At 35.1% G+C, this 57,671-nt stretch carries 46 protein-coding genes, 1 other RNA gene and 4 pseudogenes (1 of these 51 cut by a window edge); 18 read left to right on the top strand and 33 right to left on the bottom strand.

The window, feature by feature from the left end; translation table 11 throughout:
• Positions 1–1,271 precede the first annotated feature (1,271 nt).
• The 5 genes and pseudogenes from K3T81_RS11070 to K3T81_RS19660 form a co-directional block, all read right to left on the bottom strand.
• On the bottom strand, positions 1,272–2,384 hold the full coding sequence (locus tag K3T81_RS11070) for a Ger(x)C family spore germination protein (RefSeq protein ID WP_238020120.1): 1,113 nt from the start codon (positions 2,382–2,384) through the stop codon (positions 1,272–1,274).
• Positions 2,371–3,474: a GerAB/ArcD/ProY family transporter gene (locus K3T81_RS11075; protein WP_238020122.1), complete on the bottom strand. Its 1,104-nt coding sequence runs from the start codon at positions 3,472–3,474 to the stop codon at positions 2,371–2,373. Before K3T81_RS11075 ends, K3T81_RS11070 begins: the two co-directional genes overlap by 14 nt.
• Positions 3,452–4,942, bottom strand: coding sequence for a spore germination protein (locus K3T81_RS11080; RefSeq protein WP_238020131.1), 1,491 nt, complete (start codon positions 4,940–4,942; stop codon positions 3,452–3,454). Before K3T81_RS11080 ends, K3T81_RS11075 begins: the two co-directional genes overlap by 23 nt.
• A gap of 426 nt (positions 4,943–5,368) precedes the next feature.
• Positions 5,369–6,842: pseudogene (locus K3T81_RS11085) on the bottom strand (aldehyde dehydrogenase family protein).
• Between the two features lie 73 nt (positions 6,843–6,915).
• Positions 6,916–7,052, bottom strand: a pseudogene (locus K3T81_RS19660) (IS3 family transposase); the annotation flags it as partial.
• Positions 7,053–7,689: 637 nt separating this feature from the next.
• Here K3T81_RS19660 and K3T81_RS11090 point away from each other — a divergent pair.
• Entirely contained in the window at positions 7,690–8,388 is a 699-nt protein-coding gene (locus K3T81_RS11090) for a DUF421 domain-containing protein (RefSeq protein WP_420830823.1), read from the top strand.
• 205 nt (positions 8,389–8,593) lie between these two features.
• On the opposite strand, the gene K3T81_RS11095 is transcribed toward K3T81_RS11090, so the two are convergent.
• Both K3T81_RS11095 and K3T81_RS11100 read right to left on the bottom strand, forming a co-directional pair.
• Positions 8,594–9,577: an MsnO8 family LLM class oxidoreductase gene (locus K3T81_RS11095; RefSeq protein WP_238020141.1), complete on the bottom strand. Its 984-nt coding sequence runs from the start codon at positions 9,575–9,577 to the stop codon at positions 8,594–8,596.
• 4 nt (positions 9,578–9,581) lie between these two features.
• Positions 9,582–10,166 carry a DUF1836 domain-containing protein gene (locus K3T81_RS11100; RefSeq protein ID WP_238020143.1) on the bottom strand — a complete coding sequence of 195 codons (585 nt, stop codon included), beginning with the start codon at positions 10,164–10,166 and terminating at the stop codon, positions 9,582–9,584.
• Between the two features lie 135 nt (positions 10,167–10,301).
• On the opposite strand from K3T81_RS11100, the gene trhA reads away from it, so the two are divergent.
• Positions 10,302–10,949 (top strand): PAQR family membrane homeostasis protein TrhA, encoded by a 648-nt coding sequence (gene trhA, locus K3T81_RS11105; RefSeq protein ID WP_238020152.1) that lies wholly within the window; start codon positions 10,302–10,304, stop codon positions 10,947–10,949.
• Between the two features lie 57 nt (positions 10,950–11,006).
• On the opposite strand, the gene K3T81_RS11110 is transcribed toward trhA, so the two are convergent.
• The gene (locus tag K3T81_RS11110) at positions 11,007–12,062 is read right to left on the bottom strand and encodes a M42 family metallopeptidase (RefSeq protein ID WP_238020154.1); all 1,056 of its coding nucleotides are present in this window, start codon (positions 12,060–12,062) and stop codon (positions 11,007–11,009) included.
• A gap of 167 nt (positions 12,063–12,229) precedes the next feature.
• On the opposite strand from K3T81_RS11110, the gene cax reads away from it, so the two are divergent.
• A complete protein-coding gene (gene cax / locus K3T81_RS11115) occupies positions 12,230–13,288 on the top strand; it encodes a calcium/proton exchanger (RefSeq protein ID WP_238020162.1) in 1,059 nt (352 codons plus the stop codon).
• A gap of 71 nt (positions 13,289–13,359) precedes the next feature.
• On the opposite strand, the gene copZ is transcribed toward cax, so the two are convergent.
• From copZ to K3T81_RS11130, 3 genes are read right to left on the bottom strand one after another with little or no spacing between them, the layout of a single operon-like run.
• Positions 13,360–13,566 (bottom strand): copper chaperone CopZ, encoded by a 207-nt coding sequence (gene copZ / locus K3T81_RS11120; protein ID WP_106897295.1) that lies wholly within the window; start codon positions 13,564–13,566, stop codon positions 13,360–13,362.
• Positions 13,567–13,594: 28 nt separating this feature from the next.
• A complete protein-coding gene (locus K3T81_RS11125) occupies positions 13,595–15,976 on the bottom strand; it encodes a heavy metal translocating P-type ATPase (RefSeq protein WP_238020164.1) in 2,382 nt (793 codons plus the stop codon).
• A gap of 12 nt (positions 15,977–15,988) precedes the next feature.
• Complete coding sequence (locus K3T81_RS11130; protein ID WP_036574957.1) at positions 15,989–16,291, bottom strand: metal-sensing transcriptional repressor; 303 nt, start codon at positions 16,289–16,291, stop codon at positions 15,989–15,991.
• A 227-nt stretch (positions 16,292–16,518) separates the two neighbouring features.
• On the opposite strand from K3T81_RS11130, the gene K3T81_RS11135 reads away from it, so the two are divergent.
• Positions 16,519–16,845 (top strand): four-helix bundle copper-binding protein, encoded by a 327-nt coding sequence (locus tag K3T81_RS11135; RefSeq protein WP_238020166.1) that lies wholly within the window; start codon positions 16,519–16,521, stop codon positions 16,843–16,845.
• A 713-nt stretch (positions 16,846–17,558) separates the two neighbouring features.
• On the opposite strand, the gene K3T81_RS11140 is transcribed toward K3T81_RS11135, so the two are convergent.
• Together K3T81_RS11140 and K3T81_RS11145 are read right to left on the bottom strand one after the other, a co-directional pair.
• On the bottom strand, positions 17,559–18,212 hold the full coding sequence (locus tag K3T81_RS11140; protein ID WP_238020169.1) for a DUF6037 family protein: 654 nt from the start codon (positions 18,210–18,212) through the stop codon (positions 17,559–17,561).
• A 39-nt stretch (positions 18,213–18,251) separates the two neighbouring features.
• The gene (locus tag K3T81_RS11145) at positions 18,252–19,286 is read right to left on the bottom strand and encodes a flavin-containing monooxygenase (RefSeq protein WP_238020170.1); all 1,035 of its coding nucleotides are present in this window, start codon (positions 19,284–19,286) and stop codon (positions 18,252–18,254) included.
• Between the two features lie 142 nt (positions 19,287–19,428).
• Between K3T81_RS11145 and K3T81_RS11150 the strand changes: the two genes are divergently transcribed.
• From K3T81_RS11150 to K3T81_RS11175, 6 genes are all read left to right on the top strand, one after another.
• Complete coding sequence (locus tag K3T81_RS11150) at positions 19,429–19,812, top strand: ArsR/SmtB family transcription factor (protein WP_238020171.1); 384 nt, start codon at positions 19,429–19,431, stop codon at positions 19,810–19,812.
• On the top strand, positions 19,805–21,952 hold the full coding sequence (locus K3T81_RS11155) for a heavy metal translocating P-type ATPase (RefSeq protein WP_249226139.1): 2,148 nt from the start codon (positions 19,805–19,807) through the stop codon (positions 21,950–21,952). Before K3T81_RS11150 ends, K3T81_RS11155 begins: the two co-directional genes overlap by 8 nt.
• A 96-nt stretch (positions 21,953–22,048) precedes the next feature.
• On the top strand, positions 22,049–22,663 hold the full coding sequence (locus K3T81_RS11160; RefSeq protein ID WP_238020173.1) for a CadD family cadmium resistance transporter: 615 nt from the start codon (positions 22,049–22,051) through the stop codon (positions 22,661–22,663).
• A 119-nt stretch (positions 22,664–22,782) separates the two neighbouring features.
• A complete protein-coding gene (locus K3T81_RS11165) occupies positions 22,783–23,454 on the top strand; it encodes a DsbA family protein (RefSeq protein ID WP_238020174.1) in 672 nt (223 codons plus the stop codon).
• A 3-nt stretch (positions 23,455–23,457) separates the two neighbouring features.
• Positions 23,458–23,883, top strand: a complete 426-nt coding sequence (locus tag K3T81_RS11170; RefSeq protein WP_238020175.1) for a disulfide oxidoreductase — start codon at positions 23,458–23,460, stop codon at positions 23,881–23,883.
• Between the two features lie 800 nt (positions 23,884–24,683).
• Entirely contained in the window at positions 24,684–26,054 is a 1,371-nt protein-coding gene (locus tag K3T81_RS11175) for a murein hydrolase activator EnvC family protein (protein WP_238020176.1), read from the top strand.
• A 163-nt stretch (positions 26,055–26,217) separates the two neighbouring features.
• Here the strand turns inward: K3T81_RS11175 and K3T81_RS11180 are convergent, their stop codons facing one another.
• From K3T81_RS11180 to K3T81_RS11195, 4 genes are all read right to left on the bottom strand, one after another.
• Positions 26,218–27,363, bottom strand: coding sequence for a copper resistance D family protein (locus K3T81_RS11180; protein WP_238020177.1), 1,146 nt, complete (start codon positions 27,361–27,363; stop codon positions 26,218–26,220).
• A gap of 14 nt (positions 27,364–27,377) precedes the next feature.
• A complete protein-coding gene (locus K3T81_RS11185; RefSeq protein WP_238020178.1) occupies positions 27,378–27,998 on the bottom strand; it encodes a copper resistance CopC family protein in 621 nt (206 codons plus the stop codon).
• Between the two features lie 351 nt (positions 27,999–28,349).
• Positions 28,350–29,294, bottom strand: coding sequence for a cation diffusion facilitator family transporter (locus tag K3T81_RS11190; RefSeq protein ID WP_338044641.1), 945 nt, complete (start codon positions 29,292–29,294; stop codon positions 28,350–28,352).
• 74 nt (positions 29,295–29,368) lie between these two features.
• On the bottom strand, positions 29,369–29,695 hold the full coding sequence (locus K3T81_RS11195) for an ArsR/SmtB family transcription factor (RefSeq protein ID WP_238020179.1): 327 nt from the start codon (positions 29,693–29,695) through the stop codon (positions 29,369–29,371).
• Between the two features lie 216 nt (positions 29,696–29,911).
• Here K3T81_RS11195 and K3T81_RS11200 point away from each other — a divergent pair, with 216 nt between their 5' ends.
• The gene (locus K3T81_RS11200) at positions 29,912–30,634 is read left to right on the top strand and encodes a ZIP family metal transporter (protein ID WP_238020180.1); all 723 of its coding nucleotides are present in this window, start codon (positions 29,912–29,914) and stop codon (positions 30,632–30,634) included.
• 271 nt (positions 30,635–30,905) lie between these two features.
• Here K3T81_RS11200 and K3T81_RS11205 read toward each other — a convergent pair whose 3' ends face one another.
• Positions 30,906–31,454, bottom strand: coding sequence for an Ada metal-binding domain-containing protein (locus K3T81_RS11205; protein ID WP_238020181.1), 549 nt, complete (start codon positions 31,452–31,454; stop codon positions 30,906–30,908).
• 127 nt (positions 31,455–31,581) lie between these two features.
• Between K3T81_RS11205 and K3T81_RS11210 the strand changes: the two genes are divergently transcribed.
• Complete coding sequence (locus tag K3T81_RS11210; protein WP_238020182.1) at positions 31,582–32,523, top strand: arsenic resistance protein; 942 nt, start codon at positions 31,582–31,584, stop codon at positions 32,521–32,523.
• 124 nt (positions 32,524–32,647) lie between these two features.
• On the opposite strand, the pseudogene tnpA reads toward K3T81_RS11210, so the two are convergent.
• The 5 genes and pseudogenes from tnpA to K3T81_RS11235 form a co-directional block, all read right to left on the bottom strand.
• Positions 32,648–33,046 (bottom strand): annotated as a pseudogene (tnpA, locus tag K3T81_RS11215) (IS200/IS605 family transposase).
• A gap of 582 nt (positions 33,047–33,628) precedes the next feature.
• On the bottom strand, positions 33,629–35,386 hold the full coding sequence (locus K3T81_RS11220) for a TniQ family protein (RefSeq protein WP_238020183.1): 1,758 nt from the start codon (positions 35,384–35,386) through the stop codon (positions 33,629–33,631).
• 46 nt (positions 35,387–35,432) lie between these two features.
• Positions 35,433–36,578, bottom strand: a complete 1,146-nt coding sequence (locus K3T81_RS11225) for an AAA family ATPase (protein ID WP_238020184.1) — start codon at positions 36,576–36,578, stop codon at positions 35,433–35,435.
• A 1-nt stretch (position 36,579) separates the two neighbouring features.
• A complete protein-coding gene (locus tag K3T81_RS11230) occupies positions 36,580–39,030 on the bottom strand; it encodes a TnsA endonuclease N-terminal domain-containing protein (protein WP_238020185.1) in 2,451 nt (816 codons plus the stop codon).
• 378 nt (positions 39,031–39,408) lie between these two features.
• Complete coding sequence (locus K3T81_RS11235) at positions 39,409–40,713, bottom strand: TniQ family protein (RefSeq protein ID WP_238020186.1); 1,305 nt, start codon at positions 40,711–40,713, stop codon at positions 39,409–39,411.
• 347 nt (positions 40,714–41,060) lie between these two features.
• Between K3T81_RS11235 and K3T81_RS11240 the strand changes: the two genes are divergently transcribed.
• From K3T81_RS11240 to K3T81_RS11250, 3 genes are all read left to right on the top strand, one after another.
• Entirely contained in the window at positions 41,061–41,414 is a 354-nt protein-coding gene (locus K3T81_RS11240; protein ID WP_238020187.1) for an AbrB/MazE/SpoVT family DNA-binding domain-containing protein, read from the top strand.
• A gap of 207 nt (positions 41,415–41,621) precedes the next feature.
• A complete protein-coding gene (locus K3T81_RS11245; protein ID WP_238020188.1) occupies positions 41,622–43,091 on the top strand; it encodes a UDP-N-acetylmuramoyl-L-alanyl-D-glutamate--2,6-diaminopimelate ligase in 1,470 nt (489 codons plus the stop codon).
• A gap of 2 nt (positions 43,092–43,093) precedes the next feature.
• Positions 43,094–44,293 (top strand): D-alanyl-D-alanine carboxypeptidase family protein, encoded by a 1,200-nt coding sequence (locus K3T81_RS11250; RefSeq protein WP_238020189.1) that lies wholly within the window; start codon positions 43,094–43,096, stop codon positions 44,291–44,293.
• 157 nt (positions 44,294–44,450) lie between these two features.
• On the opposite strand, the pseudogene K3T81_RS19665 reads toward K3T81_RS11250, so the two are convergent.
• The 3 genes and pseudogenes from K3T81_RS19665 to K3T81_RS11260 form a co-directional block, all read right to left on the bottom strand.
• Positions 44,451–44,606 (bottom strand): annotated as a pseudogene (locus K3T81_RS19665) (stage II sporulation protein P); the annotation flags it as partial.
• A gap of 209 nt (positions 44,607–44,815) precedes the next feature.
• Positions 44,816–45,445 (bottom strand): NAD(P)/FAD-dependent oxidoreductase, encoded by a 630-nt coding sequence (locus K3T81_RS11255; protein ID WP_238020190.1) that lies wholly within the window; start codon positions 45,443–45,445, stop codon positions 44,816–44,818.
• Between the two features lie 193 nt (positions 45,446–45,638).
• Complete coding sequence (locus K3T81_RS11260; RefSeq protein ID WP_238020191.1) at positions 45,639–47,786, bottom strand: heavy metal translocating P-type ATPase; 2,148 nt, start codon at positions 47,784–47,786, stop codon at positions 45,639–45,641.
• 241 nt (positions 47,787–48,027) lie between these two features.
• On the opposite strand from K3T81_RS11260, the gene K3T81_RS11265 reads away from it, so the two are divergent.
• Complete coding sequence (locus K3T81_RS11265; protein ID WP_238020192.1) at positions 48,028–48,354, top strand: four-helix bundle copper-binding protein; 327 nt, start codon at positions 48,028–48,030, stop codon at positions 48,352–48,354.
• 76 nt (positions 48,355–48,430) lie between these two features.
• On the opposite strand, the gene K3T81_RS11270 is transcribed toward K3T81_RS11265, so the two are convergent.
• The 3 genes from K3T81_RS11270 to K3T81_RS11280 form a co-directional block, all read right to left on the bottom strand.
• On the bottom strand, positions 48,431–49,102 hold the full coding sequence (locus K3T81_RS11270) for a response regulator transcription factor (RefSeq protein WP_238020193.1): 672 nt from the start codon (positions 49,100–49,102) through the stop codon (positions 48,431–48,433).
• A complete protein-coding gene (locus K3T81_RS11275) occupies positions 49,095–50,483 on the bottom strand; it encodes a sensor histidine kinase (protein WP_238020194.1) in 1,389 nt (462 codons plus the stop codon). Before K3T81_RS11275 ends, K3T81_RS11270 begins: the two co-directional genes overlap by 8 nt.
• A gap of 391 nt (positions 50,484–50,874) precedes the next feature.
• Positions 50,875–51,783, bottom strand: a complete 909-nt coding sequence (locus K3T81_RS11280; protein WP_238020195.1) for a F510_1955 family glycosylhydrolase — start codon at positions 51,781–51,783, stop codon at positions 50,875–50,877.
• Between the two features lie 522 nt (positions 51,784–52,305).
• Here K3T81_RS11280 and K3T81_RS11285 point away from each other — a divergent pair.
• Together K3T81_RS11285 and K3T81_RS11290 are read left to right on the top strand one after the other, a co-directional pair.
• Positions 52,306–52,926: a YdhK family protein gene (locus K3T81_RS11285; RefSeq protein WP_238020196.1), complete on the top strand. Its 621-nt coding sequence runs from the start codon at positions 52,306–52,308 to the stop codon at positions 52,924–52,926.
• Positions 52,927–53,087: 161 nt separating this feature from the next.
• On the top strand, positions 53,088–53,438 hold the full coding sequence (locus tag K3T81_RS11290; protein WP_238020197.1) for a hypothetical protein: 351 nt from the start codon (positions 53,088–53,090) through the stop codon (positions 53,436–53,438).
• 260 nt (positions 53,439–53,698) lie between these two features.
• Here K3T81_RS11290 and ssrA read toward each other — a convergent pair.
• From ssrA to rnr, 4 genes are all read right to left on the bottom strand, one after another.
• Positions 53,699–54,063, bottom strand: a transfer-messenger RNA (tmRNA) gene (gene ssrA / locus K3T81_RS11295).
• 114 nt (positions 54,064–54,177) lie between these two features.
• Positions 54,178–54,642 carry an SsrA-binding protein SmpB gene (gene smpB, locus K3T81_RS11300; protein ID WP_036574966.1) on the bottom strand — a complete coding sequence of 155 codons (465 nt, stop codon included), beginning with the start codon at positions 54,640–54,642 and terminating at the stop codon, positions 54,178–54,180.
• Between the two features lie 72 nt (positions 54,643–54,714).
• A complete protein-coding gene (zupT, locus tag K3T81_RS11305; protein WP_106897307.1) occupies positions 54,715–55,524 on the bottom strand; it encodes a zinc transporter ZupT in 810 nt (269 codons plus the stop codon).
• Between the two features lie 540 nt (positions 55,525–56,064).
• Positions 56,065–57,671, bottom strand: the 3' portion of a protein-coding gene (gene rnr, locus K3T81_RS11310; protein WP_238020198.1) for a ribonuclease R. Its footprint extends 565 nt past the window's final position; only the last 1,607 of its 2,172 coding nucleotides appear in the window; the start codon falls outside the window, past its right edge; it ends in the stop codon at positions 56,065–56,067.

Consider the following 57,671-nt stretch of genomic DNA (forward strand, 5'->3'; position numbering starts at 1 on the left):
TTTTACACCGTACGTGAGACTTTCGTCTCATACGGCGTTCCAACTAATCCAAATTCACTTACTCATTGGCACATAATGTACCTCAATTCTTCCGTTTCAATAAGTCGGTGCCTTCCAGTGGAAGGTAAACCTCTATTAGTCTTACAAGAACCTTATTGTTCGATAAAGATTTGCCGTGCATGATTAAATGATTCTTTTATTAGCATAGTGGCTATCCCCCACGTTCATTACACGCTTCAACAGTACTGTCCCACCACTTTCACTGTTATGAAGAAAAGTTATACAGTCGCTATTCTCACACAACTGCTTTCCTTTTCAACGCTTCACTGGGAGTAAGCCCTCCACGTTATCAGCTTACAACGTTGAGTTACGTCTATTATTGAACAAACTTAGGTGCTTCCTATGAACCTGTTAGCATTGCATGTGCCTGTAACACAAGATGGATTTTCATATAATCGATTCTTACTCATCCACAGCCAACCCTACATTTGGTAGTATATACATTTCTATATAACGCGCTTCTAGACCCGTACATTCAGAAGTTCGTCAGCAATACATTATATTGTATTTAAATTGCATTCTCACCATATTTGTTCAACTCAAGCATCATGATTTACACCACCCCATCAGGTAGGCTTTCGTCAGCCAGACTGTTACGGTAAATTCTTACGCCTATTAGCCGAGCTTATAACACGTAGCTTCTTACTAAACAACGTGCTAATCGACGCAGAGAGAGCCTTTCAGAGCGTTACTTCTTCATTCGACACTTCGATATAACCCTTCAATTTTAGATAAAACTAAAACCGCCTGACCTTTACCGGAATTGTGTGACAACATTTCATTTGAGCCAGGAACATTTCGCACCCACTAAAACACCCGTGTGCTGAAGATGGAAAATATTATTTATCAATCTTCACCATTTTAAACTGAACCTCATTTTAAACTGGATATTTTGAAAAAGTGAAATGGTCAGTATTAGTGTTGATAAGGAACCCGCAGACATTAAAATCACTAATTTTCGTTCGTTCTTCTTTTTGAGGTTTTTGAAAGCTCTCTGGACACCGCAATCCATATAAAAAATAGAAATTATAGCTACTATGGTAATAACATTTGTAGATATATGTACACCTCCTAATTGATTTCGTATTTTATATACGACTAAAGTTTCACTATTAAACAAACCTGCCCGTTACTTCAATATCTGTCGCTTCAATACCAACGCAATATTCAAAAAATAATGTCAGTTAGAAAAAGGTGATCAACTTCAGTGATCACAAAATGATTCCACTACTTCTAACATTGACTTTTACCTTTGGATTAACAAGGATATGCTCATAATAATTTTCTCCCTTTATTTCTTTCCATATAGATGGATGAAAGGCAATGAGTTCTCTGCCTAATCCAAGTACGTCACTTTGATTCGCTGCAAGTTTTTTGAACAGAGCATCCGCTTTTTCAGTGAGAATCTTTGATAATCGATTTTCCAAAAAATTGATCATTTCCTGCTTATCTAAATGGTCTGGAGGATAATCAACAATCTCTACGTCCAATTGCAGCATAATATCAGCATGTACCTTTTCTTCTTTTTCCAGCTTAAGTTTTCTTGATACGCTTTTTACATTATAGCTGACGGATCCGCCAGCTTTTTTATCTAACTGTTCTGTTAAAAGTGCTTTTTTGGATTGTGTTTCCATAAATAATAATAGCAAAGTACTTTCATCAGTGGAAAGAAACTGTCCGGTAAAGCTGTGGTCATGAAAAAGAGCAGTCCCATTTATTTTAACTTCATTATCTTCCTCGTCCTTGCTCAGATAAGGGAGCATGAAATCTTTTCCTTCATCAAACAAATAGGAGCGAATCGATCTTAGTGTAATATCCTGGATCTCCGAATGTATTTCACTGCTGTAAATCAATTCGTACAGATATTCCCCTTTTTCAACTTCATTTTCGGATAAATGGGTAATTATCTCATTTGCACTGTCATCTGTCACAGCAATTTTGGCGTTTAAATCCACCCTTGGATCCCGGTAAAGAGAATCCAGCACATTGTAGATATCACCTTTGGCGGTGTCGATTCCTAAGATTAAAGTTCTTCCTTTTGCTGGATCGTAATTACCAGGTACGCTTTGATCAATTGTCATGCTTGCCTCTTTTATCGAACCTCCTTTTCCAGTTACCAGTTCATTCGATATGGATATTTCCCCCCTGCTTGACTCACTAATATTCATATCTCTAATAATTGAAGTTGTTTGATAATCACCATTCTCATCCAAGTCAAAACCCGATATATACACAGTACGGGAATTCTTTAGAAGTCTTTCATCCCAGCACCCAGCTAGTAATGGAAGAATAAATAAGATCAAGAAGAGCTCATTTTTTCCCATAGGTCGATGCCACCTCTCTTTTAAAAATAATTGTTATTAAAAGCAGTAGGATAGGGATAATAATGCCGAAAATAAAACTTAAATGCTTTAACCATTTTTCAAGTAAGGTAATCTCCATATAATAAAATATTATCGAAACGATAAGGACGAATGTTCCAGATAGTATCACAGCAAATTTATGTTTGATATGGATTAATTTACTTATTCCCATACTTGCTGAAAAGGTGTAGCTAATAATAGTAGTAAAAACTATCAGACCCCAGAAAGAAAGAAATATTAAATCTAATCGGCTTAAAATTCTTATTTCCATCGCACTTAGTATATATAGAACCGGTTCCGGCGTGATTTTTATTTCTTCAGGACTAAGCATTACGGTACTTAGAATCACAATATACGTTAAAAAAATGGTTACAAATAATACTGCTAAAAAAACTCCTTTCAGTGCTGAAATAGTTTTAGATTGCTTTATAAAAGCAAAATAAATAAGTAATGTTTCAAACCCTATGAAGGGTATCATTGAGTCACTAGTGCTTTTAAGGATATTCCATCCACCACTGGAACCAATAGGGAAGAGATAGCGAACATCTATGTATGGATCACCATAAACCAAAAACGTAATGAAGAATAAAAACAGGATCAATATGAATAGTAAAGAAAATAAAGATACCACATTTTTTATATTACAAATACTTCCATAAATAAGTAGAACGAATGTTATCAAAAATAATATCCATGCTGGAGTTTCAGGGAGTATCCATCGTTTCAAGGTATCCGCATATATAATGAAGATATAACAAATCACTGTGAGCAGGTAAATAATATATAAAAAATTTAATACAGTTCCAGAAATTTCTCCCAAAATTACTTTAGAAAAATCAAATAAGGTAAGATTGGGGAAATTCCTGCAAAGTAACCAAATAAGCAGTACAATTAGTTGAATAAAAAATCCAGAAATTAAAATGGAAATCCATCCGTCACTGCCTGCTGATTCATGTGTTTGATGAGGTAATGATAACAAGCCTACACCAATCATCGTTTGCACCAGCAGAAAAAATAAATTTACAGAACTAATACGGCTCTTCACTCTCATCTAGTTTCCACTTCCTTGATCGTTTTTCTTGCTTATAATGAGGAGAATTTTTAGAGTGTTTATACATCATCCAAGAAGGAACACGAATGATAGTATCTTTAAAATCCTCCATGTTTAATGGAACAAAAGGTGAAAAATATGGAAGACCGAATGAAGTAAGGCGTGACAAGTGAATTAACACAAATAACACTCCAATGACAATTCCTAAAAAGCCAAATATAGCTGCCAATAGCATTAAAGGAAATCCTAATATACGAATCGAGCTGCTCATTTCTAGATTTGGCTGAACAAATGATGAGACTGATGTTAATGCAACAACTATAAGACCACCATAGGAGACAATTCCTGCCTCAACCATTGCTGTTCCTACAACTAGCCCTCCGACGATCCCAAAAGTCGTGGCAACGGAAGGTGGCAGTCGAATGGACGCTTCTCTAAGCAATTCTAAGGAAAGTTGCATAATCAATAACTCTATAAATGGCCGAAATGGTACGTAGCTCAACGAAGACTGTAACGAATAAACAAGCTCCAATGGAATTACTTCATAATGGAATGAAACGAATGCAATATATAATGCCGGTAATATAAGTGCAATGATATAGCTGAATAGACGTATAAATCTAAAAAATGAACCTAACCACCAACGGGTAATATAGTCATCCGTTGTTTGAAAGAACGTCATAAATGTTGCTGGCAATATAATTACAGTAGGACTTCCATCTATAATTAAAGCAACCCTTCCGTCCTTTAAATTTGCTGAAGCTCGGTCTGGCCGTTCTGTAAGTAAAAGCTGGGGAAATGGAGTAACTGTATAATCTTCAATGCAATCCTGAATATCTCCTGCTGATCGGATGGAATCAAGCGTAATACTTTTTATACGTTGTTCAACCTTTTTTATGATTTCCGGATCTGTCAAGTGATCCAAATAAATTAGTGATACATTCGTTGTTGTTGAGGAACCCAATGTATACTTTTTAACCGTGAAATCTGGTGATTTTGTTACAGTACGGAGTAAAAAAATGTTTTTGTCTAAGCTTTCAACAAAACCTACTTTTGCCCCAAGGATTGTTTTTTCTACGATAGGCTCCGAAACTTCTCTATCGGTTGATGCGTTCGTTTTCAGCAGGAATCCTTCACTATTCCTGCCTTTTTTTATTAGCAGACAATAACCGTCTAATAATCCGTTGATGGCTATTTCATTACTTTTGGCAGTGCTGATCTCCTGGCTATATAGTTCATTTAAAATATTGTTGTTTTCCATTTTTATAAGCGGTTTAATTATTTTTGATTCAAGCTTTTCCTGATCAACTAATGAATTGATGTAAAGGATAATATAGATTTGATTATTGCTATGTATTTCACGGTCTTTTAAATCGCTAGTATGATTTAATTGACTTTTGATATTCTCTATGGAAAGATTTTCCTGATTTATCAAAGACTTTTTGGATTTATTTCTTTTAAATCTCATCCCTGCACACCCTTTTTACCGCCACTTCTTGTTTGTAGTATGTGGAATTTGAATACAATTATGCAAATAGAAGATGGAAGATGTTTCAAAGAGAATGCAAGGACATCCGTGGGACAAATTACTTGAACACCAACGCTCAGCAGCCCCATAAGCCATATTCCACAAATTGGCCCAATAATAAAGTTTTGGAGGCTATACTTTATTCCATTTTGCACCTTTAGTATAATTAGTTCTTTACTCTTTCTTTAACCTTAGCCGGCAAAAGTTCTTTTAGTAGTTTAATCACCGAAACTTACTGAATATGTTAATCCCCACCTGTTTTTAGGTGGGGATTAAACAAGAAGGGGATCGGTTAAATCAGTTCCTTTATCTCGATTATTTTATAATCCCTTTTATGTCTGTTCTGTCTTTCCTTTATGTTTATTTTTATTCCAGATAATCTGTATGGAAAGGACTTTCTCTTTCTTCGGTTTGCACAGAAATCCATTGGACGGTAGTAAACTCTTCAAGTGACCATTTTCCTCCGAATCGCCCCAATCCAGATGCTTTCTCACCTCCGAACGCAATCAATGGCTCATCGTTAACGCTTTGGTCATTCACATGAACCATGCCGGAAGTTATCTGTTTGGCCATTTTCACACCTCTTTCTGGGGAACCTGCGTGAACCGCCCCACTTAGACCAAATGGGGTATCATTTGCAATACGAATTGCTTCTTCATCACTTTCAGCAGAAATGATGGTTGCAACCGGGCCAAACATTTCGTTTTGAGCAGTCGCTACATCATTCGAACCAGTTAGTATATAAGGATGCATGACGTTCCCTTCCACTTTTCCTTCCAGCACAACTTCTGCCCCTTGCTTTTTAGCTGATTCAATTTGTTCAAGAATTCGATCAATTGCCTGCCGATTTATCAAAGGACCGATTAGATTATCCTTTTCACTTGGGTCGCCCACTTTAATCCTTTTGGTCTTTTCAACAAATTTCTTAACAAATTCCTCATATAAATCCTTATGAACTATAATTCGATTAATAGCCATACATATTTGTCCATTATGCATAAACTTACCGAATAATGTGGAATTTACTGCACTTTCCACTTTAGCATCACCAAGCACTACAAGCGGGTTGTTCCCCCCTAACTCAAGTGCAACTTTTTTAATATTTCTTCCACAAATTTCACCAATATGCCGTCCTGCCGAAGTAGATCCTGTAAATGAAATTAACCGTGGAATTGGATGTTCCACAAATGCATCACCGATATATTCTAAGTTTGGAACAACAACATTAAAGACTCCTTTCGGCAATCCCGCCTCTTCAAATACCTTCGCAAGTAATATTCCCCCAGTTACCGCGGTTTGCTCATCTGGTTTCAGTACGACCCCGTTACCGACAGCAAGTGCCGGTGCTACCGAACGCATGGCAAGATACATTGGGAAGTTGAATGGCCCGATTACACCAACTACCCCTAAAGGAATTCGGTAAATTCTATTTTCCTTTCCTGGGATCAGGGAAGGTACAATTTCCCCATTCATTCTAAGGGGAAAAGATGCTGCTTCCCTTGTAATTGCAATAACAAAGTCAATTTCGACGTTAGCCTTCAGATGTGATGAACCCCCTTCCCTAATTAAATGATCAACAAACTCTTCTCTTCTCGCTTCAATAATCTGCACTGCCTTTTTCCATAATGGAAGATCGTTCAAATGGATTATATTTTGCCCATTCTTTTTTAGCCTGTTCAGCAGATTGATAAGATTCATCGATATCTTCTTTACTAGCCATTTTTATTTCTTGTAGAACTTCATCATTATAGGGATTTTTTACTTCATAAGTGGTTTTTCCTTGACCATCACGCCATTCACCAGAGATATAATTTTTGTTAAGATTTTCATAAGTTTTCATATAATTTATTTTCCTTTCCTTCGTATACATGATTTAATCTTTATTAAAAAAACTTCCCTCTCTATCCCTATTTAAACTCGAATGCGACAAGGAGGACTACTTCTTTAGCCCCCTTTCCGAGAAGCGAATCTTTTTTAGCAGTTCCGCCTTAAACAGGTTGATTTGAGCTTCTAGTCGAGCATTCTTATCCCCAAAGGATAACTCCCGTTCTCAATAGCCTCTATTTGACCTTTGACTGTAAGATTGTCATAAAAACTTTTCAGTACTACATTTTTTATCTCCAATTCCTGACACCTTCCCGTTTATCTCAATAAATTCTCTAATTCTTTTTTTAAAAGGAAATTTTGAAAATGATACAAATAGGCCCCTACTGTTTGGTGATTAAGGACATTAATATTATTGTTGTTAAGTTAAAATGTTCGTATAAAAAAGTGGAAGGAGAAGATAATATTAAAAGTAAAAAAACAATAGAGAGGACGATAAAAGTGAATCTAAGTGGTTAAGACTATTAACAGCAGTTTTTCTATCTACCATCATGTTATTGGGGTGTAATAATGTAGAAGAGGATAATGATCCACCACCACCTGAAGTGGATGTAGATCCTGTTGTTATATCAATATTTTAGAACATGGAAATCTTTTATTTTAGCCCAGATCATTATGGCACTAACATATGCCTTTATAGTTGAACCCTTTTGCGAGTGGGTCAAACTTGTTAATTATTTAGAGTGGAGATACAGGTATTCATTCATATATTACATCATTGTTGGAATTGTAACTCGAGCTTTAATACTAAAACTAGCCTCTTTATCCAAACCTCAAAATCTGACAACTAAGTAGAATTTAAATTGGAGGAAAAAACTTTGGAAGAAGTTAATATTGGTTTACTGACGATCAAAGTCATCGTTGGTTTTGCCACTTTATTTTTTATCATTATCATAACAGGCAGAACATCCATCTATCAGTTAACCCCGTTTCACTTAGTTTTTGTGTTAGTACTTGGAGATTTGTTAGGAAATACCATTTATGAAGATAAGGTAGGGATTTTTCATTTTTTATATGCGATCGGATTGTGGACGTTTCTTATGTTGGGAATAGAGTTTATAACTTTAAAAAATAAATCGACACGTTCTCTCCTATTAGGCAATCCTAACATAATCATTCGAGATGGTGTTATGGACAGAAAGTTACTTACAAAGAACAAATTGGATGTAAATCAAGTATTGAGTATACTCCGTCAAAATAATGTCTTTTCAGTTCGCGAAGTCAAATACGGTATATTGGAAGCTAATGGGCAATTAAGTTTATTATTAAAATCCAAGTATCAAAAACCAGATAAGCAAGATCTCAATCTTCCAGAAAGTCCAGTAGACCTCCCAACATCGTTAATTATAGATGGGGAAATTTTATGGGATAATTTACGTGAACTCGGATTTGATCAACAGTGGTTAGATAACCAATTAACTACCAATGGATATGATAATGTAAAGCGTATACTCTACGCAGATTGGCGAGAGAGTGAAGGCATACATGTAAGTCCTAAATAAAATTTGTTAGGATAAGAGCATATCAATTTTCTTGGTGAATATAAACATTAGTCTTCAACAAATCGGGCGCTTTAATGAAGTAACTAAAGCCTAATTTTTCACTTATAACACCGAGAAATTAGACTTTTTATATTTTGATTTCCTTAACGTTGTAAATCCGCATTTTCCTGACGCTACCCCTTTTGGAAGTTTTTTAGGATGTACTTTATTCAGAAATAGTCATTTCCTGGGCAATAAGCTCATAAGATTTTAACCTTGATTCATAGCTATTTGTTATCGTCACTAGCATCAATTCTTCTACCTGATACATCGCTTGGAGATCAACCAATTGCTTTTTAACTTTATCGGGTGCCCCAACAACCATTTTCTTTCTACGCTTTTCAACCAATTCTTTTTCTTTAAAAGTAAAGTCGAGTTGCTTTAGTTCCTTGGTGGTTAGCAACGATACACTTGTCTTCCTTTCCTTCCATACTTGCTTGGCCAAATAGTAAAATGCCAGCTCCTCTGCCTCCTCAGTCGTTTCCGCACATATTACGGAGACAGCAACAATTGGACTAGGTGTTTTTATTTCACTCGCATACTCTCTGACAATCTCTACTCCATTAGCATCTGACATGAAGTGACCGAATGCATACGAAACTCTTTTTTCGGCAGCGAGCTTGCCGCTCTTCCCACTGGTACCCAGGAGCCATAAATCCGGAGGATGTACAGCAACAGGATTGGGAGTAATTTTAGAAAAGATGTGATCATCAGAAAATCCGTTATAGCAAAATGCAATGAGTTCATCTAATTTATTGGGAAATTGTTTTACGTTCTCTAAAAAATTATCTGACAACGCCATCGTTGCTTCAGCAGAGCCACCAGGAGCACGTCCTACACCAAGATCCACTCTTCCTGGAAACATAGTTGCAAGCAGATGATAGCGCTCGGCTATTTGATAAGGTTTATAGTGTGGAAGTAATACAGCTCCAGAACCAATTCGTATTCTGTTCGTTCTGGCACCAATCTGACTTAATAATATATCGGGGGCTGGAGATGCAAGCTCTTCCATGTCATGATGTTCTGCAGTCCAGTACCGTGTATACCCTAGTTTGTCCCCCGCAATCGCCAATTCAATTGATCCCTGTATTGCTTCATAGGGACTACTTCCTTCTAGCACGGGTACTTGATCTAGTATACTAAGCTTCATATCATCACTGCTTTCTTTTTGTAGCTTCTTCCAACATGTTATCTACCATCTTTTCAGCGGCTTTCCTATAAAAGTTACTCATCTCCGTAAAGGTTGTAATTAGTAATAGTTTTTCTAAATACGTCTCATCCTTACTCCCTAATTTTTCAATCTCCACATGAATATCATTCATGTGATTTTTGACCCCACTATTAAATATGTCCAGATTCTGATCAAATAAAGTTAGATAACTCATATAAAGTGTGAGAAGATCGAAATCTTCCTCCATTATTTTGTTATTCAATGTCTCCAGTGTTTGCTTTACGTCATGTATAGACAATGCACCTTTCATCTGATAAATCATGCTAATAAGCATAATATGGTCCCTAGAGTATTTTTTATTTTTTATAGGAAAAAATAATTTACCTTTGGCATAGTTATTTATCATCGTTTTTGTCAATACCTTTTCCTCTTCATTACGCTTAGTAGGAGAGAATTTCTTTTCAAATAACTGAATTACTTGATCCATGTAAAGGTCAATATCAGGAATATCCTTAATATCGAGCCTAGTATCCAGTTGCAACTTATCTAAAATCACGTTTATATCCATTTTAAAACCTCTTGTTTTTTCTTCTATTATAAGGGAAATAAATAAGTGAGTAAACCTTGACTACATCTTAATATTAGGATATAGTCGTTATATAGTTTTCGAAACTACATACAAAGGTAAAGGTGATGATTATTCTTGGGTACGTATATGCGCGAACCGATTAATGGACTAACTCATTTATTCGGGGCAATTCTTAGTTTTGTAGGTTTGCTGGCAATGGTAATAAAGGCTTCTACTACAGCTGATTCCACACTGACAATAGTTTCAGTTATTATTTTTGGTATTAGCATGACACTACTCTATGCAGCTTCTGCAACCTATCATTTGGTTGTTGCAAAAGCACATGTCATTGCTTTTTTACGTCGCTTGGATCATTCCATGATATTTGTACTAATTGCAGGAACCTATACGCCTCTATGTTTGATAAGTTTAAGTGGCATGACAGGCTGGGTTTTGTTTACTATCATCTCAGCAATCGCTGTAGCAGGAGTTAGCTTTAAGTTAATCTGGTTCCATGCGCCAAGATGGTTGTCTACTGCTTTATATATCGCGATGGGTTGGATTGTCGTCTTTTTCAGCTCTTCTCTTGCACCAGTGCTTGGTACAAACGGAATGGCTTTGCTTATAATAGGTGGCTTGATTTACACAGTTGGAGCATTCATTTATTGGTTGAAACCAAAGTTCATGAATTTTAAGCATTTTGGATTTCACGAGATTTTTCATATTTTCATTCTGCTAGGGAGTCTCTTTCATTTCCTTTGCGTTTATTTATATGTGTTGTAAAAAAAGTGGCTGGGACATAACGTCCCAGCCACTTTTCTTAATGTTTAAACAAGCTTATTAATAGCTTACGATTTCTGACTTCACATATTCGTACACGAGCTGTTCGGTATGATGTAAGGATTCTTCATGGGTTCTTTCATATGCATGAGAAGAATCGATTCCAGGGCCTATTAGCCCGTGGATAATATCATGCCCTGATCGAATAGCCGCTGAGGCGTCTGATGCATAATAAGGGTAAATATCAAGCTTGTAGCCAATTTTATTCTTTTCCGCTAACTGGACAAGATGCTTGCGCAATCCGTAATGATACGGGCCTGATCCATCCTTTACACAGATCGAAACGGTAAATTCATCGGTAGATTGACCATCTCCCATGGCTCCCATATCTACAGCCAAATATTCAATCGTTTCTGGTGTTACATTGGAATTTCCGCCATAGCCTATCTCTTCATTGTTTGAGATAAGGAAATGTGTCGTATATGGCAGTATCAACTTCTCTTCTTTTACCCTTTTAATTAGTTGTAGCAAAATCGCAACACTTGCCTTGTCATCAAGGTGACGTGATTTAATAAACCCATTATCGGCAAATTGAACACGTGGATCAAAAGAAACAAAGTCCCCTACTTCAATACCAAGCTTTCTGATATCCTCAGCATTTCCTACCTTTGCATCAATCCGTACCTCCATGTTTTCCTGATTTCGCTTTGCATCTCCTGCCTCTTTATAGACATGGACTGACGTTTGGTGCATAAGGATTGTCCCTGTAAAAACCTTGCCACTCGATGTGTGAATTTCACAGTATTCTCCTTCTATAGCGTTATATTTAAATCCTCCAATTAAATCTAAACGTAGTCGTCCATTACTTTTTACTTCCTTTACCATGGCACCCAATGTATCCACATGAGCAGTTAGCATTCTATGCTCTTCCTCATTTGTCCCGGGTAATGTGGCAATTAATCCGCCTTTTCGGTTACGCTTTGTCTCCACTTGTAAATCCTTCAAGAATTCTTCAACAAATTGGATCACTTTTGTTGTGTTGCCTGATGGGCTTGGAATAGACACTAGCTGTTTAATTAATTCTTTTGTTTCACTAACTTTTGGATATGTAGACAAGAAAATTCCCCCTGCACCTATTTTTAGAAGTTTCAATTAGTTAGGATTATACGTGATCCTTGCAGGCAAGTAAACTTCTTGGATTGTAACCTTCTTTTAAAAGAGTATTCCTTTTTCTTAATGGGTAATCTATAGTTACCTGGAAATTGAAAGAAAGGATATGTAAAATGAACAGATTGTTTATGATTTTAGCTTGTATTGGTCTACCACTCTCTATTATTGGTTCCATATTTCATTGGTCAGCCGTAATTATGTTCGGTATTTATTGTTTAACTATTATAGCTTTAGCAGGGTTTATTGGAAGAGCTACGGAAAGCCTAGCAATTGTATTAGGGCCTCGAATTGGTGGTTTATTAAATGCCACATTCGGTAATGCCGTTGAACTTATTATTTCTATTTTTTCACTGAAGGCCGGACTTGTAAGTATTGTTCTAGCTTCTTTAACTGGTTCCGTTTTGGGAAATTTGCTACTTGTAGGAGGGCTTTCTTTTTTCATTGGTGGTCTAAAATATAAACGGCAATCTTTTAGTAAACATGAGGCACAACATAACGCAGGACTACTTATTTTCTCTGTAGTTGTCGCCTTCGTGATACCCGAGGTCTTTACAACAACGATGAATGACCAGGATACCATGTTCCTTAGCGTTGGGATCTCCATCATTTTAATCCTGTTATACTTAGCGGCCCTGTTATTTAAATTTGTTACACATCGCGGAGTTTACCAGTCCAATAATAAACAAAAGGAGAATCACGAAGAGGAAGTGCCAGAATGGAGTAAATTGAAAGCCATTATAATATTAGCACTCTCTACCATTGCCGTAGCCTATGTTTCGGAGCACCTTGTCTCTACATTTAATGAAGTTGGGGAAACATTTGGTTGGTCAGAATTATTTATTGGGGTTATTATTGTTGCTATTGTCGGTAATGCTGCAGAGCATGCCTCAGCCGTCATGATGGCATACAAAAATAAAATGGATGTAGCAGTTGAAATTGTTGTCGGTTCAACACTGCAAGTAGCAATGTTTGTGCTTCCTATTCTCGTTCTACTATCCCTACTTTTTACCACCTCCATGCCTCTTGTCTTTACATGGCCTGAACTTATTAGTATGGTGACAGCAGTTTTATTAATGATCATGCTGTCAAACGACGGTGACTCAAACTGGTTTGATGGCTTAGCATTATTAGCAGCATATATCATTATGGGACTCGGATTTTATTTTATTTAAGGTCACAGAAATATTTTCCGAAATAAAAAAGCTGGTTTTCATCATAGAAAACCAGCTTTTTATTTATATATTTAAGCTACTACATCGTAGCCTTGTTCTTCAATAGCGTCCTTCATGGCTTCAACATTTACTTTTGATTCATCAAAAGAAACATCTACTTTGCCTGCTTCCAACTTAACTATAGCTTCTGAAACGCCATTTAAATTATTCAATGCATTTTCAACTGACATCTTGCAATGTCCGCATGACATACCTTGAACATTCAATGTTTTTTCCATGATCTTCACCTCCTTTAAAAAGTATAGCTTATAGTTTTGCTCGCTTTAATCGAAGTGAGTTAGAAACTACACTTACCGAGCTTAACGCCATTGCCGCACCAGCTATCCATGGTGCAAGTAATCCGACAGCCGCGACTGGGATTCCAGCTGTGTTATAACCAAAAGCCCAGAAAAGATTTTGGCGGATATTTCGAATTGTAGCATGACTAATTCTAATCGCTTTTGGTATGAGCAATAGCTCTCCACCTAGTATGGTTACGTCAGCAGCTTCAATTGCTACTTCTGTACCAGTACCAATTGCAATCCCAATATCAGCAGTTACCAATGCTGGTGCATCGTTTACACCATCGCCAACCATTGCTACCTTTTTACCCTGTGCTTGTATTTCTTTCACTTTATCGGCCTTTTCTTCAGGTAACACTTGGGCAATCACTTGATCAATTCCTACTTGTTTTGCAATCGCATGGGCGGTTCTTTCGTTATCTCCTGTCAACATGAAGACCTCTAAGCCCTGTTCTTTTAACTCTTTGATTGCTTGTATTGCTGATTCTTTAATTACATCTGCCACTGCGACAATTCCTCGATATTCTCCATCAATGGCAATTAACATTGCTGTTTTACCCTCAGTTTCAAATTTGACTAATGTCTCTTCATTATTCTCAATATCTACTTGATGATCTGTCATTAGTTTCCGGTTACCTACAAGAATTTGTTTCCCCGAGATCCTTGCTTCGATACCGTGGCCAGGTATTGCATTGAATTCTTCAACTTCAAGAAAGTCCATCTCATTTTCTGTTGCATAAGCTACGATCGCCCCTGCAAGTGGATGTTCCGAGCCTTTCTCTGCACTAGCTAACAGCTGTAGAGCTTCCTGGTCACCGGAAAAGTCTGTAACTTCTGGTTTTCCTTTGGTGACAGTTCCTGTTTTATCAAGAACAATTGCATTTAGCTGATGTGTGCCTTCTAAGTGTTCTCCACCTTTAAACAAAATACCACTTTCCGCCGCTCTTCCCGTTCCTACCATAATCGAGGTCGGTGTAGCTAGCCCCAATGCACATGGGCAAGCAATAACAAGTACAGCAATTGCTGCAACTAAAGCTGGTTCAAATTGGCCTGGCTCAACAAATGCAATCCATACAACAAATGTTAGGATGGCAATACCTACAACAATCGGTACGAAATAGCCTGAAATAACATCTGCTAAACGTTGAATTGGCGCCTTTGACCCTTGCGCTTCCTCAACTACTTTGACTATAGAGGCTAGGGCCGTATCTTTCCCCACTTTTGTTGCTTTCATTTCAATAGAGCCATTTTTGTTTATTGTGGAGCCGATAACCGTGGCGTCCAGTTCCTTTTCAATTGGAATGGATTCACCAGTTATCATTGATTCATCTACTGAAGTTCTTCCCTTTACAACCATACCGTCTACGGGTATTTTCTCACCAGGTTTTACTACTAATCTTTCTCCAACAACAACTTCCTCTACAGGCAGCATGATTTCTTCACCGTTCCTAATAACACGAGCCTCTTTGGCCTGTAAATTTAGTAACGAGGATAATGCATTTGTTGTCTGACTTTTGGCTTTTGCTTCCAAGTATTTTCCAAACAAGATTAATGTAATGAGAATTGCACTGGTTTCAAAATATAAATGTGGCATATAGTCATTGCCAATCGTCTTGAGTGCTTCGTATAAACTATAGAAGTAAGCAGCGCTCGTGCCTAATGCCACAAGCACGTCCATGTTTGCCCCGCCATTTTTTAAGTTTTTGTACGCTCCCACATAAAACTGCCAACCAATGATAAATTGAACAGGTGTTGCTAGCGCAAATTGAAACCATGGGTTCATAAGTATTGCTGGTATTTCCATATTAAATAAGTGAACCAGCATGGTTATTAATAATGGTGCAGATAGCACAGCTGAGATGATCAACTTGGATTTCTGCCGTTGCAAAGCTTTCTCTTTATGCGTTCTCTTTTCTGCTGCTTCCGCTTTAGGTTTTGCGTCATACCCTACATTTCTGATCTTCTCAATTAATACTTTCGGGTCAGTCAAGCCTGGGTTATATTCAATCGCTGCACTTTCAGTTGTTAAGTTAACCGTTGCAGAATTAACACCTTCTTGCTTATTCAAAACCTTTTCGATACGAGTAGAACAAGCTGCACAGGTCATGCCCAATATGTCTAGTTCTGTTTTTTCCATTAACACGCCGTAGCCCACGTTTTCTATTTTTTTCGTAATATCTTCAATTGAAGCTTTCTCTATATCATAGCCCACCGTTGCTTTCTCCGTTGTTAAATTGACCTGAGCTTCCACTCCGTCCATTTTATTTAGAACCTTTTCAACACGGCTAGAGCAAGCTGCACAGGTCATTCCTGTTATATTAAGGGTTGCATGATGTGTGTCGCTCATAATTCTCTCTCCTTATTTAGAAAACTGTTTCATAACACTCATTAGTTCCTCGATGGTTTCTTTTCCTTCACCCTGCTTGATAGCATCACTCACACAATGGTTGATATGACGTTCCGTGACAGAAAACCCAACATTTTTCAGAGCAGATTGAATTGCGCTGAGCTGGACCAATATATCCATACAGTATCTATCCTCTTCAACCATCTTTTGAATGCCGCGTACCTGGCCTTCTATACGTTTCAGACGGTTGATAACCTTTTGTTTTTCACTTTGTGTTCTCGGTTTACTTGGGTGTTCATGTAAGAATTCATCCAAATGGATCACTTCCTTTTTATTTATACTTATACTATACCCCCATATGGTATTAAGGTCAAGAAGAAAGTCTTGCTATAAATAGATATGTAAACAGAATATATTTTTATCATACCCATGTAAGGTATCATCCATGCAAAATTGATTATGGATCAGTTTAGTTAAGCTTAAATTGGGAATTGTATTTAAGACAGAGGGAAACGTAATTAATTATAGGAGGTTTTTACAAAATGTCACACGAACAACATCAGAATTTGATTGATTCATTACACGAGTGTGCCGTAGCATGTAACCATTGCTTTGATGCTTGTCTTAAAGAGGAAGATGTCAAGATGATGGCCGAATGTATACGGTTGGATAGGGAATGTGCGGATATTTGTAGTTACTTAGAGCATGCCCTTTCAAGAAATACACCATTCGCTGCTGAACTAGCAGCAGTATGTGCTAAGATTTGTGAAGCATGTGGTAATGAATGTAAAAAACATGACCACGAGCATTGTCAAAAATGTGCGGAAGCTTGCTTTAAGTGTGCAGAAGCATGTAAAAGTATTGCTTAATTAATCCAAACTAAAAAAGTTGCTCATCACGGTAAGTACCTTGATGAGCAACTTTTCTTATGGGCTATTATTCGATATAGGGAAAAAGGGTAATTTCTATATGAAGACACATGTGACATGAAAGATAACATTGGCATGGAATAAAGCATTAAAATGTCAGGTCGATAGAACCTTTCATATCAAGTATTCTCGGTCTAAATAACATGAAATACATATTTAGTCTTACCAACTTTCTCCACACAATTTGTAAAATCATTAAAAGAATACAACTCTTAACATCTTTTTACTTATCAAATAAATTTCTGACGTTTTTTTGATTAATATTAAAATAATTTCAAATTAATTTGAATAAAGGACTCTCAATTTTTCATTATTATTGAAGTATTTTTGTGATGTGTAATAAAAATCATTTTTTTATATGAAGGTACATTTTCGTTTTAAAAATAAGTTGTTCTTTTGTGATTAATGAGATTTTTATTCGATATTTATATAATAGTCCGAATCACTCTAGAAACCGAAGGTCTTCCTGATCCGATTCAGGAAGATCTTCGGTCTTATTATGTTTGAAAAAGGAAGTGTTCATAAAAGTAGAGGTAATGCATGAAGAAAAGCAGAACAAACTAACGGATTCCTTTCCATGCTTACTGTTCTTATGTTGTAGTTAATTTATAGAAACCTTTGAATTGCAAATTACTTTTATTGACATATATGGACTACTTACGACTGCCGAATAATTTCTTGATTTCTGGATCAGATTTTCCACCTTCTTGTTTGTCAGTAAAGAAAAAACTCAAATTTTTGTCTCTACAAAATGTTTCATATAGTTCCTTACGTAGCGATTCTGCTTTATTACTATTCTCTATACTGCGTTTATTAGGTTTTCCACCTTTCCTCGTCCCATTACGACGTACATCATAGCAGTATATTGCATTAGGATTATTTCCCTCTACACGACTACCGATCAATATCCTTTGTCTATCACCTTTATTTACAATTTTTTCTTTCGGTATAAAATTAGAAAATACCTCAGAAAAATCTTTGAATAGATCTCTATTAGCATTACCTCTCTCTATGCCAAAAAAGGCACAAAATTCCGCAACACTATAAAAATGAACATTAAAGAAATCCACATAACCGAAAAGTGAATTATTATTTGTATTGTTACTTGGTACAAATTCTACTTTAGCCTTAGCGTAAGTGCTTGGTTTCCTCTCATTATCTCTATAGCGAGTTAATATTACAAAATAGGAATATCCTTTATATCTAAATGGAAATGAATCAATAATCCAGTCTTTTACTTCCATATCCTTTAATAAAAAAGGCAAATTCTTAAAAAGTAATTCTACTTTTGGGTTATCTTTTTTCATAATACTCCCCCTTTGTTATGGCGCAGTAATATCTATCCCTTACTTCATAATTTGATTTGCTAGATATTGAGCATCATTTCCCACACCTTGTAAAAGAGCCGATCCACGTCTATATTGCCATGGAAGTCCCAAAAAGTATAAACCTGTCACATTAGTTACTCCTCTATCATGAATTGGTTTATCATTTTCATCAATTATCCCTGCAACTTCCAACCAACTATAGTCAGATGTGAAGCCGGTAGCCCATATTACGTTTTGTACATTATGTGAAGATTCACCGTTGAAAGTAACTGTATTTCCATTACAATTTGAAGTTCTTCCTTTAACAATTACCTTTCCTTCTTTAATTGCTTTTTTTAATTCAAATCCAAATATAGGATCCCCTCTATTTTGAATCTTTCTTCCTATGTATGATTTTGAGGAAGCTTTCAATATACCAACTTTATCGAACCACCAGAATATGCTACGTTTGCCTACTATTAAAGGCATAAAACTTAATCTTTGGCTAGTTGATAAATATACTCCCCTTTCTCGAGAAATTTCTTCTGCAATCTGTGCACCACTATTCCCACCACCGACCACTAATACATTCCCCTCTACTAATTGAGAGGGATTTCGATACTCGGATGAATGCAAATGTAAAACATCTTTCGATAGATCATTTGCAAATGTTGGAATCCGTGGCTTCTGAAATGGTCCTGTTGCAATTACGACATTCTTAGCTTGATACTCTGTTTGATTTGATGTTATATGAAATAAGTTCTCCTTCCTTCTAACCGTTATTACTTCGGTATCAAAGCGAATAGGTAAATTAAATGTTTCTACATATGCTTTTAGATAATTTGCTATTTCGTCTTTTTTAGGGTATTCATGAGCCCTACCTTTTAGCTCTAATCCCGGTAACGAGCTATATAACCTTGGTGTAAATAAAACAAGCGAATCATATCGATTTTTCCATATCTCCCCCACCTTGCTATTCCTCTCTAAGATTAAGAAAGAATGGTTATGTTGTTTTAAGTAATAACCCATTGCTAGTCCTGCTTGGCCCGCCCCAATTACTATAGTTTCATACATTTTCTATCACTTCCAGCTCCTTAATATATAGGATTATATTAACACATTAAAATACTCATTTGAATATAATAATTGACAAATATTATTAATGTGAATAAACTTTAAACAAATAGTCAAATAATCATTAGAATGAGGTGAGCAAATGAGTAAAAAAAGGGTTTCTAATACTTCCAAAGATACATGTGAGACGTTTTGTTTTGATCAAGAAAAAGTAAATAGAATTCAACCACAAATTGAACAAGTTAACGGAGTTGAAATGACCTTCAAGGCCTTAGCTGATGCAACCCGGGTAAAAATAGCTTATGCACTAACATTAGAGGATGAATTGTGTGTATGTGATGTCGCTAATATTATAGGTTCAACAACAGCCACTGCATCTCATCATTTACGATTGTTGCGTAATATGGGCTTGGCTAAGTATCGTAAAGAAGGAAAATTAGTTTTTTATTCACTAGAAGATGGCCATGTAAGGAAGCTAGTAGAAGTAGCCCTGACGCTTCAAAAGGAGAGTGTTACCGTTGAGTGATACAATAGAGGACAAAAGTGTATATCGTGTTGAAGGATTTTCATGTGCGAACTGTGCAGGTAAGTTCGAAAAAAATGTGAAGAATCTTCCTGGAGTCCAAGATGCGAAGGTTAATTTTGGAGCATCTAAAATTTCTGTTTATGGAGAAACGTCAGTTGAAGAGTTAGAAAAAGCAGGCGCTTTTGAAAGTCTTAAAGTATCACCTGAAAAGCCTATTAGAGAAGCAAAAAAAGAAATTGAAAAAGAAAAAAAGGAACCATTCTATAAAAGGCACAGTACGTTATTATATGCTTCCTTATTAATTATTTTTGGTTATGTATCTCAGATTGTTAATGGAGAAGACAACTTTATCACTTCTTTATTATTTGCGACATCCATTGTAATTGGTGGGTACTCCCTTTTTAAAGTTGGAATTCAAAATCTAATTCGTCTTGACTTCGACATGAAAACACTTATGACCGTTGCCATTATTGGCGCTGCTATTATTGGTGAATGGGCGGAAGGTGCCATAGTTGTTATTCTCTTTGCAATAAGTGAAGCTCTAGAAAGATTCTCAATGGATAGGGCAAGACAATCCATTCGATCCTTAATGGATATTGCACCAAAAGAGGCGCTCATTAGACGAAATGGCCAGGATATGATGATTCATGTCAATAACATCGCTATTGGGGATATTATGATTGTTAAACCGGGTCAGAAGATTTCTATGGATGGTGTAGTTCTTCGTGGTAACTCTGCAGTCAACCAGGCAACAATCACTGGTGAATCGGTACCAGTTGGAAAAACAGTTGAAGACGAGGTTTTTGCAGGTACACTAAATGAAGAAGGTTTACTTGAGGTAGAAATAACAAAACTAGTTGAAGATACAACCATTTCTAAAATTATCCATCTTGTAGAGGAAGCACAAAGTGAACGTGCTCCGTCTCAAGCCTTTGTTGATAAGTTTGCTAAATATTACACACCTATAATTATGGGGATAGCGGCATTAGTTGCTATTGTACCTCCTTTGTTTTTTGATGGAAGTTGGGAAACATGGGTTTATCAAGGATTAGCTGTTCTGGTGGTAGGTTGCCCTTGTGCTTTGGTTATTTCTACTCCGATTTCCATTGTGTCAGCAATCGGAAATGCTGCTAAAAAGGGTGTTCTCGTAAAAGGCGGTATTTATTTAGAAGAAATTGGTTCACTAAAAGCTATTGCATTTGATAAGACGGGTACACTAACAAAAGGAGTGCCAGTTGTAACTGATTATAAAATGTTAAACCATAATACAAATCAGAAAGAACTATTGTCCATCATAACTGCATTGGAATATCATTCCCAACATCCTCTTGCTTCAGCAATTATGAAAATGGCAGAAGAAGAGAACGCTCCTTATACTGAAGTTGTAGTAGATGATTTCAACTCTATAACTGGTAAAGGTATTAAGGGTACAATAAACGGAATAACGTACTACATTGGTAGTCCAAAACTCTTTAAGGAATTATTAACAGTTGGTTTTAGTAAGGAACTAAAAGAAATTATTACAACTCTACAAAATCAAGGTAAAACTGCAATGATTATTGGAACTGAAAAAGAAATACATGCCGTTATTGCAGTTGCAGATGAAGTACGTGATTCAAGTAAGGAAGTTGTTAGTAGGTTACATCAAATCGGAATCAAAAAAACGATTATGCTTACAGGTGATAACAAAGGCACCGCAAAAGCTATCGGAGATTATGTTGGAGTATCAGATGTTCAGGCAGAACTTTTACCACAAGACAAATTAGATTATATTAAACAATTAAGATCCGAGTACGGTAATGTAGGAATGGTCGGAGATGGCATCAATGATGCCCCTGCTCTAGCTGCCTCTACGGTTGGAATTGCTATGGGGGGAGCTGGTACAGATACAGCACTCGAAACAGCAGATGTTGCATTGATGGCTGATGATTTAAGAAAGCTTCCATTTACAGTGAAATTAAGTCGTAAAACTTTAAATATCATTAAGCAGAATATCACCTTTGCACTCGCTATTAAGTTGATTGCTTTATTGTTGGTGGTTCCCGGTTGGTTAACCCTATGGATTGCAATTATTTCAGATATGGGGGCAACTCTCCTAGTTGCATTAAATGGGTTACGACTCATGAGAGTGAAAGAATAGATGAAAAAGGGCTTCCCGGTTTTTCTGGAAAGCCCTCTTCTAATAGACTAGAGGTTAACACATTATTACTTAATATAAATTAGGAGATGTTGATCAATGGCTACAACGCTTATCTCAGCTTTTGCCGTATTTTTATCAACAAGTATAGATTACATAATAATATTAGTAGTATTGTTCTCAAAATTTAAAAAGCAAAAAAATGGTGTTAAGAATATTGGGTTAGGGCAATATCTTGGACTAACTATCTTAATTGTAATTAGTCTTTTAGCTGCAAGTGGACTTGCCTTCTTTTCACAAAAGTGGATTGGTTTATTAGGATTACTACCTATTTATATAGGTCTCAAGGAATTATTCAAATCTGAAGACGAAGAGGATCAGGATAGAAAAGAAATCTTAGAATCAACTAGCAAGTTCAGTAAATTATTTCTTAGTGTAACAGTAATTTCTTTAGCAGCCGGAGGGGATAACTTAGGTGTGTACATCCCTTATTTCACAACATTAAATATCTTTGGACTATCTGCTACAATCATTATATTTTACGTGTTATCTGCCGTTTTACTATATATTTGTTACCGTTTATCCACCTTTAAGGCAGTTTCAGAAACAGTAGAAAAATATCAAAGAATAATTGTTCCCATTGTATTTGTTCCTTTAGGTATTATGATTATGTACGAAAATGGGACTTTTAGTATGTTAGTGAATTTATTTTAATGTTTTAGAATGATCAGCGCTTGTTTATGAATATTGTTTGAACAATGCTTGCTTAATTTAAATTTATAAGAAATAGATGATACTATTAACTCTACATAATAAATTTAGAGAGGTGTTTTATGAAAGGTTCGCCATTAAAAATTATAGTAATAATCACGTTGATTGTCGTTGCACTAATAGTTGTACTGGTTGTATTAAATAATAATTCTTCTCAATCTAAGCTAGGGACAACCTTTGAAGATCAACCTTCTATTGAGGGGCAGCCAACATTGGGTGATGCAGATGCTCCGGTAACAGTAGTAGAATTTGGAGATTTTAAGTGTCCATCCTGTAAAGCATGGGGAGAAACCATTTATCCACAGTTAGTAAGTGATTATGTAGATACTGGTAAAGTCAAATTTTCGTTTATAAATGTACTATTTCACGGAGAAGAATCAAAATTAGGTTCACTGGCAGCAGAATCAGTTTATAATCAAAACCCTGAAGCATATTGGGATTTTCATAAGGAACTTTTCAATGAACAACCTAGTGAAAACCATGACAGCAAATGGATAACAACGGAGAAGATATTGGAAGTTGCTAAAAGTGTATCAAATATCGATACAGAGAAATTAAAATCAGATATCGAAACCAATGCAGCCATGAATGAGATTAATAAAGATACAGAGCTAGTAAATAAGTTTGAAGTAAAACTTACACCAACTATTATGATAAACGATATAATGATTGAAGATCCTTTTGATTATGAGGTAATCAAACAAGTAATAGATAAAGAATTAGAGGATAATTAGATTATGGGTAAATTGGATAGTAAACAATTTTTGCTATATCTTGCTTGGTTAGTATCCGTAATTGCAACACTAGGTAGCCTTTACTTTAGTGAGATAAGAGGGTTTATTCCTTGTGAACTTTGTTGGTATCAACGTATTTTAATGTATCCATTATCGTTAATGCTCGGAATAGCAACATTTCAAAATGATTTATCTATTAGAATTTATGTTCTTCCTATGGCAATTATAGGCTGGTCTATTTCCCTCTTTCACTATTTAGAGCAGAAAGTTCCAGGGCTTGCAGCAATTAAACCATGTGCAAATGGTGTTCCATGTAGTGCTGAATATATTAATTGGCTTGGATTTATTACAATACCATTTTTAGCATTCGTTGCTTTCACTCTAATTATCATATTTATGCTATTTATTAAGAATCCAAAAAAAGTCTAATATTGTAGTGGTTTTAGATTTGATTAGCAATGTGTTGTTACTATGGTAGTGGCGAAGGTTTAAGACAGAAGATTCAACAGAGAATGAAATAAAGGAGCTAAATGCTTATGTTCTAAGCATTTAGCTTCTTTTTATTACCAGCCCTATATAGACAGTAATAAATCAACGTAGATTTATTTACAAAGGGAAACCCCGACTTATTAAGAGGCCGCTTTTTGTTAAGCGAACGTCAAAAAAACGCTATTTTAATCGAATGGTAACTTTATTAGAACGGTAAAAAAATATATTTCTACAACTCTCAACATGCACACTTTTTATTAATGTTGATGAAATAGAAATGTAATAATTATATGTCTAAAAAAACTGGCGAAAGATGTTACACTAGTGGATATTATGTACATAGATTTTTAGCGATACTGAGGTTTGGAAGAAACTTAAGTGAACCAGGAAGCCTACAAAAAATATGATTTTATGATACTTATGAATGATGTGTTTGCCTATGCACTAAATGGTATCAGTATGGCTATTAAAGCAAAGCGAGTTTGTCTATATTGTCGGTGCAGACGAGCCCCCTGGTAAGTTGGTTGCTCATACTCCTTAGGGGGTTCTGAAGATCTTTGAGATATAAATTGCTAGAAGAAGTACAACTTTCCTAATGCCGACCGCCTTCCCTATTATTTTGGGAATTAACGCGTTTATCGGAACATGGGGGAGTGGATTGAGTGTTCGTAGTTCTTAAATTTTAGCCTAATAGATACAAAAATACCATTATGGTACAGAGGGAAGGGGAAGGCAAAAAGATGAAAAAAGGTGTTTCACTTATGCTTGCAACAACTTTGACAGTCACAACCATTACTTTTAACGGAAGTATAGCCTCCGCGGAAACAATCGACGGACTGGACCAAAAAATTAATGAATTAGAGAAAGAGCAAAACGAGTTAAAAGAAAAACAAGGTGATATTTCTGGGAATAAAGAAAACACAGAAGGTAAGATGGATAAGAATGAAAAAAAGCAAGAAACGGTTGATAGCGAAATTAAAACCATTGATGATAAATTAACTAAAACTCAAGAGGATATCACTGCAAAAGAACAAGAGATCACTTCAACTGACAATGAAATCACGAAGCTTCAAGAAAGAATGAAAGAATTAAAAGAAGAAATAAAAGTATTAAAGGAACGTATTAAAGAGCGGGATGAACTAATAAAAGATCGTCTCCGTGCTATTCAGCAAAGCGGTGGCAATATGAAATATATTGAAGTTATTCTAGGGTCAAAAAGCTTTGGTGACTTCATTAACCGTAGCTCAGCTGTTAATAAAATAATGGATCAAGATAAAACCATTATGGAAGAACAACAAGCTGACAAAGTAAAACTTGAGGCTAACAAAGTAGAAGTAGAAGAGAGTAAAGCTGTCGTTGAAGAAAAAAAGGTGGCTCTAGAAAACCAAAAGGAAGAACTAGTTGCATTGAAAGATGATCTGGGTGACCAAAGTATAGAAAAGAAGACGTTAATGGCCGAGCTAAAAGAAGAACACGCAGGTCTTGAAGAATACAAAGTCAGCTTAGAAGAAGAACAAAAGATTCTAGCAGCTCAATCTTCAGCAATAGAGAAAACCAAGGAGCTTAAGCAATCAGAAAAAGGAAAGCTACAACAATTAGCACGTGAAGAAGCTGAACAAGAAAAATCAGCCTCTACACCATCTTCTTCTAATGGATCCAATAAAAATGACAGAGTGTCTTCTCAATCAAATAGTGGGAGCGGACAGTTTATCTGGCCAGCAGCAGGACCAAAGACATCTGATTATGGAATGCGGCTTCATCCAATCCAAGGTGTGAAAAAACTTCATGCAGGGATGGACATTGGTTCAACTTCTGGGACAACATTAAAAGCAGTAGCATCTGGTGTTGTTATCAGTGCAGGACGGATGGGGGGATATGGAAATGCTATTATGATTACACATAATTTAAATGGCAAAACTTATACGACACTATATGCACATCTAAACAGTATTTCCGTCTCAGCGGGACAGACCGTTTCTCAAGGTGAGAACATCGGACAAACAGGTAATACAGGTAATTCTACTGGTCCACATTTACATTTTGAAGTACATGAAGGTGGCTGGAACGCAGCAAAAAGTAACTCGGTAAATCCAATGACTTTTATGAAGTAACCTACTTTTAAAATTCATTTGATTTCTAAAGAAAAAGTAACATGATTCATAATCGTCTAAGAAAAGTGGTACGCTCCAAAGAATTGGAACGTACCACTTTTCATTTATTCTGGTTTTGTCGACACCTGATCATTTTTCTTTAGTACTATATTGTATTTTTCTCTTACTGAATACCCAACATTATTCCAACATACATGGATAGAACCATAAAAAATGCAGAAAATGTAGAAAGAAACACCGAATTCCTTTTAACAGCGGCAAAAACGGTTAAAACCATAAATAATAAACCTAAACCTAATAACAAGTAACTTTCCATTCCAAACGAAACTGTTACATTAAAAATGTCTGAACTATTTGCATTTTGTATTACATCCACAATTTCCCCGTCATATATAGTTTTAAAAAGTGGTGAAGGACCTTCTGTTCTTAACAACATATAGATTTGATGTGGCGGCCATGACTGTCCCATAAATGCTGTTAATCCAAAAACAATCAAAGCATAAGCACTTTCCGCTCTTGCCCATTTTAGAGGATTGAATGATGCTTGGTTATTATTTTTCCTAAACAGAATTCCATTAATAAATGCAAAAAGAACTAATGAAATAATAAATATATGTTTTAATAACAATGCTTGTCCATAATTTACGATGAGGCCATTTTGATATTCTTGTAAAACAGTTGCATTTGGATCATCATAGGAATTAATATCAATTACCATTGTAAAATAACCAGCAATAATAGTAGTAGCTAGGCAGATTATAGCAACAGGAGTAAACCACTTAAGAAATGCTGGCCAATAATTTCTATTTTTTGAGAACCAACTTACAACAAATAAAACCCCAATCCAAATGGTTACCGCAAGAAAATGTAGTGAATGGAAAAGAAATCCTTGCCATTCTGTAATTGTTGCAGCATGGCTGGACCTAGTATATCCGAAAAGCATTAGCAAAGTAAGAACAAGTGCCCATGTGATTAAATGTGTTTTTGAATTGAAGTTTTTTGCTAATAATACACATATTAAAATAATAGACACAAGAGTTATAAACAACCATGCTTTTCCTATTTCAAAGGTAAATACAACATTTTTTAGAACTAACCAGAAGTCATAATCACCTGCTAATATATTTGCAGTAGAAAAAACTGGTAAAAAGGAAGCTATAGGTATGATTCCGGCGGCTAAATAAAGAACTTTCCTTGGTATGTATATAGTTGGCCTTTTACTTTCTGAAACTAAAGATAGAATAAAATAACCGATTAGTACGGAAAAACAAATATACAGCAAAAATTCAGTTAGTGAAATTAATAGCATAAAGCACCTCTTTCTTATTTTTTCCGTTTACCAAATATCATCCATACTACTAATAAAATACCAACGGTAATTAGAAAAATAACAATTACAGATACTACAGAAGATTCCTCACTATCATTGCTGGTTTGTTGTTCAGTTGAGGTTTGCTTCTCTGAATCTTGATTTATATCATTTCCATTTCCCTCTTCATCATTTTTTAGATCTTTATTTTCTATACTTTCATCTTTAGTTTGAATTTCATTATCCTCGGATTTTTTGTCTTCAACTTCCTTTATAGTAAATGAATATTGATTTTCAATAAGATGACCGTCTGCCCCAATTATTTTCCAATTCACATGATATGTATCCGGCTCAAGTAATTCCTGAAATGTTGCATTTAATACATTATCTGTTATCTCAACAGACAAGGGTTGAATTTCTTTCCCACTATCATTTACAAGGGAGAGTGTACTTCCATTTTCAATTTTAGTGTTGAAGGTTAACTCTATACTATTTACGCTTTTTTTTAGTTGCTGGCCATCGGTTGGTGTTGATTTCTCAAGAACAGAATGTGCACTAGCGATGCTAAAGGGGATAATACTGAACAACAAAAGCACTGCAACTATAAACAAATAAAACTCTCTAATTTTAAACATGAGATCTTCCCTTCTCTAAGTCATCAAATTTACGTATATCAGAATAATATCATTAACTGAATAAAAGATATTTACCCAGTACCAATTGTTAGTAAATCGTCATAATGAAGCGAAGAATACTTTATTGACAAAAGGTAATTTCTCGTTAAATCCATAATACTTTTGTAAACATAGCTATTACCAACATTCTCATTAAAAGGCTTCGTCAAATATAATGACGAAGCCAAATTTAATTCACATCAGAATTTATTTTCTTACTCTTAAACCTTCAATACTAACTTTAATCTATATGTTAATTAGAAGTTTTACTTAACAACGGTACTCTTGTTTTAATACATTTAATTATTATTTTTAATGCTCATGATCATGTTCCTTAGATTCTTGATCATTTTGACATAATAAGGAGTCTTCATGTGGATGATCATTATTTTCCATCTGAATGGTTACATGACCAATACCTTGATGTTCTAGTTTATGTTCTATTGTTCTCAATATTTTTTGACTTTCAAGTACAGATAAATTTCCGTCTACCACCGCATGGCAAGAAAGAGCATTTTGTCCACTTGTAATACTCCAAACGTGTAAATCATGAATACTTAATACACCTTTGACACTCTCCATTGTTTTAATGATTTTATCCAATTCAACACTTTTGGGAGTACCTTCCATTAATACATGAATAGCATCTTTCGTGACTCGCCAACCACTTATTAATACAAGAATTGCTACAATTACACTGGCAAGTGGATCAGCCCAACCCCAACCAAAGAACATTATTAACAATGCAGCAGTAACTGCGCCAACAGAACCAAGAAGATCACCTAACACATGTAGAAAGGCTGCGCGCAAGTTTAAATTTTCTTCTGTATCACCACGCATTAATATCCATGCAACCAAAATATTTACTAACAAACCAATAGAAGCAATAATTAACATTCCAGTTGATGCAACTTCAGGTGGTTCTACAAAGCGGTGATAAGCTTCATAAAATATATAGATAGAAATTAAAATGAGTGTAACTCCATTAAATACAGCTGCTAATATTTCAAATCGTTTATACCCATAAGTTTTACTGTAATTAGCTACTTTTTCTCCAAGGGTAAAGGCTAATAATCCGACCCCAAGTGATACCGAATCACTTAACATATGTCCTGCATCAGATAATAACGCAAGACTATTTGTAATGAATCCCCCAATAGCTTCAATAATCATATAGACTGTAATAATAATAAAACTTATCATTAAAGCTTTTTTGTTTGCTCCATGTGTATGGTCATGTCCATGATCGTGTCCCACTTTTAAAACCTCCTTTTTTTCATATGAATAACGCGAACTAATACTTCTTAACCCTTATTATTGGTTTTGGAACACTAAATATGACATGCGTGTTCTATAGTTTGCCTTAACATATTCATTACGTGCTCATCATCATGAGAGTAATATAATGTAGTCCCCTCCCTACGATATTTTACTAAACGTAGATTTTTTAAAAAACGTAATTGATGTGAAACAGTCGATTGTCTGAGGTGTAAGGTTTCTGCAATACCATTTACAGAGAATTCATTATGAAACAATAAGTTAAGAATTCGTATTCTAGTTGGATCTCCCAATGCTTTAAAAGTTTGTGAAACTACAAATAAAGTTTCTTCATCAAGGTCCTTATTTTTTATTTCTACTTGTTCCTTATTATCTTCCATAAAAATTTGCCCCTTTCAAAAATATACGGATAAAAGTTGATTAAAGATTAGATTAAATGAACATTTTATAACGCCAACCATTATATGTATATATTAGTATATACTCATATATTACATTTGTGAAAAACTATTGTCAAATAGTATTATAAATAATCAGTATAATCATTAGCCGATATCAATATAAAATAAGAGACAACCTTTTTTAGGAGAGATTACATGGGTATAGCTTGGATAATTAGTGCATTCGCCTCTGCTCTTGGCATTAGTATTGGTGGTGGACTGGCATGGGCAATGAAAGGATTCCAACGAGGTTTCGGTTTTATTTATTCTTTATGTGCTGGACTAATTGTAGGATTATTATTTCTTGAAATGATTCCTGAAAGTATTGAGTTAGGCGGTTGGGTAATTCTTGCTATTGGAATAGCAATAGGGCTATTTCTATTTCAATACATTCATCACTTAATAGGTAAAATTACTATTATTACAGATAGTCACCAAAAAGATATCTTTGTTCGTTCTGGTCTACTTTTAACTTTAAGCATAGCATTTCATAATCTTCCTGTGGGTATCGCATTAGGCTCTACAATTGGTACTGACTTTAGTGATTTTATGCTATCAACGCTTATTATACATAATATTCCAGAAGGTATAATCGTCTTTACTCCTCTATTTCTAGCAGGATTTGGCATCTTTACTTGGGTTATAGTTACAGTTCTCATCTCAATCCCAATTGCTTTAGGTGCAATGTTGGGGCAATTTATTGATACAAGTATAACTTCACTTGCTTTTATAATAAACTTAGCCATTTCTATTATTTTTATGGTTGCAGTAAAGGAGATTTTCAAGGAAGCAGTTAAGAATTTAAATTTATTCTCTTCCACTATTATGGGAATTGTTGGATTTATAATTATTTACTTGTATATGAACTTACCTATTTAACTTCACTTGTAATTTAATTATTTTTAAGTGGTTTCAAAGCTTATTTTAAATAATTGAGCCAAGCAGCTTTACATAATTCAGGACATATTATATGTAATAATATCAAAAGTCTAATTTCTCACACAAGGTGGAGGAACCAGGCTTTTTTTCTTTCAAAATCCACAAAGTTGTAAATCATATGACCATAGATATTGCAGTTAAAATTACATATTATTGCTCAATGAACGTGCTCTTTAATTTAAGGTAGTTTCAACAATCATTAAAGCACCTATTACTTCAAAAACAGTTTACGAAATTCCCTTGGAGTTAGATTTTCAAACTCCTTAAACTTCGTTGAAAAATTTGCGCTATCACTGTATCCAACTTCTATTCCAACATCTGTGATTGAATAAAAATGATTAAGTAGTAATTTTTTTGCTTTATAGATTCTAACCATATGTAAATAGTGCAGAGGAGTAATCCCCACTACTTCTTTGAATGATCGTTGGATATGGTAAGAATTTTTTTGCAAGACATTGCTTAATCTTGTCAAAGTGACATTCATTTCGTAATGATGATCAATGTACTGTTTTGCTTTTTCTACGAGTTCCTCTTTATATCCCCGCCATTCTAGATGATCGGGTTTACATCGATTACAGGGGCGAAATCCTTGTTGTATGGCAGTATTAACATCCCTAAAGATGGATACATTCTTGGGGTTTGGAGTACGAGATGTGCAAGAAGGTCTACATACTGTTTTAGTTGTTGAAAGTGCATAGTAAAAATTCCCGTCATAACTACGGTCATTATTATAAATTGCCTTCCATTGTCTGTTGTTCAATGTCTCTAATCACCCTTTCGGATTGGAAGTCAAGATTGTAAAAGTAATTTCAGTCAATGTAAGTTATCTTAATATAAAAGAGTACTCGTACGCACCTACCTCTTTAATTATAAAAAGGAGCATAATAATGAATATTTTCGAGAAGTTTCAAACAGTTATTATTTTATTGGCAGTAGGTGTCGGACTTTCATTAGGTCAGTTTACCTTTTTTGAACAGAACGCTGAGTCATTCATCATTCCATTTTTATTACTCATGTTATATGGGTTATTTCTAACTATTCCATTGCACCATTTAAAAGTTGCATTTAAAAATATAAAGTTTTTTAGTGCTAGTACCATTATAAATTTTATCTGGACTCCCTTATTAGCCTGGGGTCTTGGTGCGATTTTCCTTACAGATCACCCTGCTTTATGGATTGGATTTATCATGTTTATGGTCACACCATGTACAGACTGGTATTTGATGTTCACTTCTATCGCCAAAGGTAATGTGTCATTATCCACTTCTGTATTACCGATTAATTTAATCCTTCAGGTGTTACTTTTACCTGTATATCTTTTTATTTTTGCAGGAACCATTCAAACCGTTCCAATATCGACCATTATAGAAAGTATTGTATTGGTTTTAGTTATACCTTTTACACTTGCTCATTTAACTCGTTATTTATTGAGGGATAAGGTAACATTTTTAAATAAGAAACTCGTCCCCTTTTTCTCATCTGCACAGATTATATTTTTATCATTAGCCATCACAGCCATGTTCGCATCTCAAGGCAATTATTTAATTAATAATTTTGAGGTCATTTATATATTAATTATACCAATTTTACTTTTCTTTATTATTAACTTTATTGTTGCACAAACCGTAGGGAAATCAATGAAGTTTTCTTACGAAGATACAGTGAGTCTGAGTCTCACTATCATTGCCCGTAATTCTTCTGTTTCTTTGGCTATTGCTGTGACAGCATTTCCAGATCAACCACTGATTGCACTCGCTTTAGTAATCGGACCACTTATTGAGTTACCTATCTTAGCCATTGTATCTCAAATATTACTCTCATTAAGATGAAAAACAAGTAAAATAACTATCCGCTCGTAAAACGGTCGGTTTTAGTTTCTCCCTACAAGGGCATTTTACCAACGAGGCCTCTAAAGGGGCTTCGAAATTGACCGTCAACCGTTTATATTCCTATCTATTTTTTAATTGGATCGACGTATTCACGTTTACTCATGTTGTCTCGTAGTCTATCCTCAAATTCTTGTTCACGAAAGTACTTTTCCACCTTTTTTTGATAGCCCACTGTACTGACATAGTAATCTTTTGCCCTAAATGTGCGGTTTCCATGATTGTACTTTAGGTTTCCATGTCTATCGCGAATCATTAAGAGCTTTTACCTTTTAAGTAATACACATAAAGTAAGATACTGACATCTTTGGTGGTATCTTCACCAGCATATGGATGTGGTCGAGCATGGCATGAGCCTCGATAATTTCTACATCTTTCATCTCACATAAATGTCTTAAGATCCCCCGATGTCTCTTCTTAACTTGCCATAAATTACTTTCCTTCTATACTTGGGTATAAAGACTATGTGATACTTACAATTCCATCGGGTGTGTGATAACTATTGTCACTCGACAGGAGTAGATCTCCTTTCTATATATAGAGTCGGTTTGACGGCCAACTCGATTATTCCAAAAGGAGATTTTTTCTGTTACAACTCTACAAGTTGAATTCTCACACAGGCAAAGCCTGTGGTTTTAAAACCAGTAATAAAAAGGAATCCCTTTTAAAAAAATTAATCATAACGGATTCTTTTGCAAATTTTAATTTAGTTTATATAAAAAAGTTGGATCTATTTTTACCTTTACGTTCAACAATATGGACTGATTGTTGAACACCTAATAAAGTTCAGTATGAGCCTACTAAGCATTACAAAAAATTATTCTAAACTCTATTCTACTAATGGGATTTACACAAAGGAGTGACGTGGTAAATTGCATGGCATTTGTTGATTTATTCTTTGTCATTTGTTAGTAAAAGCTATGGTAGAAGTGGTAAATATCAGGGGCCGTAATCATTTCCTTATTATACAGAACTTTCAACTTTAAATAGACGGATTTTTTCTGCAAATTATGTTTAGTATAGTATGGAAAATTCACCAAAAATCTACTTACTTTCTAAAACTTTTCTTCTCAATTCCCAATTCCATCAAAGTTTTTCGCCATACAGACAAAAATACCGGGTTGTTTATTTTAAAATTTAAATGCTTTTGCAATGCATCTACTCCAGGGTAAATATCTTGTGATATTAAATGAATGATAGTATTAATAAGCTCTTGATTACAATTATCTATATAGACTCTGCGCTTTCTTTGCTTACTATCTTTATTCTTAGCACTAATAAGTTTAATCAGATCTGGAAACTTTCTGCGGAGCCGATATTGAGATATTCCAAGTTCTTCTTCAATATGAGATAAGTATATGGGCTCTTCTTCAATTGAGTTACTGATTTCTTGTAGTTTTTCTTTGACTCTTTTCATTTCAATTGTCTTATATTTTTTAGAGATAGATGTAAACCTTCCTCTTTTCTGAGCCATTAATTTATTTTTAACTTTTATATCTTCTACTAAATTAGGGAAATACTTTTTTAAAGTGGACGAACAAATTTTTAATTCAGTAGTTATCTGTTCTAATGTTATTACTCTTTCTAACATTAACACTTTTTGTAAGTATGCCATTACCTTTTTACAATCATTTTCATGATTGTAGAATCTATACATCTTCTTTTCTACATTTTGATTGATCTTATCGTTATTTTTTTTAATCTTATTTATTAAATCCGGAAAACTTTCTCTTAACGTTTTTCTTGATACATTTAACTTCTTTGATAAAGTGGTAATTGAGATAATATCCCCTTGCGATTTTATGATGTTATTTAAACTTACTTCCAGTGCATTATAATGTACTCTATGATTATACCTTATTTTAGATTGCCTATTTAAGCTCTTAAAAGAAATATCTTTAACCTCTCCACTCAGAATTTCTACTAATCTTATATCTAATAACCTACTAATTTTAAGTAATAATGTTATGTTAGGAATTGTTCTTCCCTGATTATACCTCAATAAAGACCCCGGATGCATTTCCAAATTGTTTAAACTAAATTCTCTTAATGAAATTTTCTCTCTCAATTTATCGTTAATAAAATTAATCGATGATATAAAGGGTTTCCTGCTAATTTTTGCTGTAGCAAAAAAGAAATCAACCAAATCTTCAATTTCTTTAGAATTATAAATAGTATCTCCATACATACTTATAAAATTAGTATCCACACTCTTCTTGTACCCAAGCCAACTACAACAGTACTGACAATAACCGATTCTTGAATTGACATGTAGAATATTCTGTAACCTACCACATTGGTTACACGTGCTTTTTAAGAAAATTGAATGTTTTAAACAGATGTCATAATGATTTATGTTCCAAATCAATTTTTCATAGGGTACGTTTAAATCTTCTTTCATTTGTTGTAGACATTCAGGACACCAAGTTCGTTGGCTCTTCATTAATTTTGTTTTATTTATCACATCTCCAAATTTATTTATAGTAAGGCTGGATAGATTCTTTTGTTCGGTCAATCTTTCCAGAATCTCTATATTAATTTCGCTAAACTCACCAAGACCATTTATATGACGAGAATATCCTCTATAAATGTTAGTAGAGTAGTTGAAATTGTACTCTTTTAAATGTGGCATTAGAATTTTCGAGGTTAGGATACCAATTGAAACCTTATGAGCGTTAGCCAATCTTACTAAATAACTACTTAAACTTTCAACATTCTTCCCTTCATTGGCTATAGGTTTTATACTATATAAAGGGGTAGTTACTAAATCATCTTCTTTTTGCTTAATAGAAATTATATCGTACATTTCATTCGGCTCCTGAACCATTTCTATCACCACCACATAGCTAGATTTATGCCTCTTTCTCTGTAATGCCAATTTCATCCCTATTTGGGTTTCGTTTCCCTACTTCCTTATTCTTGGTTTTGTTGTTACTCTTTTTACTGTCCTCTAAATCCATCAATTTACTTAATCCTAATAATTGTTGAAGTTTATAACTATCGTCTTCCCTTTTTTTCATATCTCTTTCACCTCTAATAGCCTCTTCCGCTATTTTTAAAGCTTTTGATGGAAGTGGAGCGTTATTCTTTAATATTTCGTATGAAATACTTGGTAACTTTCTATTTAATGCTTGAATTAAACAAACATCTAACCATTCTTTAAGAATACCTATACACCCTACTGTTCTCTCGTATAAAAATTCCCAGTGCATTACAAGTTCTGATTTCTCACTAAGAGGTAAATGATTTTCAAATGTATAAATAACACTTTTAAATTCTCGTACGTCTTGGGCTATATTTAAATCATATCGTCGGAAATGGATTTCATTTGTACGTCTTCCTAGTTGGCCATTCAAATCAAAGAAGCTCATTAAATCATAAGTACCAAACATGACAAAAACAGCACCAGTTAAGTTAGCAATTGACTTTATTGCATCCATTTGATCTTGTATAGCCTTGGCACCAGGAATTTTGAGGAGATGTTGTGCTTCATCCAATAATATTATTTTTGTTTCTCTGTGAATAATCGCATTTTCAAGTGACTCTCTTAACTCTGGTGCAGTAGATGGTAAATGATTGGGGATATATCTTTTATCTTTTCTCTTTTCGGGTTCGCTCACAATTTTGTATTCAATAAGAGGCTCATTCATTTCCTTGAGCATCCTCCTATAGAAATCCTTCCAATTGAACTTTCCGTTATCAGGGGATGGTAACTCGATAGAGACAATGGGAATAATACCTTTATCTTCCTGCAGAAGTGTATGGTATTTATTTAATATTTCAATTTTAACTCTTTTACATAAAGTTGATTTACCGACCCCTGTTGGACCAAAAACTTGGTATACTCTCCCTCTTTTCGATTCCTCAATCTTCTCAATCAAAGTTGTGTGTACACGCTGAATTATGGGATGATTAATCGTCCGGTCACGGAAAAAGTTCTTCTTTTCAAGAATGGTGGTAGTTGTTTGCCCATAAAAAACTTCCTTATTTTCTTCCATATTAAAACTCCTCATATAAATCAAGATAGTGTTCCTCACTATTGCTTTCCATTGACTCTTCTGTGTTAAAATTATTAGAAGTAGTTATGTTGCTATTGCTTGTATCAAATTCTTTATTTCTATACTGAATTAAGTTGTTTGTTTCATCAGCTCTGGTTTTTAACAATTTAAATTGAACATTATTCTCCGATTCAGTGATAAATTTTGATATTTTTTGAGCATTTAATGAAAAGCTTTTTACGTGGTTGTGCTTCGTCTTTTTGATTTCTGAGGTAATAAACTTTAGTTCCTTCTCTGTTATGTTTTTAAATACTGAATAGTATTCAGATATGCATTTAACCCATTTCTTGTTTACATAAGCATATGCGATTCCTATATTAAAAGGGTCAAATCTTACCTTTACTTTTGTTTTATTTGAATGTAGAATTTTAAAGTCATCATGCCAATAATAGATATAATTTATTTTTACTCCACTTCTTTGAATAGTTACCTCACCATTTCTAGTTGAAGGAAGCGTCAAAATTTCAAAAAGAGTATCATATGGAATGTAAAAGTCCTTTCTTTCACCTGAATAAAATAGGCCCATTTTAAATGCCTCTCTTGGAGTCCCTCCCAAGGCAGGATGATCAATTGTCTCATATAATTCGAAGAAGTAATGATCTAAGGCCGAGGACAATTCATACAAATTCCAAATGGCATGATTCTTTGGATTTACACTTTTGGTAACCTCACGTACATTTTTCATTATCTGGGTATTCCCTTGCAAGTTGTTAATAAAATTTGTATTAGTTGTACCAAAAAGTCTTTCTAATACTGAACCATACCTGGGTTTTGCAGCAGGCCTCCAAATAAGTTCTTTTTCATACATAGCTAATAATGTTTCAAAGTATATACTATGAAATTCCTTTCCGTTATCAACAAATAATTGCTGAGGTAGTCTGTTATATCGCCTAACACAGTCTCTAAAAACCATTAAACATGATCTATAACTTGGTGGTTCAAACGATAAATAAAAAGCTATGACTTTTCTTGAAAATGCATCAATCATTAGAGATAAATATGGCCTACCAAGGCTTTTTCCAGTACTTGAGCATACCAGTTCTATGTCCAATTCAGTATGATCTAAATGACAAATGTTAAAAGGGAAATCCCCATGTCTGGGTGTAGTCCTATTCAATTCCCAGTAAAATGTTTTCTTTTGATATCCAGCCCTTGTACCTTTACGTTTTTTAACTTGCTCTTCGATTGGGCGCTTTTTAATATAAGAATAAAAGGTTACTGAACTTGGGGCAATATAACCCTTTTCTTCACATTTATTTTTAAAAGCACCATATACTTGGGCTACATTTTTTTGAACTATAGATTCATATTCATTTTGTATATGTTCATTCATTAGTTTCATCACTTCACTACTGAATCTATCCTGTTTATTCCCTTTATCCTTATCTTTTGGAAGTAAGCCAACATAGCCATTCCCAAATAAATTTTCTGCCTTTCTATACTTTCCTACCCAGTCACGTACCTTTCGTAAATTTGGTTCATCCTTAGTAGTAAATTCTTTAGATCCAAATTTTATATATTTTTTCACATGCTTCAGTCTGTAGTTTGCTTTTTTATAATCTTCTTCACTTGCTTCAGTAATAAGATCAATAAGAGGGTCATTAAGATCTTCCTTTTTTTGTCCAATAATTTTCCCTTCTCTTACTAACTTATCAAATAACTCTCTTGAGACTTCATTGTATTTGTCCTCAGAACTAAGTGAAACATTATTATCTCCAATATTAATAAGTGTCCAGATATAATTATCCCACAGAATCTTTGTACCAATATCAAAGGAAATCTTTAATGGGGAAGGCAAATCTTTTTCACATGAAATTAAATTAATATACATTTCTTCATGTTCTTTATGCAAGAAAACCTTTATTGAATCAGGTTCTGCTAAGGCACTTTCTTTTAAATCGACATATATATCACTGTTTATAATAGAAACATACACATCGTCTGCAGAAAAAGTACAATCATTAGAATGATTTATTAATTGTTTTAGTGAAATTCCTGGATTCTGGAAAATTACTTGTCTAATTTCATCTAAAATAGATATATTAATTTCTAAATCCTTCCCTTTTCTCAGGTAATCATCAAGAAAAACAAAATTTCTATGCAAATTCCAATTGATAATACTATTAGTACATACCTGGAATTCAAGGCCTAATTCCTTAGCAAACTCTTCTCCTGGGGGACATCTCCAATTCCCTTTGTCATCTCTGATATATTTCCATGGCTGCTTTTTTGACAATATTAATAGATCATCTTCATTTTTCCACTCTACCCATCCAGCAGTATTTTCCTTGATTACAAAGAAGTCTGGGGTATAGAGTGTCCCACTATTTTTCCCTTTATTGTTAACATAATTTAATTTTATCTTATTTGGTTGATCATAAAACTCTAACACCGTGTCATCATTCTCCATCATTAAAACAGCAGGTCCCTCGACCTTCTTACTTTCCCATTGAATATACACTCCCATTTTTTTCGATGGATATTTTCCAGAGGGACTTCTTCCGCCTCCTCCTACTAAACGTGCAGGTAGCGAGAAACGAATGTTCTTATTGATATAGTCCTGCGTATCTTTTGATATTTTATTATTTTCACACCAGCTGAGAAATTCTAACTCATCTAAGATTATAATCGCCTCCGAAAATTCAAATATTATGGTAAAGTCGGTTACTACATATTTTGTTTATTCGGAAAATGTAAAAAACTCTCCATTTATATTTTTCGACATTTCATTAAATTTCCCTTTAGTTTTGAGAAAAATGATGAAATATGCCTATTTAATAGTACTTTTCCATTTTAAAGCTACTTTTCTTTCCCTAATTAAATATCGCCCACCGAGTAAAGATTCAACTTTTCTTCTACTCGGATACGTATCACTATTAACTAATTTCTCTATTGCCATCTTCATTTCGATCTCTACATTTTCTTCTCTTTTAATTTTTTTCCTTTTTAAATACTTAGCATATATATCTACAATTATTTTACTTTCTGTTGGGTACTTAATATATAGCAAGCGTCTGTCACACCCAATTGATGAGGCTATGCTTCTAAGAGATTTCGGAGAAGTGATTGATTCCTGTTGAATATACTTATTAATATAACTCTTTATATAAACATGATCATATTTTTGTCTTACATCAATTTTTGTCGCCGGTGACGCTGCATCAAGGATAATATTAAGTTTCAATACAGGAACTTTGTTAAAGAAATTAACTACTGAAATATCTAGTCTTAAACATATTGATACTAATGAATTAAGGGGAGGAATGTTATGCCCTTTGTACCAATACCTAAATGTGGAATTAGCTACTTTAAAGTATTCTGCTGCTTTTTTTATGTTTCCTCCAAAAAGTTGCTCCACATAAAATTTTAAGCTTTCAGAAATTTGCTCTCTTCGATACATAGTATTTGAATTAGGAATCATCATTTGCAGAATTAGGATCGTCTTTTTAATATCCTCAGAATTATCATCTATCCTTGGAGTCCGCCCTTTTCCTCCGAGCCATCTTTCACAGGTGGAACAGCTACCTGGCTTTCCATTTCTTGAAAGTACTGACATCCTTTTAGAACAAAATGGACAATGTGTAGATAATTTAATTCTATGTATTGTACAAATGCTTACTATTTTTAGTGTCCACACTAATTGTTCGTAAATAGGCTCTTCATTATCTAAAGCAACTTGAAGGCACTCTGGACACCACGCTTTTTCAGTCCTCATCAACCCACGCGAAGGTAACACATGAGACCAGGAAATCATTGTCATGCCTTGTAAATCATTTCTCGTTGTTAATGATGATATAACCTCAATAAAATCTGTTGCTAAGGTTCCAATTCCATTTATTCCATTTGATGAATCATAAAAACCATTACCACCCTTTTTTGAGATATTCAGTAAATATTTCTTATCTAATAAGGGGGTAATGAGTTTTGCAAATAAGGTTCCATATTTAACATTGTGAGCATTTGCTAGTCTTAATACATAACTTGAGAGAGATTCTTTAAATTGAGTATTTATTCCTATGGGTTCTATATTATAGAGGACACTTCTTGATTCGTCTTGTGGAGAAATTGGATCCAACTTATTCACCCCAATTTATTTGAGGTTAGTTTCTTTCTCTAATTACTTTTTATGCAAAAGATATAAAAATTACATAGAAACTTATTTGTTTTTAGATATTTAAGTAACTCCCTAACTGTAGCCAGAATTTACATTTTAATCTAATTATTCACTGCAATTAATAAAATAGTAAAGCGGAATTTTCGTATTAAGACGGCCTCTTCTACTTTACTAACAGCACGGACGAGAACCTAGAAAACATCTACTTTATTAAGCCATAAGGTGACTTATTCTAAAATAATAGCCTCTGCAAGGTTTCTTAACATTTTAACCTTATAATAGAAAATAATTTTAACAGAGGTGATTGAATGAAGTGTGAAACCATAACCTTACCAAATAAGCGGGATCAACTTACAAATACAGGCATCATTTGTAAGTTAAATAAGAGGATGACAATCACCATACCGAAAAAAATCAGAAAAAGATTATCTTTAATGGCAGGAGATGAAGTTGCTATCTCCATGATTGCCAAATCAAATGAGTTAATAATTCGAAAAGTCATTGAAGATACATTGGATAATAAGATGATTATAAACGAAAAAGGCGCAATTCGAATCCCTATAGAATTAAGAAGGTTCCTCTCCTTGGAAAATGGGGATTTGTTTCTCCTTAATTTAAAAGACCACGGTCCTTTTATCTCACTTAAAAAGCTCAGCAAATAATAATATTCTATCTAATAAGGACTGTCTTTTATTTGTAATTATTATTTATATATCCTAACTATTCACCGGATTTAGGTGTGTTATTACCAAATCCAAAACTAGAATATTAAGCTAGTATTACAAGTACTGCGTCTGCACATTTTCTCCATACTTTCTATTTACAATTAGGCAGGTATTAACATTTGCAAAAGAGGAGTCATACCACCTATGAAGTTAAAGAAACTTATGGAAGAAATTAAAACGGTGAGTGAAATGAATTCTGAGACAGCGAACCTCATTGTTACTGGTATAGCAGATAGTTCAGATAGCGTGTCACAAGGCCATATTTTTGTTGCAATTAACGGGTTCAATCAAGATGGTCATCAATTTATTCAGGAAGCTATTGAAAAAGGTGCATGTTTAATAATAGGTGAATCAGAGATTACCGGTTTAACTGTACCTTACTTACAAGTTGATAGTAGTAGAAAAGCTTTGGGAATCCTTGCAAATAAATTTTATGGCACTCCTTCAAACCATAAGCTAATGATAGGGATTACAGGAACGAATGGCAAGACCACGACAAGCTATATCTTGAAACATATCTTAGAGAATAATGGAAAATCGTGTTCTTTAATTGGAACAATACAAAATGTCATCAATGGCCAAGTTAAGAAGAGCACTAACACTACCCCAAGTTCATTAGATTTACATGGATTAATATCGGAAAGTAAGGATGAGGTAGTCATAGTGGAAGTTTCCTCACACGGGTTATCTCAATATAGGGTACAGGGCATAACATTTGATCTTTGCTTGTTTACGAACCTTGAACATGAACACTTGGATTACCATCCTACAATAGAAGATTATTTTCAAACAAAGATGCTATTGTTTGACCATTTAAAAGAAGGTGGACAAGCCATTGTTAACACTGATAATCATTGGGGGAAAAGACTCGTTAAAATCTTACAAGGCAGAGGAATTAACGTAAATTCGATTGGCCAATCTTCTAATAATAAATTTAAGATACTTGATTTTAATTTTAAAAACTCTAATCTTTCTGTTGAAGATGGAGATGAAGCAAACCTTATTTTTTCTCCTATGTATGGAATTCATAATATGTATAATACTTTGATGGCTTATGTTAGTGCTAGACTGGTGGGTCTTGGTGAAGATTCTATTATTGAATGCATTTCAAATTTCCGAGGTGTAGAGGGCCGATTTGAGAAAACTAAACTGTCTAATGGCGCTATCATCGTAGTCGACTATGCCCATACATCAGAATCAATATTACACTGCTTAACAACTGCAAAACAGTACGGTGCGAAGAGAGTAATCCATATATTCGGTTTTAGGGGAAATAGGGACCAAAGTAAAAGACAAGAAATGTTGACAGTAACCTCCGGCACAAGCGATCAATATATTTTGACCATGGATGATTTAAATTCTGTTCCTCAAAATGAAATGATAGAAACACTGAAAAGCCTAAACAACCTCTATGGAAATGAAAAAGGTCTCATCATTCCTGATCGAACCCTGGCTATAAAGTGGGCTATAGAACACAGTAATCCAGAAGATTGGATTATTATCACAGGAAAAGGACACGAAACATACCAGCAAAATTACCGTTTGCAAACTAATTCTGATAAAGAAACCGTTTTGTATTTTAGTAATAAGAAAAAACATTCCCGGAGTAATTAAATATGAGGAAAATTATATTATTTATTACCACGATTGTCGCCGTAAATTCTTTGTTTGGTTCAAAAGCCTTCGGAGAATCCCATCCTTCTCCGCCTTCTCTGGAAAGTGAGGCTGCTATTTTACTAGAAAGAAATTCAGGACAGGTTCTCTTTGATAAAAACGCCAATTCTCAAATGTATCCTGCAAGTGTGACAAAAATTGCTACAGCAATCTATGCGATTGAAACAGGCAACCTTGATGATATTGTAACTATTAGCAGTAATGCCAGAGCCAAAAATGTGGAAGGAACCACCGTCTATTTGGAAGAGGGAGAAAAAGTAACATTGAAGGAGCTGGTCCAAGGTTTATTAATCAATTCGGGTAATGATGCAGGTGTAGCAATTGCTGAGCATTTAAATGGTAGTGAAGAGCAGTTTTCTAAAGACATAAACACTTATCTAAAAAACGTTATTGGCGTTCAGGATACTAACTTTGAAAACCCACATGGTCTATTTAATTCAGAGCATCGTACAACCGCAGAAGATTTAGCAAGAATAACACGGTATGCCATGAAAAATGAAACCTTCAGGGAAATATTTGGAACAAAAGAATTAGAGTGGAATGGGCAAACGTGGGACACAACCATACTTAGCCACCACAAATTAGTTAAAGAGGAAATACCTTATAAAGGTGTAACAGGCGGGAAAAATGGCTATGTAACCCAATCCGGCTATACATTAGCGACAACAGCTGAGCGAGATGGTTTAAGCTTAATAGTAATCACCTTAAAAGGCAGCATGAAAAATGTTCCCTATGATGACACGATCAAGCTACTAGACTATGGATTTGAGAATTACAGAACATCCATTATTTCAAAGGGGACCAAATTTAAGGTAGAAGATCAAGAGTACACAACCTCTGAGAGAATAGCTTATACTCACCCAAAGAATGAACAACTGAGTAAAGATATAAAAGAGGATGGGACCATGGAAATCATTGCTCAAGATGGAAAAGTAGCAGCTGCTTATCAGCTAGAGGAAGTTTCAAATAAAACAATTAATGTTAAAATTAAGTTGGAAAACACTACTACTAATAAAGTAAGATACGGTAGCATTTTTGATGAGCAGGATCCATATCTAGCATATTTTTCTATCGCCTTTCTCCTAAGCATGATTGGTATATTCTATCGTCAAAATATATACTGCTTGAGGAAGATAAAGTAAGAATACAATTTCAATAATTTAATGGTGAATTGTTTTCATTTTTCTTTCCTTATAGAACAAAGATTGGCATTTATATTATGGGCCAGAATGAAACTTGATGATCAGAGAGATTCCGTAAAAAAATAACATCCTATGAATTTCCCTAGTAATATCCTAGTTAATAAGCATTTACTTCTATGAGCCCATCGTAAAGTTCGTTAAAAACCTCTGAAAATTGATTAATAGTGTTACTTAATTCATTTTCATCGTTATCTATACCACCTACTTCAACTAAGATTGGCTTATTGGAAAAATCCTGATTGTATACGCCACTACCTACGGTGGTCGATTTTAAGTAAACGCCTTAACTTAACCCAGTGTACCTTTCTTCAATTCTAACACCTGTTTAATCAATGAAAATTGAAGAAAAGACACCTGCTAGCTATGGAGATATGCATATACAGCAGGTGTTGTCTTCAAAACTTTGCATTTTCCTTTGGTAGTTGTGAAAAGATAATAGAAATAGATTCTGATACATTTCATTTAAGTAATATGGAGTTCCTGTTTTATATTTTCGATTCCAAACCGATCCACAAACCTATAAAATTTCTCCCTCTTTTTACCATTTTCTCTATATAAATCTAATACCCGTTCCACAAGCTCATATAATTCTTCAGGCTGGAGATTCGACTTGACTAATTTTCCGATTCTTGCATCTCTTCCAATTGATTTACCGCCAATGTATAGTTCAAACGTATTTTTATCTTTCATGACACCTATATCATTGATTAATGGTTCGCCACAACCTATCGAACAGCCTGTATATGCAGGTTTTAATGTAAAGGGTACTACCTGACCTGCAATACGACGATTTAATTCCTTAGCGACAGGCATCCCCTCTTCTTCTTCACCTTTGCAAAAGTTACAGGTTCTTAAATTCTTTACATACTTCCCCACCTTATAATATTGCAATCCGACTTTATCGAATGTTTTTTTAGCTTCTTCCCATTCAACTTCTGGAATTTGAACGATGAGTTGTTGAAAAGTGGTCAATTCTATATCCGTATCTTCGTCCAGATACGTACCTAATACTGCTAGTTGCTTCGGTTTAAGTTTTGCACCAAAACCTATACCATCATTTACAGCTATTGGTATATACTTCTTTGACTTCATAGCTATTCTTCCCCCCTTCTTAAACTATATAAGTATTGTTAAACTAAATATATAGCATACCCCTGTATAGTATATGATATTTTTATTCAATCTGAACACTTTTAATTAGGTTAGTAGGGATTGACGTCAACATGGGAAGTTCAGTAAAAAGACTAAGCAGGAATTCTGCTTAGTCAATGAAAATCATTTTAGTTTAATCAATCTTCAACAATTGTGCATTAATTGCAACAATAATCGTACTCAATGACATCAGGATAGCTCCAATAGCTGGTGTTATCAGGATGCCTGCAAAATATAACACGCCCGCAGCCAAAGGAATTGCTATAATGTTATAACCCGCAGCCCATGCCAGATTCTGAACCATTTTCCTGTAACTTGCCTTCGATAATTTGAAAATATTCAAGATATCTACCGGGTTACTATTTACCAGTACAACATCTGCCGTCTCTATTGCAACGTCTGTACCTGCACCAATTGCAATACCTAAATCTGCCTCAGCCAAGGCGGGGGCATCATTGATTCCATCACCAATCATACCAACCTTCCTACCACCTTCTTTAAGTTTTTTTACATTATCTGATTTTTCATGTGGTAAAACTTCCGCTATCACTTTTGACATTCCAAGTTTGTCACCTACATAATTTGCAACGCGGCTATTGTCCCCAGTCATCATCACGGTTTCAATTCCACGATTATTTAATTCCTCAATTACTTTATAAGAAGATTCGCGAATGATATCCGCCAACGCAATCATTCCTTGGAAGTCATTATCCTTTAATACAAAAACAACCGTCTTCCCTTGCTGGGCCAATTTCTCATATGTTTTAACATCGAACGATATATTATTAGCTTGCATGGCACCAGGACTGATAATTGCGATTTCTGTTCCGTTCACTTTTGCTTTTAATCCTTTACCGGTTAAGTTTCTATAATCCATTACCTTATAAAGTTCTAGTCCTCGTTCTTTTCCTTCTTTAACAATTCCTCTCGCAATTGGGTGATCAGACTGTGTCTCTACCGAATAAGCCAGTTTCAATAAATCTTCTTCAGTAACATCATTACTTGGATGAATGTCTGTTACACCAAAGTTCCCTTCTGTCAGGGTTCCCGTTTTATCAAACACCACACGGTCTAGTTTCCAGGCTCCTTCAAATGGCGTACGGTTACGAATTAATAATCCCTTTTTGGCAGCAATGCCAGTAGATCTAGAAGTAACCAGTGGTGTTGCCAAACCAAGTGCATGCGGACAAGCGATAATCAAAACGGTAACCATTCTTTCTAATGCAAATTCAAAATCACTTGTTGTGATCCAGTAAGCTATAGTTATGATTCCTGAAGTAACTGCAACATAAAATAACCATCTAGCTGCAATATCTGCAAATCCCTGTGCTTTCGACTTCGTTTTTTCTGCATCGCTTACCAACTTGATAACTTGAGATAAATAGGTATCATTACCAGTTTTGTTAACCTTAATTTTTAATACGCCTTCCCCATTGACAGCTCCGCCAATTGCTTCCATTCCAGGAGCCTTTTCTACTGGAACAGATTCTCCAGTCAACATGGATTCATCGACCGTTGATTCCCCTTCAAAGATTTCACCATCAAGTGGTATCTTTTCCCCTGATTTCACTAGGATATGGTCTCCAGGCTGCAATTCTTCTACAGATACCTCTACAATATTTCCAGATGCATTAATCTTATGTGCTTCTTTTGGCATCAGTTTAATTAACTCTGCGAGCGCTTTTGAAGCCCCCATTAACGATCTCATCTCTAACCAGTGACCCACTAGCATAATGACAATCAACGTGGCAAGTTCAAAGAAAAAGTCACTACCTTCTATAAAAAAGGCTGTTAAGGAACTATAAACATAAGCAGTAACAATTGCTAGCGAAATTAACAGCATCATCCCTGGTGCTTTAGCTTTCAATTCATCCAAGGCACCAAGTAAAAACGGTTTTCCTCCATAGAAAAAGACAATAGTTGAAAGTAAGAATAACAACAGTGTATTACCTGTAAAATTTACTTCATATCCTAAAAGCATTTGAATCATTGGTGACAAGTAAGTTATGGGTAAAGACAAAACCAAGGAAATCCAAAAACGTTTTTTAAAATCTCCTACCATGTGCTCATGATGACCGGAATGCCCTTCTTCATGTCCACTGTGGTCATGGGATGAGTGGCTAGAGTGTTCATGACCTTCATATTCATTATGATGACCTTGTCTATTATGCTCCGATCCTCCCTGGCTACTATCATTGGTTTTATGACTAGGATTTTCGTGCCCACTGTGTTCACTATGACTGTGCTTATTCTTCTGTTTGTTATCATGATGCGTCGCCATTGCTATCAATCCTTTCAATATATACTCTTTTTAAGACACTCTTATAAGTTGTGCAAAAAAGGTTCGTGTTATTACAATCATATAATACGGTACCCCTGTACGGTATTATATAAACTAAGGATATTGTTAAGAAACTGTGCATTTTTTATGGAGATATTTGAAATTAGTTTGTTTTAGTAACTAGTGGGAAACGTATACTATGTAAGATAAAAAATTTAATTAATTCAGGAGGTTTTACAAAATGTCACACGAACAACATAAGGAACTAATCCAGTCGTTACATGAATGTGCCGTAGCTTGTAATCATTGTTATGATGCATGTCTGAAAGAGGAAGATATCAAAATGATGGCCGAGTGCATCCGGTTAGACAGAGAGTGTGCAGATATTTGCAGTTACTTAGAACATGCACTCTCAAGAAACACACCATTTGTTTCCGAATTAGCATCAGTTTGTGCTAAAATTTGTGAGGCATGTGGAAATGAATGTAAAAAGCATGACCATGAACATTGTCAGAAATGTGCGGAAGCATGTTTTAAGTGTGCAGAAGCATGCAAAAATGTTGCTTAAGATCTTCCATTAGTAGAAATTGCTCAAGCAGAGGTAGGCTACCTGCTTGAGCAATTTTTTATCATAATATGTTAGCTCACCTATTAATCCACTTATATCCGATTCCCCAAACAGTTTTAAAATACTCATCGATGGGAAAACCAACTTGGCGAATTTTTTCCCGTACATTTCTGACATGTGAGTCTACTGTACGTCCTTCAGTTTCTGAATTGAATCCCCATACTAAATCAATTAACTGCTCCCTGGAAAAGACACGTTCGGGATTTTTCATTAAAACTCCAATCATGGAAAATTCTTTGGGTGTTAATTTAATCGTTTCATTTTTATAAGAGAGCTCAAATCGATCATCATTCCATAACAAACCATTTACTTCAATCTGAGTAGCTGGTTTTATTCTTCGCAACAGTGCATCCATTCTCGCTACCAATTCCTCCTCATTAAAAGGTTTCGTAATATAATCATCTGCACCCAGTCTCAGCCCCTTCACGATATCTTCCTTCTGTTCCCGTGCAGTGACCATAATAATTGGCACTTCTGAAAAACGCCTTATTTCCTTACAAAGCTCCCACCCGTTCATTTTCGGCATCATAATATCAAGCAGAATGACGTCAAACTTCTCTACTTTTATATAGTAAAGAGCCTCTTTAGCCCCCAGTGCTTTTTGACACTGATAATGATGTGGCTTCAGGTACAATGCCAATAAATCCAACATCCGTTTTTCATCATCGATTAATAACACTTTATTCATTACTATCACCTCTTAACAACTTTATGATAAAACTAGTCCCTTCGCCCAGTTTACTTCTAACCTCAATCGTACCACCATGGAACTCCACGATTTCTTTTGCAATAGTTAATCCCAGACCAGTTCCACCACTCAATCTTGATCTTGATTTTTCCACACGGTATAAACGTTCGAATATATAAGGCAGGTCTTCTTCGGGAATCCCTTCCCCTACATCTGAAATTATCGTTATAATTTCATGTTTATTTTGAGATACTTCTAATGAAATTTGCTTCCCTCGAGAGGTATGTTTTTTTGCATTATCCAGTATATTCAATAGCACTTGTTGAATTCTTTCAGGGTCAACATAAGCAATAATATGGCTAGGACAACGAACGGAAAATGTGATGTTCTTTTCTTCAAATACAGGGCGGATACGTTCCGTAATCGTACGAATGAGTTTTCCAAACACGACATCCTCTTTATTTATAGTAAACTTATTCTGATCCATTTTTGCCAGGTCAAATAAGTTTTTGATTAGTACCGCTAATTGTTCAGTTTCTTCTCGAATGATTTCAATATAATCATTTCTCTCGTTATTTGATATGCCACCTCGGCTTATTATATCTGCGTATCCTTTCAGATAGGTTAACGGAGTTCGGAGTTCGTGCGAGATACTGGCCAGAAATTCATTTCTCTCTTTTTTTAATCGTTCTAAGTCATCCGATAACTTCGTAATTGAAGCTGCCAATTCCCCCAGTTCATCTCTACGATCAGTATGTAGCTCCACCTTATGTCTACCTTTACTTAGTTGTTCCGTTGCTTTCTTCATTTTAACCAATGGTTTTGTAATAAGTCTGGAAAGGATAAAAACTGTAATAATTGTTAGAATAATTGTAACAAATCCTATAAATACAAATTGGTCACTTAAATGATCGACAATTCTTTTGATATTATTGGTATCAGCGAACATAAATACGTGCCCCTGATGTTCCTCATTTATTGTAATGGGACTATCTGTAGCTATATATTTTTTATCTGGCCAACGTTCTTCCAGTACTTTACCCTCATTAGGCATTTGATTATAATCCGTGTGTTCTATAACATCCATCATTTCCTCTTCAATTGGATCGGAAGTGATGATGACGTTCCCTGTGGCGTCTGTAATCATGACAGTAAAATCTGATTCGGACTCCATTATAGCAACGTGTTCTAATGTTGATTGGTTATAATTTTCCTCCAATATCGCACTATGTGTATTACCACGGGCCAATAGGTTATTCATCACTTCCTCAATCCGCTCGTTTGCCAAGTTCGTATACAGAACAAAATACAGGAAGGCCTCAATAATCAAAATAAATACAAAAAACAGAAGACCAATTTTCAATGATAGTTTATTTAACATAGATGACCCCTTTATTATCACTAGGTTAGTTTATCGATTATAAGAAGTATAGCACTAACGATTATTTAGCTTATTGCACCTGTTTTCCTGCTTTTCATTAAAATTGCTCCACTTGCTCCAAAACACCAAGTTAAAAAATTGACTACCAGCAACGGAAGTGATGTTCCTAAGCCAAATACAGGCATCAATGTCAGGTATAAATGGTGGGTGCATCTACATTACTGGTAAGTTGGCAGGGTAGGAACGACTCCAATCACTCGTAAGAAGAACGCAAACAAAAAGGGAAGACGTTCAAAGCTATATGCAATTTGTTGAAGTTTCCCACTTAGTTTACTACTGATTTGATTAACAAGATCAAACATATTTTGTTCAACGAACTATCTATCATATCTTATTTAGCTTGGCCATTATCTAGAATTTGCACCCATGATTCAGAACCATCTTCTGTTAAATAAGCGTTCCCTTTTGTGGTATAAATTGACAATTGATTTTCATCGTTTGGATTTTGTGCAATATAGACCGGTCCATCCTCTGTTAATTCTGGCAAATTTATTGTTTCTTCTTCTCCCATTTCAACATTATATTTTATAAGTTTTGGACTTGTACTATAGCTTGCATAATATAAATTTTCATTATTAAAAAACACAGCTGTTCCAACATCGTTTCCATCGGTTAAAATTTGGAAACTGTCCCCTCCGTCTATAGATAGATAGATTCCATTTGAACTGGCAGCTGCAATAAAACTTGAATTGGATGGATGAATCGCTAATGATAGAATTTCACCTGAAAAACCATTTGCGCTTACATTTTCCCAGGTCTCCCCCTCGTCAGAACTCCTATAAAAGCCCTGTTCTAATTCAGAGTTTTTAGCAGGGTTCATCAAAAAAATGTCATGACTCTTATATCCTACTGCCATGGCATGAAAGTCGGTTTCACCCTCAAATTTAAGGTGCTCTAGGGTCCTGCCCCCATCGAAACTGCGCTGAATACCGATTGGGTTTGGCAAATCAGAATCCTCTTCCGGATGTCCTGATGTATAAAAGCCTTCGTCTACTGCATTAAAGCCCATATAGTCATTAAAATTTTTAGCAGTTTCATACCATTTACCATTGTGGAATATTTTCAGTCCAGTATGAGTAGCAAAATACAATCCTTTATCTTTTCCAGCGTAGCCGATGCCATGAACATGATCTATACTTCCTTCAAAGTCGACTTCAAAACCTTCCTCTTGATTACTACTACAGCCTGCTATAAGTACAACTGTGATAATTATTACAATAATTATTGTCTTTTTCATCATTTTTAATCTGCCCCCCCAAATCAGCAACTAATAAAATTTCCAAAATGAATGTTAACTTTTCTATAGTTTAATAAAAAAGCATCTATGTTTTTTGCAGATATTCTTTACCGGTATAAACTCATTTTTTTAGAATTGATTTTAATCGTTCATATTCCTTCTCACCTATTTCCCCACGTACAAATCTTTCTTTTAAAACTTTTTTGACATTGCGCTGTCCATGATTAAAGTTTTTAACTAAGAAACAACCCAGAATAATTAAACCCAGCCAAACAATGATCATACAAATCAAAGGCCAGACTGAACTATAACCATACATAAAATGCATTTTGTCACCTTCTTTTTCACAGCTAACAATAAGTATATAGGAAATTAATCAAGAAAGTTTGCAGAAGTTCACTCATAAATTACTCTTTGCTAATTACTTCTTCAAATAATTCTTCTCTTTGTAATGAAATCTGCAATTAAACTGCATACTTTTAGGGTAGAGTACTGATGAAATAAAAAAAATGGAGGGTATTAAAAATGAAAAGAAATATAATTATAATTGGACTTGTTTCTATGATTACAGTATTTTTATTATCAGCTTGTACTGGTGAGACAGATGAAAACACGGATACAGAAACAGATTCCAACACACAAGAAGAAATGGATAAGGAAACAGAATCTGATTCAAATGAAGATATGGAAGGTATGGACCACTCAGGGATGAATATGTCTGGCAGTGGTGAAGTTCCTGAAGATTTAGAAGAAGCAACAAATCCTACTTATGAAGTTGGAAGTCAAGCAGTTATAGAATCGGACCATATGAAAGGTATGAAAGGTGCTGAAGCAACAATCGCTGGTGCATATGATACGACTGTCTACACCGTTTCATATACACCTACAAACGGGGGAGAAGAAGTGACTGATCACAAATGGGTCATACATGAAGAATTAGAAGGTACTGGTGAAGCTCCGTTAGAACCTGGTACGGAAGTAACCCTAAATGCAGATCATATGGAAGGAATGGATGGAGCTACAGCTGAAATTGATTCAGCTGAAGAAACAACAGTGTATATGGTTGATTTCGTCCCAACTAACGGGGGAGAAGAAGTGACAAACCATAAATGGGTAACAGAAAGTGAATTATCGGCCGTTGAGTAAAATAAGATATCCAATATTTTAAAGAGCTTATTCAAAATTGAATAAGCTCTTTAAGCTTTAAATATAGTTAATTAACTTCTAAAGGCCGTATTGTTTAGTAAGTTCTTTTTACTACTTTTCCTACATACAATATTCTTATATTTTATCAAAGGAGAATGTGGATGTTTCAGTACAAAGTAAAGTGCTTATTTCCAAAAGATATTAATCCAAGTAAAGACATATATCTAGGAGAAACTTCAGTGCAGATTGAAGGTTTTCATGGATACCCAAGTATCCATCTTGTAAAATCGTATATGTTAGCCGATGGCCACGATATTGAACATGATACAGGAAGCTACTATCATATTTTCCATTTCAAAGCTGGAACTACCGCTATAAACTATAATCAAAGAGAGTTCGACCAAGTTCGCAAATTTATTCAGTTAAATAATCATTGGAATATATTTTATCAAGACCATAAAGGCGATATTCCTATACCTATTCCAAAAGAAAATTTCTTGCGCTCTCTATGAGTTCAATTCCAAAATCCCTTATCAAGTCACTTCTTTGATAGGTTGATTTATAAACCCAGTTTCACAAAGTTCCTAAATTAATTTATCCAAGATTTTATCGCCAGCTAAGATATACAGCTAAAGACTCTACTCAGTAGTTCGCTCAAACTCTAAAAATTTTTTAAGCAAAAAGCTGTCACTTTTATTTTTAAGCATAAGAATGTCAATGTGACAATCTTATGCTTAAAATCACAACACAAAAAAACCACCAACATATGTATTGGTGGAGACGGAGGGAGTCGAACCCTCGTCCAGAGACATTGCCACTCAGGCTTCTACACGCTTAGTTGGTATATTATCATTCACTGTCACATCAGCCTACCAACAGGCTTTTGTGCAGCTAGTCTGATTGGTTTCAACGGTCATCCTCAGACGGTGGATGAACGTATAGCCCGTTTCAGTTGAGACCCTTCAATCTGCCACACGGGCGATAGCAGGAAGGATCGCTTAGCAGTGCTTACGCAGCTGCTAAAGCAGTGTTGTTGTTAAATTTGCCAGTTATATTTAGGCGAGTAACGTTTTACGAGCCGTAACCTCGACATGCGACCTGAGCTCAATCTATCCCTGTCGAATCCGTAACGTCCCCATAAAGGAAAACGCTCGGGTAAAATGAGCATTTATATAATTGTTTAAGTTCGTCATTACAATAAATAGTATACCATTTTTCGCGAAAAAGTCAAGAATTTCAGGAGTGTTAGACCTATCTCATATGATCCTTAATCGCCCGGTCAACATCACGTTTCATTTGTTTCCGCTTCAGGTCTTCCCGTTTATCATACTTCTTCTTCCCTCTTCCAAGACCTATCAATACTTTGGCAAAGCCATTTTTAATATATATCTTTAATGGTACGAGTGCGTAGCCTTGTTGCTGTGTTAAGCCGATCAATTTATCAATTTCCTTCCTGTGCAACAACAGCTTTCTTGTTCTCGTCGGATCATGGTTATACCGATTTCCCTGCTCATATTCTGCAATATGAAGATTAATTAGCTTTATTTCCCCACGATCGATTCTTGCATGGGAATCTTTAATATTAACTCTTCCGGCACGAAGTGATTTAATTTCGGTACCTTGTAGTACGATCCCTGCTTCATATGTGTCTTCAATAAAGTATTCATGCGATGCTTTTTTATTTGTTGCGATTGCGTTTCCATGTCCTTTGGGCATCCGAATTTCCTCCTACTGCTTACGTGAACCTTATTCTATCAAAAAAAGAGGCAGAATCCAATTAGAACCTATTTAAATAATAAGTAGCAAACTTAATGCCATGACCGCCATGCCACCAATCAGCCCGTAGATCGAGATATGTGCTTCATCGTATTTCTTTGCTGCAGGTAATAACTCATCTAGTGAAATAAACACCATTATCCCAGCAACCATTGCAAAGATAACCCCGAACATAATGTCATTTAAAAAAGGCATTAAAATTAAAAAGGCTACTACAGCACCAATCGGCTCAGCTAATCCAGATAAAAAGGATAGTTTAAAGGCTTTCTTTTTATCCCCTGTTGCATAATAAATAGGCACGGAGACCGCAATACCTTCTGGAATATTGTGAATAGCAATGGCGATTGCAATAGCAAGACCTAGTGCGGGATCCTGTATTGTGGATACAAAGGTAGCGATACCCTCTGGAAAATTATGAATCCCTATTGCCAAAGCTACGAAGGTTCCCGTCTTTAATAATTGTGGGTCTTGTATAACAGCTCCAGGTTTTTTCATATCTTCTATTTTCTTAAGTTCATGGGGGTTTGTTTGATTAGGAATCAAGCGATCTATAAACGTGATAAGTAGCATTCCAGCAAAAAAGGATCCAACAGTCAGCCAATTTCCTCCAACTTCTCCAAGCTCTCCAACAAGGGATTCTTTTGCCTTAACAAAAATATCAACTAAGGATACATAAATCATTACCCCTGCTGAAAACCCCAGTGCAAAGGACAAAAATTTAGTATTAGTTGTCTTCGTAAAAAACGCCAGTAAACTACCTATACCTGTTGCAAGGCCGGCAAACAGCGTGAATAGAAAGGCCAGCAGTACCTCTTCTGTCATGGTCGTATCTCCTTTGTTGTAAAATGTACTCCCCCCACAGTAAAGTAAGATGAATGAGTTTTGATGGGGTATTACATTTCCCACTGAAAAAAATTTTAATCCTGCGAAAGGAACATATTTTCAGCTTATTACATTTTTTCTTTTTGGAAGCTTGTTTTTTAAAAAAATCAGATTTTTATTCACTCAAACTGACAGTGAGACCTTCACTTTATGGAAGGCGAGTAGTAATGAAGCTTTTTATGTGAGTCTAGTTCCGAATCATTCAAGGGAAAACTCTACCAAATTAAAGTTCCCCTTATTTCATTCCAGCTATTTAGTAGTGTAAGGGAACAAATGATTTACGTCAACAATATAATTTACCTAAGGCAAAAAAGACCAGAAAAACTCACTTTCGCCCTTTTTTAGCGAATGTGTACGTTGTTCTTATACTTGGGACTTCAAAATTTCAACTACGTCGTCTTTGCTTCTTATCTAAAATTTTATACTTTCCTAACGTGCAAAAAAATATAGCACTGATCTCATTAATCAGTGCTACTTTTGTTATCTAGATCTTTTATTCTTTGTTTTCTTTCTTTTATTGTTATTTGGATTTTCAACTCGGGCTATTTCAAAATCAACCGCCCGTTCATCCGTATTTACACTAGCTACCTTTACTTTTACTTCGTCACCAATTCGGTAAACCTTCGCTGTTCTTTCTCCAATCATCGCATGTCTTCGTTCGTCGTAATGATAGTAGTCATCTGTTAAATAACTAACATGAACAAGTCCCTCAATGGTATTTTCAAGTTCAACGAATAATCCAAAGTTGGTAACGGAGCTGATAACCCCAGTGTATTCTTCGCCAATTTTGTCTTTCATGAACTCTGCCTTTTTCAGATCATCAGTCTCTCTTTCGGCATCGACTGCTGTACGTTCTCTTTCACTTGTATGTCTAGCAATCTCCGGCATGGCTTCTTTCCAATAATTCACCGTCTTCTGGTCCATTTGCTTATTGATTAAATAGGTCCTAATAAGCCGATGGACGATGAGATCCGGGTAACGCCGGATTGGTGAAGTGAAGTGTGTATAGAACTCTGTAGCCAGCCCAAAATGTCCAACGCTTTGGGGATCGTATTTTGCCTGCTTCATAGAACGAAGCATTAATTTAGATACAATCATTTCCTCTGGTTTATCTTGGACATCTTCAATTACTTTTTGTAAGGCTTGTGGGTGCACTTCATTGCTCGTACCTTTCACTGTATATCCGAGACTTGCTAGAAATTCAAAGAAATTTTGCAGTTTACCTTGGTCTGGCTCTTCATGAATCCGGTGAATAAATGGGACATCCATCCAATGAAAATGCTCTGCAATCGTTTCATTTGCTGCTAGCATAAACTCTTCGATTAAACGTTCTGCTACAGAGCGTTCTCTTAACACAACATCCTGAGGTACTCCTTTTTCATCCACCAATACTTTTGATTCTTTAAAGTCAAAGTCAATAGCCCCTCGGCCCATACGTTTTCGGTTGAGTACGGACGCAAGCTCACCCATTTGTTCAAAAAATGGCACGAGATCTTTATAGCGCTCCATTACTTCCTCATCTTTATCGACAAGTATTTTATTTACATCACTATACGTCATTCGTTCATTTGTTTTAATAACACTTTGGAAAATCTCATGATTGACAATATCTCCTGATGAGGTAATCTCCATCTCACAACCTAATGTTAATCTATCCACCTTGGGATTTAACGAACAAATACCATTTGATAGACGGTGCGGAATCATCGGAATAACCCGATCTACCAGGTAAACACTCGTCCCTCTGTCAAACGCCTCTTTGTCAATTGGGCTGTCTTTGTCAACATAGTAACTAACATCAGCAATATAGACACCAAGCTTGTAGTTTCCATTATCTAATTTTTTAACAGAAACAGCATCATCCAGATCCTTTGCATCAGCACCATCGATGGTGACGATCGTTTCGTCTCGTAAGTCACGGCGCCCTTGTAATTCTTCCTCTGCAATGGTCTCAGACGTATTTGCAGCCTGCTCTAGTACTTCTTCAGGGAAGTCAACTTTAATGCCATGCTTGTGAATAATGGAAATAATATCAATACCTGGGTCGTTTTTATGACCAAGTATATGAATGATTTCCCCTTCGGCAC

Origin of the sequence: Oceanobacillus jordanicus, from assembly GCF_022095695.1 — a bacterium.
In the GTDB taxonomy this organism is placed as follows: domain Bacteria; phylum Bacillota; class Bacilli; order Bacillales; family Amphibacillaceae; genus Oceanobacillus_B; species Oceanobacillus_B jordanicus.

Bases quoted from the DNA above. Each gene is read 5' to 3' on its own strand.
- K3T81_RS11070 (WP_238020120.1), bottom strand. From the start codon at position 2,384: ATGGGAAAAAATGAGCTCTTCTTGATCTTATTTATTCTTCCATTACTA.
- K3T81_RS11075 (WP_238020122.1), bottom strand. From the start codon at position 3,474: ATGAGAGTGAAGAGCCGTATTAGTTCTGTAAATTTATTTTTTCTGCTG.
- K3T81_RS11080 (WP_238020131.1), bottom strand. From the start codon at position 4,942: ATGAGATTTAAAAGAAATAAATCCAAAAAGTCTTTGATAAATCAGGAA.
- K3T81_RS11095 (WP_238020141.1), bottom strand. From the start codon at position 9,577: ATGAAGCTTAGTATACTAGATCAAGTACCCGTGCTAGAAGGAAGTAGT.
- K3T81_RS11100 (WP_238020143.1), bottom strand. From the start codon at position 10,166: ATGGATATAAACGTGATTTTAGATAAGTTGCAACTGGATACTAGGCTC.
- cax (WP_238020162.1), top strand. From the start codon at position 12,230: ATGAACAGATTGTTTATGATTTTAGCTTGTATTGGTCTACCACTCTCT.
- copZ (WP_106897295.1), bottom strand. From the start codon at position 13,566: ATGGAAAAAACATTGAATGTTCAAGGTATGTCATGCGGACATTGCAAG.
- K3T81_RS11125 (WP_238020164.1), bottom strand. From the start codon at position 15,976: ATGAGCGACACACATCATGCAACCCTTAATATAACAGGAATGACCTGT.
- K3T81_RS11135 (WP_238020166.1), top strand. From the start codon at position 16,519: ATGTCACACGAACAACATCAGAATTTGATTGATTCATTACACGAGTGT.
- K3T81_RS11140 (WP_238020169.1), bottom strand. From the start codon at position 18,212: ATGAAAAAAGATAACCCAAAAGTAGAATTACTTTTTAAGAATTTGCCT.
- K3T81_RS11145 (WP_238020170.1), bottom strand. From the start codon at position 19,286: ATGTATGAAACTATAGTAATTGGGGCGGGCCAAGCAGGACTAGCAATG.
- K3T81_RS11150 (WP_238020171.1), top strand. From the start codon at position 19,429: ATGAGTAAAAAAAGGGTTTCTAATACTTCCAAAGATACATGTGAGACG.
- K3T81_RS11160 (WP_238020173.1), top strand. From the start codon at position 22,049: ATGGCTACAACGCTTATCTCAGCTTTTGCCGTATTTTTATCAACAAGT.
- K3T81_RS11165 (WP_238020174.1), top strand. From the start codon at position 22,783: ATGAAAGGTTCGCCATTAAAAATTATAGTAATAATCACGTTGATTGTC.
- K3T81_RS11170 (WP_238020175.1), top strand. From the start codon at position 23,458: ATGGGTAAATTGGATAGTAAACAATTTTTGCTATATCTTGCTTGGTTA.
- K3T81_RS11175 (WP_238020176.1), top strand. From the start codon at position 24,684: ATGAAAAAAGGTGTTTCACTTATGCTTGCAACAACTTTGACAGTCACA.
- K3T81_RS11180 (WP_238020177.1), bottom strand. From the start codon at position 27,363: ATGCTATTAATTTCACTAACTGAATTTTTGCTGTATATTTGTTTTTCC.
- K3T81_RS11185 (WP_238020178.1), bottom strand. From the start codon at position 27,998: ATGTTTAAAATTAGAGAGTTTTATTTGTTTATAGTTGCAGTGCTTTTG.
- K3T81_RS11195 (WP_238020179.1), bottom strand. From the start codon at position 29,695: ATGGAAGATAATAAGGAACAAGTAGAAATAAAAAATAAGGACCTTGAT.
- K3T81_RS11200 (WP_238020180.1), top strand. From the start codon at position 29,912: ATGGGTATAGCTTGGATAATTAGTGCATTCGCCTCTGCTCTTGGCATT.
- K3T81_RS11210 (WP_238020182.1), top strand. From the start codon at position 31,582: ATGAATATTTTCGAGAAGTTTCAAACAGTTATTATTTTATTGGCAGTA.
- K3T81_RS11220 (WP_238020183.1), bottom strand. From the start codon at position 35,386: ATGTACGATATAATTTCTATTAAGCAAAAAGAAGATGATTTAGTAACT.
- K3T81_RS11225 (WP_238020184.1), bottom strand. From the start codon at position 36,578: ATGGAAGAAAATAAGGAAGTTTTTTATGGGCAAACAACTACCACCATT.
- K3T81_RS11240 (WP_238020187.1), top strand. From the start codon at position 41,061: ATGAAGTGTGAAACCATAACCTTACCAAATAAGCGGGATCAACTTACA.
- K3T81_RS11245 (WP_238020188.1), top strand. From the start codon at position 41,622: ATGAAGTTAAAGAAACTTATGGAAGAAATTAAAACGGTGAGTGAAATG.
- K3T81_RS11250 (WP_238020189.1), top strand. From the start codon at position 43,094: ATGAGGAAAATTATATTATTTATTACCACGATTGTCGCCGTAAATTCT.
- K3T81_RS11255 (WP_238020190.1), bottom strand. From the start codon at position 45,445: ATGAAGTCAAAGAAGTATATACCAATAGCTGTAAATGATGGTATAGGT.
- K3T81_RS11260 (WP_238020191.1), bottom strand. From the start codon at position 47,786: ATGGCGACGCATCATGATAACAAACAGAAGAATAAGCACAGTCATAGT.
- K3T81_RS11265 (WP_238020192.1), top strand. From the start codon at position 48,028: ATGTCACACGAACAACATAAGGAACTAATCCAGTCGTTACATGAATGT.
- K3T81_RS11270 (WP_238020193.1), bottom strand. From the start codon at position 49,102: ATGAATAAAGTGTTATTAATCGATGATGAAAAACGGATGTTGGATTTA.
- K3T81_RS11275 (WP_238020194.1), bottom strand. From the start codon at position 50,483: ATGTTAAATAAACTATCATTGAAAATTGGTCTTCTGTTTTTTGTATTT.
- K3T81_RS11280 (WP_238020195.1), bottom strand. From the start codon at position 51,783: ATGATGAAAAAGACAATAATTATTGTAATAATTATCACAGTTGTACTT.
- K3T81_RS11285 (WP_238020196.1), top strand. From the start codon at position 52,306: ATGAAAAGAAATATAATTATAATTGGACTTGTTTCTATGATTACAGTA.
- K3T81_RS11290 (WP_238020197.1), top strand. From the start codon at position 53,088: ATGTTTCAGTACAAAGTAAAGTGCTTATTTCCAAAAGATATTAATCCA.
- smpB (WP_036574966.1), bottom strand. From the start codon at position 54,642: ATGCCCAAAGGACATGGAAACGCAATCGCAACAAATAAAAAAGCATCG.
- zupT (WP_106897307.1), bottom strand. From the start codon at position 55,524: ATGACAGAAGAGGTACTGCTGGCCTTTCTATTCACGCTGTTTGCCGGC.